Here is a 55,596-nt window from a genome sequence, read left to right as displayed (position 1 = left end):
CAGGGCGCGCCGCAATCGTGAAAATCCTTCAAATGTGAGTCTTCGCATGCGCTGTGCATGGCGCGCGCACGGGCGTTTGCCCAGAATCGGCCGCGTTTCCCTTCCTTCGGCCGCCGATGACCCCTCCCCCCGCCTCCTTGCCCGGACTCGACCCGCTCGCGCGGCATATGCTGGCGCGCGCGGGCATCCATTCGCTGCAGGAGCTGCGCGCGCTGGGCAGCGTGGAGGCCTACGTGCGCGCCCAGGCGGCCAACGTCCATGTGGGCCTGCCCCTGCTCTGGTCGCTGGAGGCCGTGCTGACGGGCCAGCCCTGGCGGCAGGTGGAGCGCGAGCACCGCGCCCGGTTGCTGCGCGCACTGGCATGCACCCCGCGCCAGGCCTGCGCACGGACTTCGAAAACCATAGCTGCTCGCGCTTGATGGGCAAGCGCTGGAGGCACTTTTCACTTGAACCCTGCGCGGGCGCGCCCGTTCCAGGCTACATGCCGTCCAGGCACTCCACGAAGACGCGCATCAGTACGGATGGCGCCTGCTGCTGCGCCATGAGGATGTAGCGGGCGAAATTCACGCGGGGCTCGAAGGGCAGCACCTGAATGCCGGCCAGGTCCAGATGCCGCACGACGAGCGGATTGAGCACGCTCACGCCCAGCCCCAGGCTCACCATGCGGCAGATGACCGCCGAATAGGGCGCATCCAGCGTCAGCCGCCGCCTGTCGGGCACGAACGCCGCGTCCACCACCGCGCGCGTGCCGTCGCCCTGGGTCAGCGAGATGAAGGTTTCGTCGTCCAGATCGGCGCTGCGCACCACGGCCCGGCCCGCCAGCCGGTGCCCCTCGGGAACGATGCACACGCCGTTTTCCTCGGCCCACAGCGTGGACTGCAGGCCCGGCGTGTCATCCAGGTTGGTCACCAGGCCCAGGTCCACGTACCGGTTCGCGGTCCACTTCGCCACCGTGGCCGAGTCGCCCGTGTGGATGGAAACGGATGCGTCCGGGTACCGCAGGCGAAACGCGTGCATGGCTTCCGGCATGACGCTCATGGCAAGCGACGCCACCGCGCCGATGCGCAGCGTGCCCGAGCCCACTTCGCGGATCTGCTTGGCGCTGTCCGCCAGCACTTCCATGCCGAGGAACCAGCGCTGCACCGACTGGAAGAACGCTTCGGCCTCAGGCGTGGGCGTCAGGCGCCCGCCCAGCCGCACGAACAGGGGGAAGCCGACCATTGCCTCCAGCTGCCCGATGGCGCGGCTGACGTTGGGCTGCGAGGTGTGCAGGTCGTGCGCGGCCACCGTCATCGACCGCGTGAGCATCACCGCGCGAAAGGTTTCGATCAGCTTCCAGCGCATGGGCGTCTCCTGCTTGGCAGCGGCCAGTATATCCAGACGGATATGCACTCGGCATAACTTGTCATTGGACGACATGCTATGCGCTTCCTATTCTTCCGAGGCATCACCACCCAACGCCGGTTCAGCCGACGCCTCCAATGACCTCTTCCGCCGTTCTCCTCGAGCGCCGCGGGCCCGTGGGCCTGATCACGCTCAACAAACCGTCCAAGCTCAATGCCTGGGACAAGGCCATGCGCGACCAGATCGTGGCGGCCTTGCGCGACTACGACCGCGACGCCGCGATCGGCGCGGTCGTCATGACCGGCGCGGGCGAGCGCGCGTTCTCCGCCGGGCAGGACTTCGCCGAGGCGCACGACTTCGACGCCGACCGGGCGGAGAGCTGGATCCGCGAGTGGGAAGCCTTCTACGGCACGCTGCGGCGCCTGACCAAGCCCATCGTGGCCGCGCTCAACGGCACGGCCGCCGGCTCGGCCTTCCAGGTGGCGCTGCTGTGCGACATCCGCGTGGGCCATGCCGAGGTGAAGATGGGCCAGCCCGAGATCAACTCCGGCATCGCCAGCATCACGGGGCCGTGGATCATGAAGGAGATCCTGGGCATGTCGCGCACCATCGAGCTCACGCTGACGGGCCGCATGATGGCCGCGCAGGAGTGCCGCGAGATCGGCCTGATCCACCACCTGGTGCCGCGCGCGGATGTGCTGCCCAAGGCACTGGAGATCGCCGAACAACTGGCCGCCAAGGCCCCGCTGGCGATGCGCCTGGACCGCGCCTGGTTCGCCGACATGACCGAGGCGGGCTTCCGCCAGACCATCGACGCCGCCATCCGCGCGCACCGCGAGTCCTATGCCTCGGGCGAGCCCGCCCGCAAGATGGAGAGCTTCATGGCCGAGCGCGGCCACGCGCTGGGAGGGGCCCAGCCATGATCGAGATGCCGCCGGTCGGCGACGAGACGCTGCGCCGCATCATGGACCGCCGGGCCAAGGAAGACCCCGGCCACGTGCTGCTCAAGTTCCAGGACCGCGACCACACCTTCGGCGAGATCGACGCCCAGGTGAACCGCGTGGCCAATGCGCTGCTGACGCGGGGGTTGCAGCCCGGCGACCGCGTGGCGCTGATGCTGCCCAGCCACCCGGACCACCTGGTGGCGATCCTTGCGCTCGCCAAGGTGGGGCTGGTGCGCGTGCCGGTCAACACCGGCTTCAAGTGCGCGTCGCTGGCCTACCCGTTCGAGGCCTTCGCGCCGCGCGCGCTGATTGCCGACGTGGAATATGCCGAGGTGCTGGCCGAGGCGCTGCCCGCCAACGCCGTGGAGATGGCGCTGTGGCGCGGCGGCGCGCAGGACGACTTCGCCGCGCTGCTCGCGCATGCCGACAGCGCGCCGCCCGCCGTGGAGCCGGGGCCGGACGACATCATCGCCCTCACGCCCAGCTCGGGCACCACGGGCGCGCCCAAGGGCGTGAACAAGTCCGACCGCACGCTGCGCGCCGGCCCCATGGGCACGCTGCGCCTCACGGGCGCGCAGCCGGGCGACGTGTTCCTGCTGTGGGAATCGCTGCACCACGGCGCGGGCGTGGCCGTGTGCATCGCCGCCATCCTGCAGAAGCTCACGCTGGCGATGGTGGAGAAGTTCAGCGCCTCGCAGTTCTGGGACCAGTGCCGCCGCCATGGCGTCACGCACATCCACTACCTGGGCGGCGTGCTGCCCATGCTGCTCAAGCAGCCGCCAAAGGACAACGACCGCGACCACCAGGTGCGCATCGCCTGGGGCGGCGGATGCCCGCCCGAGGTGTGGGACGTGTTCTCGCAGCGCTTCGGCGTGGAGATGCGCGAGGGCTACGGCCTGTCGGAGATGATCACCTTCGTCACCGTCAACCCGCAGGGCCCCAAGTTCTCCATCGGCCAGCCGCTGTCGTTCTTCGACCTGAAGCTCACCGACGACGAAGGCCACGAGGTGCCCGTGGGCCAGCCGGGCGAAATCTGCGTGCGCGCGCGCGTGCCCGGCCTGCACTTCCTGGGCTATTTCCGCAACGAGGAGGCCACCGAGGCCGCGCGGCGCGGCGAGTGGTTCTGCAGCGGTGACCTGGCGCGGCGCGACGAGGCCGGCTACTACTACTTCGCCGGGCGCAAGAAGGACACGGTGCGCCGGCGCGGCATCAACATCTCGGCCTGGGAAGTGGAGCGCGTGATCGGCGAACACCCCGCCATCGCCGAATGCGCGGTGGTCGGCGTGCCCAGCGAGCTGGGCGACGAGGAACTCAAGCTCTTCGTGCGCCTGGCCGAGGGCACGCAACTGGCGCCGCAGGACCTGGTGGACTGGTGCAGGCCGCGCATGCCGGCCTTCCAGGTGCCGCGCTTCGTCGCCTTCATCGACGAATTCCCCAAGACCCCCACGCAGCGCATCCGCAAGAACGAGCTGCCCCGTACCCTTTCCGGCGCATGGGACGCCGAACAACCCCGGAGCTGACCATGAAAAAGTACCTCAAGCACTGCCTGGCCGTCTGCGCAGCGGCGCTGGCCTGCACGGCGCCGTTCGCGCAGGACTATCCCTCGCGCCAGGTGACGATGGTCGTGGGCTACGCGGCCGGCGGCGCGGTGGACGCGGTGGCGCGCCTGCTGTCGCAAAAGCTCGGCGACGCCCTGGGCAAGCCCGTGGTGGTGGACAACAAGGCAGGCGCGTCGGGCAACATCGGCGCGCAGTTCGTCGCCAAGGCCGCGCCCGACGGGCACACGCTGCTGATGGCGCCGGTCACCACCTACGCGATGAACTCGCTGCTCTACCCCGCCACGGCGGGCTACCACCTCGACAAGGACTTCGCGGGCGTCTCGACCGTGGGCTACCTGCCGCTGGTGCTGGTGGTCAACGAAGCGCTGCCCGCGCGCTCGGTGGCCGACCTGGTGAAGGCCGCCAAAGCCCGGCCCGGCGGCATGGACTACGGCTCGGCGGGCAACGGCTCCATCGAGCACGTGGCCGGCGAGATGTTCAAGCAGCAGGCGGGCGTGAGCATGGTGCACATCCCCTACCGCGGCGCGGCGCCCGCCATCACCGACCTGATGGCCGGCCAGTTGAGCCTGATGTTCGCCACCGTGCCCACGGCCGTCGCCAACCTCAAGTCCGGCAAGCTGCGCCCCCTGGCGGTGACCACGCGCGAGCGCATCGGTGCGCTGCGCGACGTGCCTACCACGCGCGAGGCCGGCTACCCCGGCTTCGAGGTCGCGTCCGTCTACGCCGTGCTGGCCCCGGCGGCCACGCCCCAGCCCGTGGTGCAGCGGCTGAACCACGAGATCGCCAAGATCCTGCAGATGCCCGACGTGCAGGCGCGCTTCCAGACGCTGGGCATCGAGCGCGCCGCCTCCACGCCGCAGGAGGCGATCCAGCGCCTGTCCCAGGAGCTGGCCCAGTGGGGCAAGCTCATCCAGAGCAGCTCCATCAAGGCGGATTGACGACATGGCCTCTGCATCAGACATCCGTATCGAGCATCGCGGCGAGGGCCGCGCCCTGGTCTCCATCGCACGGCCGCACCGGCGCAATGCCTGCGACTTCGCGGCCTGGACCGACCTGAAGGCGGCGTTCGAAACGCTCGGCGCCGACCCTTCGGTCAAGCTCATCGTGCTCACGGGCGCGGGCGGCCATTTCTGCGCCGGCGACGACGTGGTGGCGTTTTCCGCCGTCACCGACGAGGTGGAAAAGAACGTGTGGCGCGCGCGCATCCAGGAGTGCTATGCCGCCGTGCAGGCCGCGCCCAAGCCGGTGATCGCCGCGGTCTCCGGCGTCTGCGTGGGCGGCGGCTGCAGTCTGGCCATGTGCTGCGACTTCCGCGTGGGAGACGCCACCGCGCGCGTCGGCGTGCCGGTGGCCAAGCTCGGGCTGGTGTACCCCACGGTCCAGCTGCAGCGCCTGGCATGGCTGATCGGCGCGTCGAACGCGCGCCGCTGGGTATACGAAGCCGCGCTGTACGACGCCGCCGAGTCGCACCGCGTGGGCTATCTCGACACTCTCGCCGATGGCGATGCGGTGGAGGCGGCCTTCGCGTTCGGCGCGGGCATGGCGCAGGCCGCGCCGCTGTCCATCGCCGGCTCCAAGGCCCAGCTCAACGCCGTGCTGGCAGGCCGCGTGGAACAGGAGCGCGAATCGCTCGACGCCATGGTGCTGCGCGCCGACCGCAGCGAGGATTTCCGCGAAGCCGCCCGGGCTTTCGCCGAGAAGCGGCGCCCGGTCTTCACCGGGCGGTAGCCTGGAGCCTCCTCATCAAAAACAATAGCTGCCCGCGCTTGCCAGACAAGCGCAGGCAGCCTTTTTGACTGAACGACTCTTCAGGGCTTGACGATGAGGCTGTTGCGCACCTCGGTCACGCCCTTGACGGAGCGTGCCACCTCGCCCGCGCGGTTCTTCTCGGCCTGCGACTTGGCGAAGCCCGACAGCTGCACGACGCCGCCGTCGATGGTCTTGACGTGGATGGCGGCGGCCGACGTGGCGGGGTCGTTAGCCAGCTGGGCCTTCACGGCGGTGGTGACGGCCGAGCCGTCGATGTATTCGCCCACGGTTTCCTGCTTGCGCGCGACGGAGCAGCCCGCCAGCAGGCCCAGGGTGGCGCCTGCGAAGGCGGCGGTCATGAGGGCGCGGGTGATGGATTTCTTCATGGCGGTCGGTTCCCTTCCTGAGGTCGTTGCGGAAGCCCCGAGTATCGGGCGGCATACCGGCTCCGATTGTCAAGAATCCTGTTGCGGCGGGGGCCCCGGTAAAATCGCGGGCTTTGCTAGACAACTCGCGCCCGCCGCGCGGCGCCCCCTCTTCATGGCCAACTCTCAACAAATGGCGAATGCGATCCGCGCACTCGCAATGGATGCCGTTCAACAAGCCAATTCCGGCCACCCCGGTGCCCCGATGGGCATGGCCGACATGGCCGTGGCGCTGTGGGGCCGCCACCTGCGGCACAACCCCGCGAACCCACAGTGGGCCGACCGCGACCGCTTCGTGCTCTCCAACGGCCACGGCTCCATGCTGCTGTACGCGCTGCTGCACCTCACGGGCTACCCGCTGCCCATCGAGGAGCTGAAGAACTTCCGCCAGCTGCACAGCAAGACGGCCGGCCACCCCGAGCACGGCATCACCCCCGGCGTGGAAACCACCACCGGCCCGCTGGGCCAGGGCATCACCAACGCCGTGGGCTTCGCGCTGGCCGAGAAGCTGCTGGCCGCCGAGTTCAACCGCGACGGCCATGCCATCGTCGACCACCACACCTACGTGTTCCTGGGCGACGGCTGCCTGATGGAAGGCATCAGCCAGGAGGCGATCTCGCTCGCCGGCGCGTGGAAGCTGAACAAGCTGATCGCGCTCTACGACGACAACGGCATCAGCATCGACGGCCAGGTGGCCCCCTGGTTCGTGGACGACACGCCCGCGCGACTGCGCGCCTGCGGCTGGAACGTGATCGGCCCCGTGGACGGCCATGACGCCGACGCCGTGGCCGCGGCCATCGCCAGCGCGAAGGCCAGCGCCGACAAGCCCAGCTTCATCGTCTGCAGGACGGCCATCGGCAAGGGCTCGCCCAACCGCGCCAACACCGCCAAGGCGCACGGCGAGCCGCTGGGCGCCGAGGAAATCGCCCTGACGCGCAGCGCGCTGGGCTGGAGCAGCGCGCCGTTCGAGATCCCCGCCGAGGTCTACGCCGACTGGAACGCCAAGGACGCCGGCACCGCCGCCGAATCCGAGTGGAATGAGCGCTTCGCCGCCTACGCCGCCGCCTTCCCCGAGCAGGCCGCGGAGTTCACGCGCCGCATGGCGGGCGACCTGCCCAAGCACTTCGCGCAGACCGCCGTGGACGCCGTGGTGGCCGCCCACACCAAGGCCGAGACCGTGGCCAGCCGCAAGGCCAGCCAGATCGCGCTGGAGGCCTTCACCGCCCGCCTGCCCGAGCTGCTGGGCGGCAGCGCCGACCTGACCGGCTCCAACCTCACCAACACCAAGAGCACGCCCGCGCTGCGCTTCGACGAGCAGGGCCACGTGGTGCAGACCGAGGTGGTGCTGGGCGAGCAGACCTTCAAGATTGGCGGACGCCACATCAACTACGGCGTGCGCGAGTTCGGCATGGCCGCGGTCATGAACGGCATCGCGCTGCACGGCGGCTACATCCCCTATGGCGGCACCTTCCTCACGTTCAGCGACTACAGCCGCAACGCGATCCGCATGGCCGCGCTGATGAAGCAGCGCGTGATCCACGTGTTCACGCACGACTCCATCGGCCTGGGCGAGGACGGACCCACGCACCAGTCCATCGAGCACGCGGCCAGCCTGCGCCTGATCCCCAACCTGGACGTGTGGCGCCCCGGCGATACGGCCGAGACGGCCGTGGCCTGGAGCGTGGCCCTGTCCAACCGCGACAAGCCCACCGCGTTGCTTCTCTCGCGCCAGAACCTGCCCTACGCACCCAAGAGCGACCTGGGCGACATCTCGCGCGGCGCCTACATCCTCTCCGAGCCCAAGGACATCGGCCTCAAGAAACGCGCCCAGGCGGTCATCATCGCCACCGGCTCCGAGGTGCAGCTCGCCCTGGCCGCGCAGAAGCTCCTGGCCGAGCGCAAGATCGCCGTACGCGTGGTCTCCATGCCCAGCACCACGACCTTCGACCGCGAGGAAGCGAAGTACAAGAAGCTGGTGCTGCCCGCCAACCTGCCGCGCGTCGCCGTGGAAATGGGCGTGACCGACTTCTGGTGGAAGTACGGCTGCGCCGCCGTGGTGGGCATCGACACCTTCGGCGAGTCGGCGCCGGCCGGCGTGCTGTTCAAGCACTTCGGCTTCACGGCCGAGAACGTGGCCGACACGGTGCAGGCCGCGCTGCGCCGCGCGAAATGAATCCCCCGGTTTCGACATTGCAACTTTGAGGAGAGATTGACCATGACCATCAAGATCGGCATCAACGGCTTCGGCCGCATCGGCCGCAACGTGCTGCGCTCGGCAGTGCAGAACTTCTCCGACATCGAGGTCGTCGGCATCAACGACCTGCTGGAGCCCGAATACCTGGCCTACATGCTGCGCTACGACTCGGTGCACGGCCGCTTCAAGGGCGAAGTATCGGTCGAGGGCAACACGCTCACCGTCAACGGCAAGAAGATCCGCCTGACGCAGGAGCGCGACCCCGCCAACCTGAAGTGGAACGAGGTCGGCGCCGACATCGTGATCGAGTCCACGGGCCTGTTCCTGGACAAGGCCAGCGCCGAGAAGCACCTGGCCGCCGGCGCCAAGAAGGTGCTGATGTCCGCTCCCTCCAAGGACGACACGCCCATGTTCGTCTTCGGCGTGAACTGCCAGACCTACGCGGGCCAGGCCATCATCTCCAACGCCTCCTGCACTACGAACTGCCTGGCGCCCATCGCCAAGGTGCTCAACGACAAGTGGGGCATCAAGCGCGGCCTGATGACCACCGTGCACGCCGCCACCGCCACGCAGAAGACCGTGGACGGCCCCAGCAACAAGGACTGGCGCGGCGGCCGCGGCATCCTGGAGAACATCATCCCCAGCAGCACCGGCGCCGCCAAGGCCGTGGGCGTGGTGATCCCCGCGCTCAACAAGAAGCTGACCGGCATGTCCTTCCGCGTGCCCACCTCCGACGTGTCGGTGGTGGACCTGACGGTGGAGCTGGAGAAGGAAGCCAGCTACGACGAGATCAAGGCCGAGATGAAGGCCCAGTCCGAAGGCGCCCTCAAGGGCGTGCTGGGCTACACCGAGGACAAGGTGGTGGCCACCGACTTCCGCGGCGAGACCTGCACCTCGGTGTTCGACGCCGAGGCCGGCATCGCGCTGGACAAGACCTTCGTGAAGCTCGTCGCCTGGTACGACAACGAATGGGGCTACTCCAACAAGTGCCTGGAGATGGTCCGCGTGATGGCCAGCAAGTGAGCCCACGCTCCCGTTGCTAGAAACGCGCCCTGCGGGGCGCGTTTTTTTTGGCGGCGCCACCCCTGTTTTTGCATACGCAAGCCCCCGGAGCGCCGTCAAATATCCTTAACGCGGATCAGAACGGTCCGGAAATCGCTACAGTTGTGTCCAATGCAAGCAAGCGTTGCAGGCTGCTTGCTCCCCCCGCCCCCTGGGCGGCCCCTGTCCCAGCGAGTCACCCATGCGCCCGTACCATCCGGTCACCGCCCAGGCATCTCCTGTTTTCCGGCTGCTGCCGCCACGCTGAGGCGCGAGGGCACGCGATGGACTTCTACCGCCACATCTTCGAGGCCTCGCCCGATGGCCTGCTGGTCGTGGCGGAGGACGGGCGCATCGTGCAGGCCAACACGCGCGCCTGCCAGCTCTTCGGCTTCGCGCCGGGCGCGCTGGACGGGCAGCCCGTCGACACGCTGATCCCCGGCCGCTTCGCGCCGCGCCATGCAGGCTACCGCCAGCGCTACTTCGCGGCGCCGCACTCGCGGCCCATGGGCGCGGGGCTGGAGCTGTCGGGCCGGCGCCAGGACGGCAGCGAGTTCCCGGTGGACGTGATGCTCAGCCCCATCGCGACGGATGCGGGCATGGCGGCGCTGTGCGTGGTGCGCGACGTGACCGAGCGCCAGCAGGCCGAGAAGCGCTTCCGCGGCCTGCTGGAATCCGCGCCCGACGCGATGGTGATCGTCGACGCGCAGGGCCGCATCGTGCTGGTGAATTCGCAGACCGAGCGGCTGTTCGGCTTCCGGCGCGAGGAGCTGCTGGGCCAGCCGATCGAGATCCTCATCCCCGAGCGCCTGCGCGCGCACCACCCCGCGCACCGCCAGGGCTACCATGCCAACCCGCGCGTGCGCCCGATGGGCGAGGAGATGCAGCTGCACGGCCTGCGCAAGGACGGCGCGGAATTCCCCATCGAGATCAGCCTGAGCCCGCTGGAGACCGAGGACGGCACGCTGGTGGTCAGCGCGATCCGCGACATCACCTCGCGCGTGCGGGCGCAAGAGGAGCGCTACCGGCTCGCGGCGATCATCGAGTCAGCCACGGACGCGATCATCGGCAAGAGCCTGCAGGGCACGATCCAGAGCTGGAACCCCGCGGCCGAGCGCATGTTCGGCTACACCGCCGCCGAGATCACGGGGCGGCACATCTCGGTGCTCATCCCCGAGCCCATGCGGGCGGAGGAGGAGCGCATCATGCGCCAGATCCACCACGGCTCGCGCGTGGAGCCCTACGAGTCCCGCCGCGTGCACAAGAGCGGGCGGCTCATCGAGGTCTGGCTCACCGTCTCGCCCGTGCGCGACGGGCAGGGGCGCATCGTGGGCGCGTCCAAGATCGTGGCCGACCTGACGAACCGGCGCCGCGCCGAGCGCCAGTTCCAGGCGCTGCTGGAATCGGCGCCCGACGCCATCGTGATCGTGCGCGCCGACGGCCGCATCGCGCTCGTCAACTCGCAGACCGAGAAGCTCTTCGGCTACGAGCGCCAGGACCTGCTGGGCCAGAACGTGGAGATGCTCATGCCCGCGCGCTTCCACGCGCGCCACCCCAGCCACCGCAGCGGCTATTTCGCCAGCCCGCACCCGCGCCCCATGGGCAACGGGCTGGAACTGCGCGGGCTGCGCAAGGACGGCACCGAGTTCCCCATCGAGATCAGCCTGAGCCCGATCGAGACGGCCGAGGGGCTGCTCGTGTCCAGCGCCATCCGCGACGTGACCGACCGCAAGCGCGCCGAGCAGCTGCTGCTCGATTCGCTCAAGGAAAAGGAAGTGCTGCTCAAGGAGATCCACCACCGGGTGAAGAACAACCTCGCGGTGATCTCCAGCCTGTTCTACCTGCAGTCGAGCTACCTGCACGACGAGCGCATGAAGACCATCATGCAGCAGAGCCAGGACCGCGTGCGCTCGATGGCCATGGTGCACGAGAGCCTGTACAGCCACGACAATCTCGCGGAGGTGGACTTCTCCGAGTACGTGGCCAACCTGAGCGCCCGGCTCGTCGCCAGCTACGGGCTGGACGGCCGCCCGGTCGTGCTCACGACGGCGCTGGAGCCGATCCTGCTGGGCATCGACACGGCGGTGCCCTGCGGGCTGATCCTCAACGAACTGGTCACCAATGCGATCAAGCACGGCCTGGCGCAGGGCGGCACCCTGCACGTGACGCTGCGCCGGGTCGACCCCGGCACGTTCGCGCTGGGCGTGCGCGACGACGGAACGGGCCTGCCGCAGGGCTTCGACATGGGCGGCGGCACCTCGCTGGGCATGCGCCTGATGCGCTCGCTGTCCAAGCAGATCAACGGGCAGATCGTCCTGCGACCGGCCGCGCCGGGCACCGAGGCGCTGCTGACGGCGCCGCTGCGCCAGAAGAAGGAGGAGGAGTGAGCATCACCGATCGCGCATGGCGGCTGCTGGTCGTCGAGGACGAGGCGCTCATCGCCGAGGAGACGGCCGACCGCCTCACCCGCATGGGCCACGAGGTGGTGGGCATCGCCGACACGGGGCGGGAGGCCATCGACATGGCGCAGGACCACCGCCCGGACCTGGTGCTCATGGACATCCACCTCAAGGGCCGCATGACCGGCATCGAGGCCGCGCAGCAGATCTACGACAGCCTGGGCACGCCGGTGGTGTTCGCCTCCGCCCACTCCGACCGCGAGACGCTGCAGCGCGCGCAGACCAACGCGCAGTTCGGCTACATCCTCAAGCCCTTCCGCGAGAACGACCTGACCCTGGCGCTGCGCGTGGCCATGCACCGCCACCACGTGGAAACGCACCTGCGCAAGACCGAGCTGACGCACGCGGCCATCCTCGCGAGCATCAACGACTGCGTGATCGTCGCCAACGCGCAGGGGCGCATCGGCTTCATGAACCTCAAGGCCGAGGAGCTGCTGGGCTGGCACGCGCTGGAGTCGTTCGACCGGCCGCTGGAGCAGGTGGTGCCGCTGGTGGACGAAAGCGGCCGCGAGAGCATCCGTATCGGCCGCGCGCTGCCCGACGGCTACACCTGCATGCTGACCAACCGCAACGGCCACGCGCTGCACGTGGAGATCACCGTCACGCCCATCGAGGACGCGGTGCACCGCGAGATCGGCACCACCGTCGTGCTCAAGGACGTGACCGACAAGAAGCGCAAGGATGCGCTGATCTGGCGCCAGGCCAATTTCGACGACCTGACCGGCCTGCCCAACCGCGGCATGTTCCGCGACCGCCTGCGCGCCGAGATGCTGCGCGCCGAAGCGGCGCAGCTCCCGGTGGCCCTGCTGCTGCTCGACCTGGACCACTTCAAGGAAGTCAACGACACGCTGGGCCATGAGAAGGGCGACGAGCTGCTCGCCGAGGCGGCCCGGCGCATCCAGGGCTGCCTGCGCCACGGCGACCTCGTGGCGCGGCTGGGCGGCGACGAGTTCGGCGTGATCCTGCCCGGCATGGGCGAGTGCGCGCCCATCGAGCAGCTGGCCGCGCGCATCACCCGCGCGCTGGCCGAGCCCCTGTTCATCGGCAACGTGCCGCTGCACGTGGAGGCCAGCATGGGCATCGCCGTGTTCCCGCGCGACGCGCAGGCCTACGAAGACCTCGTGAAGTACGCCGACCAGGCCATGTACGCCGCCAAGTCCGAGGGACGCAACCGCTTCGCCCACTTCACCCATGCGATCCGCGCGCGCGTGGAGCACCACCAGGCGCTGATGCGCGACCTGCGCCAGGCGCTGGCGCGCGGGCAATTGCAGGTCCACTACCAGCCCATCGTCGCCCTGCGCACGGGCGAGGTCGCCAAGGCCGAGGCGCTGCTGCGCTGGCACCACCCGCAGCACGGCATGGTGAGCCCGCTGGAGTTCATCCCGCTGGCCGAGGAGTCGGGCCTGATCCACGAGATCGGCGACTGGGTGTTCGGCCAGGCGGCCGACGCGCTGGCGCAGCTCGGGCGGCCGCTGCAGATCAGCGTGAACGCATCGGCCACGCAGCTGGCCTCGCCGCACTTCGGCGTGGCGCACTGGGGCGCGCGGCTGGACGCGCTGGGCATCGCGCGGCAGTCGATCTCGCTGGAGATCACCGAGAGCGCGCTGGTCGAAGACTCGCCCCAGGTGCGCCAGTGCCTGACGGACTTCCGCACGCAGGGCATCGAGGTGTCCATCGACGACTTCGGCACCGGCTTCTCGTCGCTGGCCTACCTGAAGAAGTTCGACATCGACTACCTGAAGGTGGACGCCTCGTTCGTGCGCGGGCTCGCGCACGACGAGAACGACCGCATCATCGTCGAGGCCATCATCGTCATGGCGCACAAGCTGGGCATCAAGACCATCGCCGAGGGCGTGGAGACGCCGGAGCAGCGTGCCATCCTGGGCGCGCTGCAGTGCGACTACGCGCAGGGCTACCTGTTCTCGCGCCCCGTGCCGCTGCCGGAGTTCGAACGCTTCGTCGCCCACGCGGGTTCATAGCCGAATCGGCCTCCAGCGCTTATTGGGCAAGCGCAAGCAGCTATTCTTTCAGAAGCATCCAGGCCGCGCCGGCCGGCAGGCGATACTTGGCCCATGGACACATCCCTGCCCCCCATCGCCGCCACGGCGGCCGAGGTGCTGCGCTTCTGGTTCGACGAGAGCACGCCCCGGCAATGGTTCGCCAAGGACGACGCCTTCGACACCGCCATCCGTACGCGCTTCGCGGCGCTGCACGCGCAGGCCGCCCAGGGCGAGCTGTGGCACTGGCGCACGGACGCGCCGGGCCGGCTGGCCGAGGTCATCGTGCTGGACCAGTTCTCGCGCAACCTGCACCGCGGTGCGCCCGCGGCCTTCGCGCAGGACGGCATGGCGCTCGCGCTCGCGCAGGAGGCCGTAGCCCAGGGCCTGGATGCGCAGCTGCCCCCGCAGCGGCGCGCCTTCCTCTACATGCCCTACATGCACAGCGAGTCGCTGCGCGTGCAGCAGGAATCGCTGCGCCTGTTCACCGCACTGGGCGCGGCGGAGAGCCTGGACTACGCACACCAGCACGAGGCCATCATCGCGCGCTTCCACCGCTACCCGCACCGCAACGCCGCGCTGGGGCGCGCCAGCACGCCCGAGGAGCGGGACTTCCTGCAGCAGCCCGGCAGCGCGTTCTGATGGCCACGTCTGCCCGCACCCGCAGCACCTACCGCCACGGCGACCTGCGCCGCGCGCTGCTGGAGGCCGGCATCGCCCAGGCCCGCGCCGGCGGCCCGCAGGCCATCGTGCTGCGCGAGGCCACGCGGCAGGCGGGCGTGGCGCCCAACGCGGCCTACCGCCATTTCGCCAACCGGCAGGACCTGCTGGAGGCCGTACGCGCCCACGCGCTGGCCGCCGTGGCCCGCGCCATGGAGGCGGAACTGGCCACCGTGCCGCCGGACCTGCCCGCGGCCGACCATGCCCGCGCCTGCGTGCGCGCCGTGGGCCTGGGCTACCTGCGCTTCGCGCGCGAGGAGACGGGGCTGTTCCACACCGCCTTCGCGGCCGCGGGCGACCTCGGCGCGGACACTCCCGGAGGCGGCGACAAGGCCGGCGCCAGCGGGCTCGACCCGTACCAGCTGCTGGGCGCCGCGCTCGACCGCCTGGTGGCCAGCGGCGCCCTGCCGACCGAGCGCCGGCCAGGCGCGGAGTTCCTCGCCTGGTCCGCCGTGCACGGCCTGGCCATGCTCGTCATCGACGGCCCCCTGGGCCGTGCCGTGGGCCCGCAGATGGACGCGGTGGCCCAGCGGCTGCTCGACATGGTGGAAAAAGGGCTGTAGGCGCCGCGCGCGCCTACAGCCCTCGGACATGAGCCAAATCAGGCTCTAGCGCTTGACAGGCAAGCGCCAGCAGCTATCGAAACAGAAGCATCTATCAGGACACCGTGCGGATGGTGTCGCGGCCCTGGCGGTCCTTGGCGCGCTCCAGGTCGTCGCCCAGCGCGCGCACCAGCTTGTCGGCGGCGGCGGCGAACGCATCGCCCACCTTCGCGGCCTCGGCGTGCGCGGCCACGGGCTGGCGGCCGGCGGGGCGGGCCTCGATCACGCAACGCTTGTCGGCCGTGCCGCTCTTGCCGCCGTCCACGTCGGAGAAGAAGACCTCCACGCGCGTCACGTGCTCGCGAAAGCGCGCCAGCCGCTGGGCGGCCTCGTCCTGGGCCCAGCGGACGAGCGATTCGCCGCCCTGGATGTGGTCGTTGGTGTGCACCTGGATCTGCATGGTTTCTCCTTTCGTGAAAACGCCTCCATCATGCCTGTGCTCCGGCACGAAGGCTTGATAGGGGTCAAGCATCAGAGCTTGTCGAGCGCCACAGCGGGCTGCCAGGCGGCCGTGGCAGGCAGGCGGCGCGCCTGCTCCAGGCGCTCGGCCAGGCGGGTCGCCGCGGGGTCGCCGGGCAGCAGCGCACACAAGGCGTCCAGGCTGGCCCCGGCCTCGGCCCATTGGCGGGCGTGGAAGTGCTGCAGCGCGTCGCGGCTGAGGGCGCGCACGCGCGCGTCGTCGCACGGGGTGAACACGCGCACGGGCTCGCTGCGGCCCTTGACGATCACGTCGTCCAGCGCGCGCAGGCCCAGTTCGGGCGGCAGCCGCTCGGCCGTGGAGCCCGACATCAGGATGTGCGTGCCGAAGGCCTTGTTGGCCCCCTCCAGCCGCGCGGCGAGGTTCACCGCGTCGCCGATGGCGGTGTAGGAAAAGCGCTGCTCGGAGCCCACGTTGCCCACCACCACGCGGCCCGTGTGCAGGCCGATGCGCATGTGCACGGGCGGCAGGCCGCGCTCGCGCAGGCGCCCGGCCAGTCCCTCCATGGCCTGGCGCATGGCCAGGGCGGCGCGCACGGCGTGCTCGGCATGGTGGGCGTCGTCCAGCGGCGCCCCCCAGAAGGCCATGACGGCATCGCCGATGAACTTGTCCACCGTGCCGCCGGTGGCGTGGATCAGCGGAGTCATGGTGTTGAAGTAGAGCGTGAGCAGCTCCACCGTCTGCTCGGCGCTGAGCAGCTCGGACAGGGTGGTGAAACCCTCCAGGTCGGTGAACATCAGCGTCACCTCGCGCGCCTCGCCGCCCAGGCGCAGCAGGTGGGGCTGGGCGACCAGGCGCTCGACCACGGTGGGCGGCACGTACTGCGCGAACATGGCCCGCGTGAGCCGCGCGTGGCGCCGCGTGGCCGCGTAGGCCGCCAGCGCCATCGCGCCATAGACCGCGAGCACGGCGGCCATGGGAAACAGCGGCGCCAGCCACAGCCCGCGCGCGAACAGCGCCCACGACAGCAGCGCCACGCCCGCCGCCAGCGCGGCGGCCAGCGCGGCGGCCGCACCCGGGTGCAGACGCCGCCCCGCCGCCAGCAGCAGCGCACAGGCCGCGCCCACCAGCGCCAGCGACCAGCCCTCGGGCACGCCGCGCAGGCCGGCGCCGGTGAGCTGGTTGTCGATCAGCGTGGCCTGCAGCTCCACGCCGGGGAACAGGCGCTCGCCGCCCAGCGCCGCGAAGGGCGAGTTGAACAGGTCGGCCTGCGCGTGCGACAGCTCCACGGCCGAGAGTGCGGAGCGGCCCACCAGCACGGTCTTGCCCTTGAAGAAGCCCGGCGGCAGCAGGCCGGGCAGCAGCGCCTGGTAGTACGAGCGCGTGTCGAAGGTGCCGCGCGGGCCTCGGTAGACGATGTATTCCTGCGTGCCGTCCGGCGCCCCGCCGCCCGCCAGCGCGGCCATGCGCGCGGCGAAGCTGCCCGCGTGGTGGTGCGCGCGGCGCACGACGAAGTCGTCGTCCGGCTGCACCATGGATTCGCCCGCGATCGCCCCGGCCTGCGCGAAGCGCGCCAGCGGCAGCACCTGCACCCACAGGTCGGCGTTGGCGTTGTCGGCCCGCTCGCGCGCCGAGGCCAGCACCACGGGCGCGGCCTGCCGGGTGAAGCGGGCGATGGCCTCGGCGAAGGCGGCGTCCTCCTCCTCGCGCGAGGCCTCGGAGAACAGCACGTCGAAGCCCACGGCCGCCGCGCCGTCGGCACGCAGGCGCTCCAGCAGCTGCGCATGCATGCTGCGCGGGAAGGGCCATGCCTGGCCGAGCTGCTGGAAGGTGGGCTCGTCGATCGCCAGGACCACGATGGGCAGCGGCGAGGGGCCGGGCGCCGTGACCGTGGCGAGCAGGTCGAAGCTCTTGAACTCCAGCGCATGCCAGACGCGCGTGAAGCTCGCGGCCCAGACCAATGCCAGGGCCAGGAGAGCCACCGCCCATGTTTTAGAAGCGGTAGCGCGCGTCGATGACATACCGCTCCGAGTAGCGCGGCGACGAGGGCGCGAACAGGTTGAGCGCCGCCACGCCGACGATCCAGCGCTTGTCCGCCGTCTCCCAGTAGGCCAGCAGGTCCAGGCCCCAGCCGGCGGGCCGGCGGGTGAGGTTCTCCTTGTCCTCGAAGCGCTGCGAGCGGTGGACGGCGCGTGCGCTCAGGTACCAGCCCTGGGCGCCGGCCCAGGTGGTGCCCAGCACGGCAGTGTGGCGCGGCACGAAGGGCACCTGCCGGCCCGATAGCACGTCGCCCGAGCTGCCCTGCACGTAGCTGCTGCGGCTGTGCTGGTAGAGGTACTTGGCGTAGCCGGACCAGTGGCGGCTGAACAGGTGGTTCACGCCCGCGCCCAGCACGCTGAGGGTGCCGCGCTCGAAGTCCGGCGAGCCTTCGAGCACGTCGGCGGTGGACAGGTTGACGGTCTGCTGGTTGCGCAGCTCCTCCAGGAACGGCATGGAGGGCGTGCGCAGGTCCACGCCCACGGTGCCGGGGTTGGCGATGCGCAGGTGGTCGGCGCGCAGCGTGGCGTAGGTGCGCTCGCCCAGCTCCAGCCCCAGTTGCGCCACGCTGCGCCGCTGGCGACCGCCCGCCTGCACCAGGCGGTCTTCCACGGGAATGCCGGCGGTTTCCACGCCGGCCAGGGTGGCGGTGGACAGGGGCCGCTGCCAGTCCTGGTAGGCCACGCGCAGCGTGGCCCCGGCCGCCGGGCGCCACACCAGGCCCAGGCGCGGGGTGAAGGTGTGCTCGGTGTCGTGGCGCGTGGCGGTGTCGGTCACGACGGCCTGCGCGGCCACCAGGGCCACCATGTTCTCGCCCTGCACGCGGTGGCGTATGCGCTGCCAGCCCAGGGCCGCGTCCAGCGTGGCAGCAGGCGACAGCGCCTGCTGCAGCGCCAGCGTGAGGCTGCTGTAGCGCCGGTCGATGCGGTTCTGGCCGGCGAACAGCATCACGTCGGCCAGGCCGGCCGCGCCGTAGACGGGGCCGTAGCCTTCCACGATGCTGGTCTGTTTCTCGACGGCGTGCTCCAGCGTGGCGCCCAGGCGGGTGCCGGGCGCGGCATCCAGCGTGTGGCGCACCTGCAGCTCCGACAGGCGCCGCGCGGGATCGGCCGCCAGCCCCAGCACGCCGGCCACGGGCGGGTTGACGAACAGCGCGGGGGCATTGGCGGCCGTGGTGTGCTCCAGGCTGCGGCCGAGCTTGAACCAGGTCTGCTCCACCGGGCTCCAGCGGTACGACAGGCCCGCCGCGCCCTGGCGCAATGTGTGGTCCATGCGCGTGTGCTCGTAGTCCTGCCCCAGGCCCAGCAGGTCCATCTGGTTGCGCCCGCGCAGGCGCATGTCGAAATGGCTGGCGTAGGCGAAGAGGTTCAGTCGCTCGGTGGGCTGCAGGCCCAGGCCCAGGGTGTAGACCTCGGCGCGGGTGTCGCCGGGGCCGGACTCGTCGCGCATGGCCGGCGCGTCGGACACGCCCACGTCGATGGGCTCGCGGCTGTTGAGGGACTGGGCCTTGAGGAACCACGATACGGGCACGTGCCGGTTGTCCATGCCGTTGAGGGTGACGGCCGGCATGCTGCGGTGGTGGAACTCCTTCTCCAGCGTGAGCCCCGCCGATCCGTGCACGCCGGGCTGCTGCAGCAGCGAGGAGTGGCGCTGGCTGGCGCCGAAGGCCATGGGATCGGTGAGGAAGCCCTGCATGAGGGCGGAGTTCTTGTTGAACTCGCCCGGATAGCGGTCGGCCAGGAACAGGTGGCTCGCGCCCCAGTAGGGGTAATGGCTCTGCTGGGCCAGCTCCAGCGCCCAGTCCTCCAGGCCGAAGAAGGCCAGCGACGCGCCCAGGTTGGCGCTGCCCTGCTGGTCGTTGGCGATCTGGTTGAGCGACTTGAGGTAGGGCATGCGCGCCACGCCCTCGCGCGCGGCGGCCACGGCGTCGCCGGGCTGAAATAGGTCGGTGTGGATGCGCGCCAGCAGCAGGTGGGGCACGGGATCCTTGTCGTCGAGCGCGATGGCCTGCTCCAGCGCGCCCACGGCGTCTGCATGGCGGCCGAGCTGGTAGTAGGCCACGGCCGTCCAGGTCTTGGCGCGGGCGTAGCGCGGCTCCATGACGCCGGCGCGCAGGAAGGCGTCCAGCGCCTGCGCGGGCTCGCCGCGCTTGAGGTGCAGCAGGCCCAGGCCGGTCAAGGCCACGTAGTCGGCCGGGTTGGCGGCCAGCGCCTGGGCGAAGGCGTCCTGGGCCGGGTCGAAGCGGTTGGCCAGCGTCTCCAGCGTGCCCAGCTCGCCGGCCGCGCCCGGCGCGCGGGCGGACAGGGCCAGCGCCTGCTGCAGGTGGCGGCGCGCGGGCACGGTGTCCTCGCGCTCGGCCTGGGCGCTGCCCAGGCCTTGCCAGCCGCGCGCGTCCTGCGGCGCGACCTGCGTGGCCTGGGTGTACTGCGCCAGGGTGGCGGGCGCGTCGCCGCGCCGGCGCGCGAGTTCCGCGCGCACCAGCGCCAAGGCCAGGTCCTGCGCGGCCTCGTGGCCCGCGAGGGTGCGGCTGCTGTCGTCCAGCCGGTCGGCCAGCAGCTGCGCGCGTGCGAGCTGCGCGGTGAGCGCGCCGTGGCCCGGGCGCTGGCGCAGGCCGGCGCGCAGCGTGGCCTCGGCGGCGGCGCTGTCGCCGTCCATGAGCTGCAGATCCGACAGCATCAGCCACGCGGCGGCGGGCGTGCCCTCCTGCGCAGCGCGGGTCTGGGCCAGCAGGCGCTGGCGCGCGGCGGCGGTATCACCCTCGGCCAGCAGCACGGCGGATTCGGCCGCGGCCTGCCAGGCAGGCGGCAGCGCGGTGCGCGCGGCATCCAGCGCCGTGCGGGCACGGGCCGCGTCGCCCGCCTGCAGCGCCTGCTGCAGGGGCTGCAGCGGCGCGGGCAGGGGCTCGGCCGCGAGGTGCGGCGCGGGGTCGGCCCGCAGGGCGTTGACCCACTGGATGCGGTCGCGCGGACGGCTCAGCACCAGGCGCACGGGGGCCTTGCCCACCTCGGCCAGCGCGGCCTCGTTGGCCGCCACGCGCACCTGGCCCTGGTTGTTGGACAGCTCCACCACGCCCGAGAGCACGGTGAGCACGGTGCGGCCGTCCGGCCCCACCTCCAGGTCCCAGTCGGTGCCGCGGATGGCGGCCACGGCCGCGGGCGTCTGCACCTCCAGCCGCGAGCCGTCGGCGCGCTTGGTCTGCGCCCAGGCGCGGCCCGCATCCAGCACCAGGCGGGTCAGCGGCTGCGCGGGCGTAGCGAGCGACTTGACCTGCAGTGTGGTGTTCTGGTGCAGGCGCACCTGCGTCTGGTCGGCGAACAGCACGGCCATCTTGGCGGCCTCGCGCGTGCGCACGGAGTCGCCCGCCGCCAGCGGCTGCGCGGCGCGCGCGGGCTGCCACTGCGTGGCGGCGGCCGGGCGCTGGTCGCCCAGGCCCTGCAGGCTCAGGATCTCGGCCGCGGCGCCCGGCGGCACGGCGGCCGGCGCGGTGCAGGGCCAGGCCAGCGCGCAGGCCAGGCTGCAGGCGCTCAGACGCAGGGCGATGGTTGGCATGGGGGTCCCCTCTGGTGTTCGAATAGGCCGCATGGCCCTGTTGGGTGAAATTATCCCGTCGCGGCGGCCTGTTCCTACAGCCGAGCCGCACGCCCGGCCGCACAATAGATCACGAAAGTGCCCTTGACGATGAATTTTTCTCACCGCCTCAAGATCGGCCTATCGGCCTGTTTTTCGCATGCCGACCCCGCGCGGCCGCTGTTCACCAACAAGACCCTGCAGTACGTGGAGCAGTCCATCGCGCACTGGATCATGTCGGCCGGCGCGCTGGTGGTCATGGTGCCCTGCCCCACGGGCGAGACGGCGCGTGGCGACGTGACCCTCAAGCACTACGCGGAGTGGCTCGACGGCGTGGTCATGCACGGCGGCGCCGACGTGTGGCCGGGCAGCTACGGCGAAGTGCCGCTCAAGGACGCCTGGCTGGGTGACCGTGTGCGCGACCTGTACGACCTGGCCGTGGTCGAGGCCTTCGAGCAGGAGGGCAAGCCCATCTTCGGCGTGTGCCGGGGCCTACAGCTCATCAACGTGGCCTTCGGCGGCACGCTCTACCAGGACATCGAGACGCAGCACCCCGGCGCCATGCAGCACCGCAACGCCAGCACCTACGACCAGCATTTCCACGAGGTGGACATCGTGCCGGGTTCGCGCCTGGCGCGCCTGTACCCCGGCCAGCCGCGCGTGACGGTCAACAGCATCCACCACCAGGGCATCAAGAACCTTGCGCCGGGCTTCGACATCGAGGCCTGGAGCTACCCCGACGCCGTGCCCGAGGCCATCCGCCGCCACCCGCGCCATGGGCGCGGCTACATCGCAGCCACGCAGTGGCACCCGGAGTTCCGCGCCGCAAGCGGTTCGGCGCTGGACGACTCGCCGCTTCTGCACGACTTCCTGGCCGCGTGTGCCGACGCGCGTGCGCGGCCCCGGCCGGGCCACAGCCCGCTGCAGATCCGCGACCGGGCCTCGCGCCTGCTGCGGCAGGCCCTGCTGCGGCGCTTCTAGCGGTCGAGCCGCAGGGTCTGGGACAGGCGGAACCGCCCTTCCGGATAGAGGCTGATGGCCACGTAGAAGCGCCCCTGGTCGCCCTCGCCGTGCAGGCGGTAGACCGCGCGCAGCGCGGGGCTCTTGGGCTGCACGCCCAGGATGGCGGCGACATCCTTGGGAATCTTGCAGGCTTCGACCGTCTGCTCGATGCGGTCGATCGGGTGCTGCTGCAGCTCGCTCAGGAACTGCCATACCGAGCCGCGCTTGTGGCCGATGAGGGGAACGATGCTCCGGTGCTCCGGGCGCAGGTAGAAGTCGGTCCAGGACGCCGCCACCTTGGTATCGGGCGAGTCGCGGTAGGTGGACACCTTGATCCAGGCCTCGCCGATGCCGCACCCCAGCTCGCGCGCGAGCGGGGCGTCGGCCACGACGTCCTCGGTGTTCACCAAGTGCAGCTCGGAGATCGACGAAAAGCGCAGCACATCGCTGGCGCTGTTCGTCTGCACACTGTAGGTTTCCTGCGGATTGCGCGCCAGCACCACGCTGCCCACGCGGGGCTTGCGGGTCACGTAGCCCTGGCGCTGCAAGGCGGCCAGCGCCGCGCGCGCCGTGAAGCGGCTGACGCCGTGCATCTCGCACAGGACCATCTCGGGGGGCAGCGTCCCTCCCACCGGATACTGCCCTGAAGCTATCTGCTGCTGCAGCGTCTCCGCCAGCTCTACATAGATGGGCTTGCCCAATCTCGGTCCTCGAATGGTGTGCGGCCAGCCGCCGGCGGCGCGGCGAAGCCAGCGGTTCAATGCGTGTTCGCGGGTGGCGGCACGTCGCACGCGATCATCGCGTCGAGCGCCAGCACGCCCTGGCCTTTGGGCAATACGATAACAGGATTGACATCCATTTCGGCCAGCGCGTCCGCATGGTGCGCAGCGAAGCGCGACAGGCAGACCATCGCATCGACGAGCGCCTCCTCGTCCGCCTCGGGCTGCCCCCGGAAGCCCCGCAGCAGCGTGGCGGCACGGGTTCTCGAGATCAGCTCCCTGGCCCCTTCGGGGCTCAGCGGGCACAGCCCGAACGCCACGTCCTTGAACAGCTCGACGGAGATGCCGCCCAGGCCGAACATCAGCACCGGCCCGAACGCCGGATCGCGCTTGATGCCCAGCACCACCTCGACACCGCGCGGCGCCATCTCTTCGACGAGGAAGCCCTGGAAGTCCAGCTCCGGCGAACGCTCCTGCATGGTCCGGGCGGCGGCCTCGGCGGCTTCGGGGCCCTGGAGGTTCAGCGCCACCAGGCCATGCTCGCTCTTGTGGGCAATGCCGCGCGCCAGGCCCTTGACCACGACCGGTCGGCCCAGTTCCGCCGCGCACCGGGCGACGTCGTCCACCCGCGCCGCGACCTGGGAAGCCGGCACGCGGATTCCCAGCGCTTTCAACAGTTCCTTCGACTGCACCTCGTCCACCAGCCCCTGCCGCGCGGGCAGCGGCGGGAAACGGCCGTCCGCACCGCCTGCGGCGGCAGCGGGCCTGCGCCGCTCGCGCGCCTGGCCGATCAACTGGGCCGCGGCGCGCAGGCTGCGGGCGATCGGGATGCCCATGGCCCGCGCGCGCTCGAAGCCCGGCTCCTGCACGTAGCCGGACACGGGAATGATGGCGCTGGCCTTGTCGCTGGTGCCCAGCACGTCCAGCGCCTGGTTCAGCCAGAGCTGCGAGCGCTCGTCGCGCGGCGCGCCCACGCCGACCCACAGCACCGAGTCGATGGCCTCGTCCTCCAGCGCGATGGCCAGCGCATGCCTGGGCAGTTCCGGATCGCTGAAGACCGCCCCGCCCACGTCCAGCGGGTTGGACGCTTTCACATAGGACGGCAGGATGGCCTCCAGCCGCGCCAGCGTCGTGGGCGAGAGCTCCGGCAAAGGCACCTGCGCATCCGCGCACTCGTCGGCCAGGATGGAGGCCGCGCCCCCCGACAGGGTGAAGACGAGCAGGCCGCCGGTTCCGACCGGCTTGCGCTGCTTCCAGTGAGACAGCAGGGACGCCGTGGGCAGCAGGTCTTCGCTCTCGGCCACGCGCACGATGCCCTGCTCGCGGCAAACGGTCGAGAAAATCTCGTCCGAGCCCGCCAGCGCGCCCGTGTGCGACATCACCGCCTGCCGGCCCAGCTCCGACGTGCCGGCCTTGAACACGACCAGCGGCTTGCCCCGCTCGCGCGCCTTGCGGGCCGCTTCCACGAACCGCCGGGGCTGCCGCAGCCCCTCGATCATCAGGGCGATGACGTCGATCTGCGGATCATCCAGCATGTATTCGACGATCTCCTCCATGCCGATGTCCATGGCGTTGCCCACGTGTGCGTACAGCCCCACGTCGGCACCTGCGTCCTCGCCGTTGAGCAGCAGCCCGCCCATCATGGCGCCGCTTTGCGTCACCAGCCCGACACGCCCCGCGCGCGCATGGGTCATCGATTCGAAGCTGCTGTTGTATCCCAGGCTGAGCCCTTGCGCGGGATTGCCGGCGCCCAGGCAGTTCGGCCCGAGCATGCGCATGGACGCACCCTCCAGCAGGGCCTGCAGCCGCCGCGCCCGCCGCACGCCCTCCTCGCCCTGCTCCTCCCAGCCGGCGCTGCACACGACGATGGCCTTCACCCCGGCCTGCCGGCACTCCTGCACCGCGGCCAGCGTCATCTCCGCGCCGAGGGCGATGGTGACCAGCTCCGGCACCTCCGGCAGGTCCGCCAGCGCGCGGTAGCAGCGCACGCCGAACAACTCCTCGTACTTGGGATTGATCGGATACAGCCCGCCCTGGAAGCCATGGCGCAGGCAGTTTCGCAGGCCGCGCGACGCGGGGGTGTTGGGACGCTCGGACGCGCCGATGAACGCGATGGACCGGGGGCGGAACAAGGCATCGAGGCTGGCAGCGGGATGCTGCAGGGCGGTGTGCTCGGCAAAGGTATTCACGGTATGTCTCACTGCTTTCTTGGTAAAGGCATCAATGGGAAGGGTGGACGGGCGAACGCGCGAAGCGCCTGCAGCCCTGCGCATCCACCGACGACACGAGCCACCCTTCGCCTTCGAGGAAGTTCAGATGGGCGATGGCCTCGCCGAGCCCGAAGCCGATCTCCTCGTTCCTCAGTTCCCTCCCGAACAGCGCGGGCAGGAACTCGTAGCCCGTCATCGGCCGGTCGCAGGCCTGCAGGACGGCGATCAGGCGCTCCTCGTGGTGCGCGCGGATTTCCTCCACGCGCCGGGCGATGCCGCGGAAGGGCTGTCGGTGCGAAGGCAGCAGCAGGGCCTGCGCAGGCAGATCCTCGAACTGGCGCAGCGACTCCAGGTACGACAGCAGTGGGTTCTGGTCGCCACCGGGCCACACGGCGATGTTCGGCGTGATCTTGGGCAGCACCTGGTCGCCACCGAGCAAAAGGCCCTCTTCCGCGCACCAGAGGCTCAGGTGCTCCGGGGCATGCCCCCTGCCGATGATCGGCGTCCAGGTCCGGCCGCCCAGGACCAGCGGCTGGGACACGTCGATGCGAACGACGTTGTCCGGCAGCCGCCCCACCTGCGTTCCGTAGCGCGGCATGTGCTGCAGCAGCGCCGCAGCGACGCTCTGCGGCAACCCGTGCTCGCGCCAGACGGGCGTGCGCTCGGCCACGACATCGCGCGCGGGGTCCGCATAGCGTCCGGCGACATGGAGTTCCCCGGGCGTCATCAGGATGGGCACCCCGAATCGCTCCGCGAGCCATCCGGCCAGCCCGATGTGGTCGGGATGGTGGTGCGTGACCACGATGCGGCGCAGCGGCCCCTGCGCGAACAGGGAGGAGCCGAACACGGCATTCCAGACATCGCGGCTGGCGGCCGTATCGATGCCCGTGTCGACCAGGGTCCAGCCATCGCTTTCGCGCAGCAGATAGACGTTGATGTGGTTGAGCGCGAAGGGCAGCGGCAGGCGCAGGAGAAAAATCCCCTCGGCCAGTTCGACCGGCGCGCCCACCTCCACCACGGCCTCGTCATAGGCCAGCGGCGCGAGCCCGGCGCGCCGCGTCCAGAGCGATGGCCGGATCGGCGAGACCGCCGCACCCTCCACGGAAACCGTCAGATCGCGCTGCATGCTCACAACCCCATCTGCTTGGCGATGATGGTGCGCTGGATCTCGGAAGCGCCCGCGCCGATCATGCCGATCCGCGAGTCGCGGAAGAACAGCTCCATGTCGTACTCCTTGAGCACGCCGTAGCCGCCCATGATCTGCACGCCGTGGTTCGCGATCTCGAACATCGCCTCGCTCGCCCAGAGCTTGGCCATCGACATCTCCTTGAAGCAGGGCAGGCCCTGCTCCAGCATCCAGGCCACGCGGTAGCCTAGCAGCCTGGCCACGTCGGTCTTGATCTGCATGTCGGCCAGCTTGTGCTGCACCGCCTGGAACTTGGAGATGGGTTGCCCGAACTGCCGGCGCTCCTTCGCATAGCGCGAGACGTAGTCGATCATGGCCTGCGACGTGCCCGCATACATCATGGCCACGCTCAGCCGCTCGATGCCCAGGCCGCTGTTGAGGTTGGCCCAGCCTTCGTGCAGCTTGCCCATCATGCGCGCGCGGGGCACCTTCACGTCGCGGAAGAAGACCTCGTTGGTGTGCGTCGCCGAGCGGCCCATCTGCTTGAGCGGGCGGATCTCGATGCCGGGCGCATCCGCGTCCACCAGGAAGATCGTGATGCCGTCGTGCTTCTTCTGCGGGTTGCGCAGTGTCCGCGTCACCGTCACGATCTGGTTCGCCACGTGCGCGTTGGTCGTGAACATCTTCTGCCCGTTGAGCACGAAGTGGTCACCCTCCTCCTGTGCGAACAGCTCCACGGCCGCGGCATCCGAGCCGACGTTGGGCTCGCTCAGGGCGAACGCCAGCCGGGTTTCGCCGGCGATCACCTTGGGCAGGAACTCCTGCCTTTGCTCCTCGGTGCCATACGTCAGGATGTTGTAGGCGCCCAGAACCACCGTCGTGAAGTAGGACGTGCCGGCGCCATACCAGCCGTAGCCCGCCTCTTCGAGGAAGATGGCCAGCTCCATGGGGCCGAGCCCCGAGCCGCCGTACTTCTCGGGGAACGGAATGCCCATCCATCCCTGCCGCGCCATGCTCGCGTAGAGCTCGTGCGGAAAGCGGTCGTTGTCGCTGCACGCCCGGATGTACTCGCGCGTGCACTCCTTGGCCATGAAGCGGCGGACCGACTCCCTCAACATCTGCTGCTCTTCGGTGAATCCGAATTCCATGGTGCTGTCTCCTTTCGTATGGTTCAACGTGGCTTGCGGCTCAGGAAGCGGGCGACCGCCGCGCGGTGCTCCTCGGACGTGAAGCACTGGCCCAGCGATAGCGCCTCCTGCTCCAGGGTGGCGTCCAGGCCGTTCGACTGCGCGAAGCGCTGCAGTTGCTTGATGCGCGCCAGCGCCTCCGCAGGCAGCGCAGCCAGGTGCTGCGCCATCTGCAGCGTGGCCTGCGGCAGGTCCTGGTGCGCCACCACGCGGTTGACGAGCCCGTAGCGCTCTGCCGTTTCCGCGCCGATGAACTCGCCCAGCAGCAGCAGCTCCATCGCGCGCCCCAGGCCCACCACGCGCTGCAGCAGGTAGGAGCAGCCGAACTCCGGCGTGATCCCGATGCGTGCGAACGGCAGGCAAAAGCGCGCCTGGTCCGAGGTGATCCGCAGGTCGCATGCCAGCGCAATGGTGGTACCACCGCCCACCGCGACGCCATTGACGGCCGCGATCACCGGCTTGTCCAAGGTCTGCAGCAGGCGAGCCAGCACGTTGGGGCCGTTGCGGATGCGGTCGCTCCACTGCTGCGCGGACATATCCCGCCCGCGCTCGAACGTGTCCTGCATGTCGCCGCCCGCGCAGAACGCATCGCCCACGCCCGTGACCACCAGCACCCTCACCGCGGGATCATGAGCCGCGTCCTGGCACACCTGTGCGATCTGGCGCGTGGTCGTGTCCCCGAGCGCATTGCGGCGCTCAGGACGGTCGATGCGCACCCAGGCGATGGCGTCGCTTTTCTCGTACTTCAGGTCGGTGATTTGCATGGCGGAAAGGGTCACACGTCAAATCCATATATGTCCGGACAATATTTTGAACGCTGGGCGTTGTCAACAGCGCCCTGCCGATATTCATTAGGGAATATCGCTACATGCATATCGCCTATTCTTCGTTGACACCTTGTCGGGCGCAACGGTATTGTCCGGATCAGCACATGTGACTACTTCCCTGACAACGACCGAGCCCGGCCGGAACTGCAGCCCTGCCGGCACGGTTTTCCACGAGGACATCTGTGTATGAAGCGCCGCATCGCATTGCTCACCGCACTGGCCGCCCTGACGGCCAGCCCGTATTCCTTCGGGGAGACGGCCTTTCCCCAGAAGGGCGTCACCTTCATCGTTCCACTCGCCGCGGGCGGCGGGACGGACATCCTGGCGCGCAAGCTCGCGCTCAACCTGGGGGCCATCTGGGGCCAGCCCGTCGTCGTGGAGAACGTGAGCGGCGCCAGCTCCATCATCGGGACCCAGCGCGTCGCCCGGGCCGCGTCCGACGGCTACACGCTGCTGGTCACGACCAACGGCGCCATCGTCAGCAACCGCTATCTGTTCAAGTCACTGCCCTACGACCCCGACAAGGACTTCATCCCCGTGGCGCAGCTCGCGGACATCGACATGGTGCTGCTCGCCCACCAATCGCTGGGCGCCAACAACCTCAAGGAATTGGTGGCCCTGGCCAAGCGCGACCCCGGCAAGGTCACCTATGCGTCCTATGGCAACGGCTCCCAGCCGCACCTACTCATGGAGCTGTTCAACAAGCGTGAAGGCATCCAGATCACGCACGTTCCCTACAAGGGCCTGGGGCCTGCGCTCACGTCCGTGATGGCCGGCGAAACCATGATGACGCTGACCGGCCGCGGCTCGGGCGACGCGGCGATCCGCTCGGGCAAGACCAAAGTCCTCAACTACAACTCCGACAAGCGCGACCCGCTGCACCTCGAGGTGCCCACGTCGGAAGAATCCGGCTATCCCTACTTCCGCGTGGCGACCTGGCACGGCGTCTTCGCGCCGCGCAGCACGCCGAAGGACGTCGTCGCCAAGATCCACCGCGACATCAACAAGGTCCTCAACCAGCCGGAATTCCGCGAAGACATGGCCAAGCGCGGCTACGCCATTCCCACCCGCACGCCCGAGGAGTTCGCAGCGGCGATCCAGGAAGAGGTCAAGGCGACGGGCGAAATGGTCAAGGCCGCAGGGCTCGCGCCGGAATAGCCGCCGCAACCCGACAAAAAAAAAGCCGGCCCCTAGCCGGCTTTTTCTTGGCTGGCACCGCCTCAGACCGTCGCCCCCGTGATGCGCACGATCTCGGTCCACTTCTGCAGCTCGCCGGCAATGAAGGCCGCCGACTGGGCCGCATCCAGCGGCAGCGGCTCCATCCCCATGCCGAGCAGCTTCTCGCGCGCCTGCGCGTCGGAGAGGTATTCCACGATGCCAGCGTTGAGCCGCTGGACGACGGCCTGCGGCATCTTCGCCGGCCCCATGACGCCATACCATGCCTTGATGTCGAAGCCGGGCAACCCCTGCTGGGCGAGCGGCGCGACGTCGGCGAGCGTGGGGGACGGCTCCGCCGCCGTCTGGCCCAGTGCGCGCAGCTTGCCGGCCCGGATGTGGGGCAGCGCCGTCGGGATGTCCACGAACAGCATCGTCAGCTGGCCGCCCAGCAGGTCCTGCATGGCGAGCGCGCTGCCCTTGTAGGGCACGTGCAGCACATCGACGTTGGCGAGCTTGTTGAACAGCTCGCCCGACAGGTGCTGCGACGTGCCAGCGCCCGAGGAGCCGAACGACAGCTTGCCGGGCTGGGCGCGCGCCATCGCGATCAAGTCCTGCGCGCTGCGCACGTTCAGCGACGCGTTCACGACCAGCACGTTCTTCTGGACCACCGTGGCGGAGATGGGCGTGAAGTCCTTGAGTGGATCGAACGGCAGGCGCTTGCCGTAGATGCTGGGCGCGATGCCGTGGGTGGCGCTCGACCCCATCACCAGCGTGTAGCCGTCGGGAGCGCTCTTGGCCACGTATTCCGCGCCGATGTTGCCGCTGGCCCCCGTCTTGTTCTCCACCACGACGGGCTGCCCCAGCGTGTCGCCCAGGCGCTGCGCGAGCAACCGCGCGAGCTGGTCCAGCGCGCCGCCCGCCGCGAACGGATTGATGATGTGGACGGGCCGCGCAGGATAGGCCTGCGCGAACACCGAGGGCGCGCAGGCCGCGAGCGCGCCGCCTGCAAGGGAGTGGATGAAGTGACGACGCTGCATGGATGTCTCCGTGGTTTCGTTATGGCAGTCAACGGGCGGAAGTCCCGCCCCCGTGCGTCTTCAGAGCTTGCCGGCGTAGCTGGCCTGGAAGGCCGCGGCGGGGTCGCACTGGATGCCGTAGGGCGGAATGGGGTAGCGGATGCCGTGGCCGGCCAGCCAGTCCAGGCCCAGCACGATTTCCTGCAGGTGCGAGACCTGCAGCGCGATCAGCAGCTCATCGTCCTGCACTCCGCCGAAGCGGCGCTCCGCGAAGCAAGGGATGGACATGCTGGGCTCGCGCGTCGCCAGCCCCGCGCCCCAGCTGTCGGCGCAGGCGGACTCGCCCGTGGTCGCGAACTGGTAGCGCACGTAGCTGCGGTGCTGCAGGGCGTTGATGAGCGTGACCATCTGGCCCGGCGTGGCGTAGACCAGCACCGAGTCGGGCTGCTTCAGGCGGCCGCTCGCCAGCGGCGACAGCACCACGCCCACATACTTGCCGCTGGGCACGCGCGGCATCTGGGCCTGGTGCTCGCGCGAGGCCTCGATGGTGGCGAACCACACGCCGTGGAACATGCTGCCGTCCAGGTATTTCTTCCCCGGCGCATTCAGCCCCATGACGCCGCCGCAGTTGCTGTCGGGCGGCACATGCTCGTGCGTGGCGCCCAGCGTCCACCCCAGCCAGCGGGCCTGGCCCACCAGCTGGCACATGGAAAAACGCGTGCCCTCCACGGGCCAGCGGATGCCCTTGATGCCGCGCATCTCGTCGACGGTCTCGAACAGCTGCAGCGCCAGCGGCGCGCTGCGCAGGCGCAGGCGCTGCATGAGCCGGTCGACGAGGTCCTGGTAATCCACCTCAGTGGCTGTTGCTTCGCTCATGGGGTTCTCCATCGGTTGTTGTCGGCAGCGGGCCCGTGGCGGCGGACAGCAGCGCACGGCTGGTCTCGCCCCAGCGCGGCGCGGCCTCGCATTCCACGTCGATCAGGTCGAGGCAGCGCATGACGCTGTGGTCCACGATGTCCGCGACGGACTGCGGGCGGTTGTAGAACGCCGGCACCGGCGGGAAGACGATGGCGCCCGCCTGCGTGACGCGCAGCATGCTTTCGATGTGCCCCGCGTGCAGCGGCGTCTCCCGCAGCATCAGCACCACGCGCCTGCGCTCCTTGAGCGCCACGTCGGCCGCGCGGGCCATCAGCTCGCCCGTGTTGCCCCAAGCGAGGTTGGACATGGTCTTGATCGAGCACGGCGCGACCACCATCGCATGCACCCGGAACGAGCCCGAGGAGATGGAGGCGCCGATGTCGGCGCTGGAATGGACGACATCGGCCAGCGCTTCCACCTGCTCCACGCGCAGCGACGTCTCCAGCTGCAGGGTCTGGCGCGCGGAGCGGCTGACGATGAGGTGCGTCTCCACGTCGGGCACGCCGCGCAGCATCTCCAGCATGCGGATGCCGTAGGCGCTGCCGCTGGCACCCGAGATGCCGACGACGACCCTCCGCCGCGCGGCGGCGCGGGCGCTCATTCCACGCTCACCTTGAAGCACACCTGCCCCCAGCTGCCGTTGCAGAAACCCGCGTCCTGGCAGCTGAAGGTGTTGAACCACATGCCGTCGGGGTCCAGTCCCTCGGCGATGCGGTCGTGCGCCATGGCGGCGTGGATGGTCATGGGCGCCACGGCGTAGATGCACACGTTGCAGGACTTCACGACGCCGGCCGCGCTGACCTCGATGCGGTCGCCAATCTTGAAGCCCGCGGCGCAGCCGTGGCTGGCGACGACCGTCGCCACCACCGTGCGGCGGTTGGCCTCGGGAATGGCCTCGGCGGCCCGGCGCCGGCGCTCGTCGGCGCGGAACTCCGCCATCTGCTCGTCCGTGTACCCCAGGCTCGCCTGGAATTTGTCCCAGTTGAACGGCTTGGCTGGCTTGGAGGGATGCGAGGTATCGCTCATATGGCTTGCCTTTCGGAAAGTGGGGTGGGAAACGCCGTCAATAGCCGCGCGCGAGCATCGACTTGAGGTAGTCCGGCTGGCGGGCCCGCAGCCGGGCCGCGGCCTCGGCGCCGATCCAGTCCTCGATGGCCACGTTCTCGAAGCGCCCGCGCTCGTAGCGGTCGGACCGGTTGAACGGCGCCGTCGCGTCGATGTAGACCTTGCGGCCCGTGCCCGCCGCGTCGCCTTCGGCCAGCATGCCGCTCACCTTGGCCCGGGGCGAGAGCATCAGCCCCTCGCGCATGTCCGAACGCGTGATGACGGCCCACATCACGTCGTCGGCGTTGGTCAGGTCGATGTCGTGGTCCACCGCGATGACCCAGCCCAGGTCGGAATGCGCCGACAGCGCACCGAACGCCAGGTTGTTCTGCAAACCCTCGTCGCGGAAGCTCTTGCGCCGGATGCGGATGACCACGCCCAGGCAGCCGCGCATGGCCTGCAGCACGTGGCAGTTGTCGAAGACGCGCGGGCTGATGCGGCGGCAGGCGTCGAACACCGAGGCCTCAGCCGGCAGCGCCATGAGGTTGGTGGTCTCGGCATTCACGGCCAGGGGGAACCAGTACACGGGATTGGTGCGGTGCGTGATCGCGGTCACGTTGAACTGCCACACGCGCCAGGCGCGGCCCATGTAGCCGCCGGCCTCGGGCATCATGCCCTTCTCGCCGTCCTTGCCCGAGTCCTCCTCGGACACCAGGCGGTCGGTGTCGATATAGCCTTCGAGCACGTATTCGGCCTCGGCCAGGCTCCACGCGCCTTCCTGCGAGCGGCAGGGCACGACCTCGACCGCCTGGCCCTGCAGCGCGCCCGCCATGCCCAGCTCGTCGTAGCCCAGCGGCGTCAGGGTCTGCTGCGTGCTGCCGGAGCAGGCCAGCAGCACCGCGGGCCCCGCGCCGATGTTGACGCTGATCGGAATGCGCCGCTCGCCGCGCGCACGCAGCTTGCGCGCGATCTCCAGCAGGTGCCGCCCGGCCTGGATGGTGATGCAGGTATGGTCCGGACCAAGCACCCGCATGCGGTGGTACGAGCCGTTGAACGCGCCCGTGTCCGGGTCGCGCACCAGCGCCAGCCCGCCGGTGATCACGCAGCCCGCGTCGGCCTGGGTCTGCTGCGCCAGCGGCAAGGCCTTGAAAAGGTCGATGCCGCTCGTGGTCACGTGCGCCTGGCTCGCCCCCTCGCTCACGATCCGGGACGGCACGGGGTTCAGCGCCGCGTCGGCCAGGCGGCGCGGCAGGTCGATGGCGTCGATGCCGCACCAGCGCGCGATGCGCTGGCGGTCGCTGAACACGTTGGTCACGATCCGGTGCCCCGGGTAGCCCCTGAGCTGGTCGAACACCACCATCGGGCCCGCGTCCGTGGTGCGCGCGATGGCGGCCACCTCCAGATGCGGGTTGGTCTCCCGCGTGATTGTCAGCAGATCGTCATGTGCCCGGGCCTCTTCCATGGCGGCCGACAGGCTGGTTACGGCGTGCATCTTGCCTCCTGGTCATCGGTCTATTTGTCCGGACTATATAAGATCAAGAAGGCTTGTCAAGCGGGTGCGCACGGACGCCCGCGCCGGCCCTTGCGGCCTGCGCAGGCACGTGCGGCTGCGCTGCCGCCGGGGTTATTCCAGGTGGTTTTCCAGCAGCCGTATCGCGGCCGCGACATCGGGTTCGGACGCGCGCGCCAAGCATCCGCCGCGCTCGCCGTAGAAGCGCACGACGTGCTGCACGGCACCTGGCGCGCAAGCCCCGCCCTGCGGCCAGGGCATGGCCGAGAGCAGGGCCAGCCCATGGCGCTCCGCCTCCAGCTCGCAGCGCTGGATGTCTGCGCGCAGTCCGCGCACCGCCGGGTCGTCCTTGCCCAGCGCGCGCCGCACGGCACGCAGCGGCCTCACCACGGTGTCGCGCCACCCGCGGATCGCCGCGTCGGCCCGGCCGACGTGCTCCGGTCCTGCCGGCCCCTGGCCCCGGCCCTGCGCATAGGCCAGGTGCAGCAGCACCAGCACATCGACGCCCAGGGCCTCCTGCAGCAGCAGGCAGGCCTGCGCCACGCCGGGGCGTGCGTAGGTGGCGATGACGCTGCGCCATTCATCGCCAGCGTTGAAAGCGGGGCCGTCTTCTTCGGGACGCATGGAAGTCTCCTGGACAGGTGGGCAAAGCCATGGAGCGTACCGCCAGTCATGGCATGCAAGCCCGGGAGAAAGAACGCCCTGCGGAACCGCTATTTGAATGAAACAGGCCCCCAGCGCTTGTGCAGCAAGCGCGAGCAGCTATGTTTTCTGGAGCATCCGCGCGCGGCGCTTGCGCTCCCAGATCACGATGCCGGTGACCGAGAGCATGACCACCACCAGCCCCATGAACGACATGAGGATGCGCCCCGGCAGCCCCAGGATGCGCCCGGAGTGCAGCGGCAGCTGCAGCTGCACGAACACATCGGCCGCGGTGCCGTGCCAGGGGCGGTGCATGCCCAGCACCTCGCCCGTGTCGGAGCTGACGTAGATGTTCGACAGGCCCATGCCCATCGCGCCCAGCTCGTGGGTCGGGTCGAAGAACGAGACGTTGTAGAACGGGAAGTCGCCGCCGTACCAGATGCCGCCCGGCGGGTGCTCGAAACCCAGGCGCTCGCCCTCGCGGCGCGCGATGGCGATGGCGTCGGCGAAGCCGATGCGCGGCTCGATGAAGGTGCCCAGCGGCGCGGGCTTGAGCGTTTCGTAGGGGCCCGGCGTGGTCGTCGAGATCTTGCTCATCACCGGATAGAACACTTCGCGGTAGAGGTTGAGCGAGAACGAGGTGAACGACACCACGATGATGATGCCCCACACCCAGAGGCCTCCCGCGCGGTGCAGGTCGAAGTTGAGCTTGTAGCCGCCCGCGCGCCAGCGCACGGCCCACGAGGGGCGCCAGCGGCTGGCCCAGGTGCGCGCGGAGCGCACCTTCTGGCGCACCGGGAAGGTGAGGTAGAGCGCCACGAAGCTGTCGATCAGCCACATCAGCGCCACGCCGCCCATGAGCCAGAAGCCCCAGCGGTCGCTGCCCCAGAAGGCGGGCATGTGCAGGCTCTCGTGCAGGTGGCGCAGCCAGGGCATGAGGTTGCGCTTGCTGAGCGCGATGCTGCGCGAGTTGCGGTGGCCGGTGATGCGGGCCGTGACGGGATCGACGTAGACGGTGTTGTAGTCCAGCACGAACTTGGCGCCGGTGGCCGGGTCGGTGCGCGGGCGCACGAGGAAGGAGGCAGCGTGGCCCTCCTCCAGCCCCAGCGTCATGTAGCTCACCTCGGCGCGCGGATCGTCGACCTCCACGGCGGCAGCCAGCCGCAGCGGGTCCTGCAGCGGACCTCGGCCGGGGGTGTGCATGATGTCCGCGTTGAGCCACTCGTCGATCTCGTGGTCCCACGAGATCACCGCGCCGGTGAGCCCGGCGACGAGGAGGAACAGGGCCACGGTGAGCCCCGCCCAGCGGTGCACGAGCGTCCAGAAGGCGCGCATCAGCCTGGAAACGGTAGTTGAACGCGCTCGCCAGTGCCGTGATCGGCGTGCCAGGCAAGGCGTGACGACGCAGCGCACTCCTGTGCGCAAGGAGGAGCAACGCCGCATGGCGCGGCGAGCGCGGTGCTGGCGAGTGCGTAGCGCCGCTGGCCCCACGAGTGAGCACCCACGAAGCGGCAAAAGTCAATGTCCATGCGTTCCTCGTGAAGTTGGCAAGCGGTCAACTGCTGTTTCCAGGCTCAAAAGTCGACGCTGGCCGTGAGCGAGAACGTGCGCGGCGCGCCCTGCACCAGGTAGCCGTAGGTGGTGTAGCCGCCCACCGAGGCCCAGTAGCCGCGGTTGGCCACGTTGTCCACGCGCGCGTTGAGCGTGACGAGCCGGCCGCCCACGTCCAGCAGGTAGCGCGCGCCCAGGTCCAGCCGGGTCCAGCCCGGCGCGCGCAGGGTGCTGGCCGCGTTGGCGTACTGGGCGCCGGTGTAGAGCACGCGCGCGTTGAGCGCGAGGCCGCTGACGCCCGGCACGTCCCACTCGGCACCCAGGTTGGCCTGGGTGCGCGGCACGCCCACCACGCGGTTGCCGTCGAAGGCGCCGCCCGCCGTGGTCAGGTACTTGGCGTCCAGCAGCGTCAGGCCGCCGAGCACGCGCAGGCCCTTGGCGGGTTCGCCGAACACGTTGAACTCCAGCCCCCGGTTGCGCTGCTTGCCGAACACGCCGTAGACGTTGTTGACCACGTAGGCGCTGGGCATGTCGGTAGTGAAGAAGGCGACGCTGGCGCCGATGCTGCCGCCGTCGTACTTGAGGCCCACTTCCTTCTGGCGCGTGACGTAGGGCGCGAACACCTCGCCGGCATTGGCGACGGGCTGCCCGCCGCTGGTCGCCGGGGCGGAGCCGCCCTTGGCCAGCCCTTCGATGTAGTTGGCGTAGACCGACACGTCGGGGCGCAGCTTGAACACGATGCCGCCCACCGGGGTCACGCGGCTCTTGTCGTAGCTGCCGGCGCTGGCGCCGGTCGTGGCATCGAAGCCGTCGACCTTGATGGTCTGGTGGCGCAGGCCCAGCGTGACCAGCAGGCGCTCGTCCAGGAAGGCCATGGTGTCGGCCAGCGCCAGGCTGCTGGTCTTGATGCGCTCGGTCTCGCGCGGGCTGCCCAGCGTGCCGCCAAAGCCGGTCAGGGCCGGCGGGGTCAGCGCCACGGGGTTGTAGATGTTGTTGGTCTGGCCAGTCGCGTAGTTGTAGCCCCAGGCGTTGCGCTCGCTGGAGTCGAAGGCCGAGAGCGACGCCACGGCCGTGTGCTTGACCGCGCCGGTCTCGAACTTGCCGCGCACGCCCAGCTCGCCGGTCTTGATGTGGTTCTCGCGCGTGTTGTCGAAGCGGTTGAGCGTGGCATTGCCCGTGGCGCTCGAGAGCGTCAGGCCCGACAGGGAATTGTCTTCCTTGCCGCGGCGCATGCCCAGGGCTGCCCAGCCCGTCCACTGGTCGCTGAAGTCGAACTCGCCGCGCACGGTGCCGAACAGGTCGCGGCTGTCGGAGTACGTCCAGGGCTGGGCGTAGTTGGCCTTGGCATCGGGCACGGCCGGCATCGGCAGGCTGGCCGTGGGCGTGACGGCGGGCCGGGGCGCGCTCAGCTTGTGCTCCTGCCAGCCCAGGTCGGCCGACAGGCGCGTGCGGCTGCTGCGCCAGTCCAAGCCCAGCGAGCCCACGGTGGTGCGCGTGTCCTCGTTGTCCACGCCCGTGTCGCCGCTGCGCCGCGCCAGGTTCAGGCGCACGCCCGTGGCGTTGTCGGGGCCGAAGCGGCGGGAGAGATCGGTGGCCGCGTAGAGCTGCCCGCCGCTGGCCACGCCCACGGCCACGCGGCTGAGGGGCTCGTTGCTGGCGCGCTTGGGCACCACGTTGATGAGGCCGCCCAGGCCGCCGCCGCTCACGCTGCCCGCGCCCGATCCGCTCAGGAACGCGTTCGCGCCGCGGAACACCTCCACGCGCTCGACGAACTCGGTGGCCATGTACTGGCGCGGCACCAGGCCGTACAGGCCGTTGTAGGCCACGTCGTCCGAATACAGCGTGAAGCCGCGCACGAAGTACGTCTGCTGGAAGTTGCCGAAGCCCCGTGCCTGGCGCACGCCGGCGTCGTTGAGCAGCACGTCGCCCACGCTCTTGGCCTGCTGGTCCTGGATCAGCTCGCTGGTGTAGCTGGTGGCGGAGAACGGCGTGTCCATCATGTCCTGCGTGCCCAGCACGCCCGCGCGCGCGCCGCGCGCCACCTGCCCGCCCGCGTAGGGCTTGGCCAGGCCCTGGGCCGATGCGTCGGCGCTGGCCTCCACGGTCACGGTGGCCAGGGAGGGTGCGCTGTCAGAGGCCTGTGCCTGCGCGCCGGCGGCGCCCGCCGCGAGCGCCAGGCCCACGGCCGCCGCGACGGGCAGCAGCGGGAAGCGAATGGTGTTCGGATGCATGATGAAAAGGATATTGAGAAAGATTCGCAATTATCTTTCAACAACCGCCTTTAGGCATTTATGAGACAAATAGCGCCCCAGACCAATCAGGACAAGCGCAAGCAGCTCACTTTTACATAGCGAGCTGCTGCGCCGCCACGTCAATGGTGGTGGCCGTGGCCGCCGTGCACGTGGCGGTGGGCGATTTCCTCGGCCGTGGCGGCGCGCACCTCGGTCACCTTGCAGGCGAAGCGCAGCGCCTTGCCGGCCAGCGGGTGGTTGCCGTCCAGGTGCACCTCGGGGCCCTTGATCTTGACCACGTGGAACACCTGCGGCTGCCCGTCCGCACCCGGCCCCTGGAGCTGGCCGCCCACCTTCACGCCGGGCGGGAATTCGCTCTTGGGGATAGTGCGCACCAGGCCCTCGTCGCGCGGGCCGAAGGCGTCCTCCACGGCCAGGTCGACCGTGGCGGCATGGCCCGCGGCCTGGCCTTCCAGCGCGGCCTCCACCTTGGCGAAGAGGTTCTCGTAGCCGCCGTGCAGGTAGGCCACGTGGCCGGAGTCGAGCAGCTTGCCCGTGGCGGGGTCGGTGATCTTGTAGGTCAGGGTGACGGCGGTGTCTTTGGCGATGTGCATGGCAATGGGTTCACGAAACGAAGGCGCCATTGTCCCGCACGCGCCCCGCGCTCAGTCGAGCTTCACGCCCGTGGCCTGGACCACCTTGCGCCATTTCTCCACGTCGGCCGCGATGTCGCGCGCGAACGCCTCGGGCTTGTTGGCCACAGGCTCGGCGCCCAGGTCGCGCAGCTGCTTGGCCACCTCGGGCTGCTGCACGGCCTGTGCCACGGCCGATTGCAGCGTGTCGAGCACCGCCTTGGGCGTGCCCGCGGGCGCCAGCAGGCCGAACCATCCGGAGACCTCGTAGCCCGGCACGCCGCTCTCGGCCACCGTGGGAATGTCGGGTGCGCCGGGCCAGCGCTGCGGCGTGGTCACGGCCAGCGCGCGCACCTTGCCGCTGCGCACGAAGCCGATGGTGGACGGCAGGTTGTCGAAGCCCACCTGGATCTGCCCGCCGATCAGGTCGGTGAGCATGGGCGCGGCGCCCTTGTAGGGCACGTGCGTCATGTCCACGCCCGCCATCATCTTGAGCAGCTCGGCGCTCATGTGCGGCGAGCCGCCGGGGCTGGTGGAGCCGAAGTTGATCTTGCCCGGCTGCGCCTTGGCCAGCGCCAGCAGCTCGCCCAATGTCTTGGCGGGCACGCTCGGGTGCACCACCACGATGTTAGGCGTGCTGGCGACCACGGTGACGGGCGCGAAGTCCTTCACCGCGTCGTAGGGCAGGTTCTTCTGCAGCGCGGAGTTGATGCCGTGCGAGCTGGCCGTGCCCATGACCAGCGTGTAGCCGTCAGGCGCGGACTGGGCCACGGCCACGGACCCGATGGCGCCGCTCGCGCCCGCGCGGTTCTCCACCACGAAGGGCTGCTTGAGCCGCTCGGCGAGCTGCGCAGCGGCGAGGCGCGCGATGATGTCCGTGGTGCCGCCTGCCGGATAGGGCACGACGATGCGCACCGGCTTGGCGGGGTAGTTCTGGGCATGGGCCAGCGCGGCGCAGGCCGAAAGGGCCACAGCCGCGAGGGTGCGAAGCATCCTGAAGTTCATGGTGGTGTCTCCTTGCTTGTGGTGTAGAGGGTGTCAGGCGGGCGCGCGCGCGCGCAGCAGCGGCGCCATCTCGTCGGGCACGTCGAGCTCGAAGCCCAGGATGGCCGCCGACAGCGCCTTGCCGTAGTTGTCCAGCGACAGGCTGCGCGAGACGCCGCCGCCCAGGGCGCCGTGCGCGACGAAGTTGAGCGCGTGCAGGTTCTCCGCCTCGTAGCGCAGCACCTCGCCGGTGATGGCCGCGCGGTGGAAAGCCTTGAAGCGCTCGGCGGTGAGCTGCTCCTTGAGCAGCGGATACAGCGCGGGTTCGTAGGCGAACACGGCGATGTTGGAGGTGTTGCCCTTGTCGCCCGAGCGCGTGTGGGCCACTTGTTCCAGTCGTGCCTTCATGTCGGTCGCTCCTCAGCTCGTGAAATAGTCGATGTGCGCAGCTACCTGCCCGCGCGGCACGAGCGATGACCACACGCCGATCACCTCGCGGGTGCGGTCCTGGTGCGGCACGCGCTTGCCGGTGTGGCCCACGCCGGAGACGGCCATGCCGTCCACCTCGCGGCCGACCTTGACGGCCTCCTCGCGCGTGCGGGTGCGCGCGGCCACGCGCACGGCCACCTCGTAGGGCTCGGGCGCGTCGGGCGGCGTGGCCGCGCCGTGGATGGCGTTCAGGCCCAGGAAGTCGATGCGCACTTCCTCGGCGTCGAGCTTCACGATCTTGAAGCGCTCTTCCAGAATCTTCTTGGCGAGCTGCGCGCGGCGCAGCGCGCCGGGGCCGGCGTAGAAGAACATGTCCTCGCCGATGAAGCCCTCGGTGCAGCCCATCGAGACCTTGAGCGTGGGCGTGCGCGGCTTGCCGGTGAGGCCGGTGACGCGCACGCGGTCGAGGCCCAGGGGCTCGATACGCGCGCGGGTGAAGTCCACCACCACGTCGGGCGTGATGTAGTTGGCGGGGTCGTGCACCTCGTAGAGCATCTGCTCCTTGACGGTCTGCGCGGTGATGGCACCGCCCGTGCCCGCCACCTTGGAGAGCGTGACGCCGCCCTGCGCATCCACCTCGGCGATGGGGAAGGCGAAGTTCCACGGATCGGGCACGTCCTTGAGGCCCGGGTCGGCGAAGTAGCCGCCCGTGACCTGCGCGCCGCACTCCATCAGGTGGCCGATGCCGCTGCCCGCGCCGATCCTTTCGTGGTCGAGCGGGTCCCAGCCGAACTCGTACATCATGGGCGCGAGGAACAGCGACGGGTCGGCCACGCGGCCCGTCACCACGATCTGCGCGCCCTCGCGCAGCGCCTGCACGATGGGCTCGGCGCCCATGTAGGCCTCGGCGGAGATCAGCGTGTCCTTGAGCGTGGCCGTGGGCTGGCCGTTTTCGAGGATGGTGGGCGCCAGCTCCAGCACGCGGTCGGTGATGAGGCTGCCGCCCACGGCCGCCACCTTCACGCCCGCGATGCCCAGCTCGCGCAGCAGCTCCACGATGCGCCGGGCCGCGCCCTGCGGGTTGATCCAGCCCTGGTTGGAGACGATGCGCGTGCCGCGGCGCATGCAGGCGGGCAGCACGGCGCGCATGCGGTCGTCCAGGTAGGTGTCGTAGCCGGGGAAGGACGGGTCGCGCCGCGCACGCACCTGCGCGGCAGAGACCGTCGCCTCGGCCATGGTCTCGAAGCACAGGTAGTCGAGGTCGCCACGCTCGGCGTTGAGCTGCGCGGGCTCCACGCGGTCGCCCCACCAGGCCGCGCCCGAGCCGATGCGCAGCAGCTTGTTCTCACTCATTCGCGTTGTCTCCGTTCTGGGTCTGCGGGGCATTCTGTAGAGTGGCGGCCAGGCAGACAACGCATGCACGGGCAAAGCGCATGTGAACGGATTTCACAGGAATCTCATGGACAAGTTCGGCGAACTGCAGGTGTTCCTGCGCGTGGTGGAGGAAGGCAGCTTTTCCGGCGCGGGCCGCAGGCTGCACCAGTCGCCCTCGACGATCAGCAAGCTCATCGCGCGCATGGAAGCGCGCCTGGGCGTGCGGCTGTTCGAGCGCGTGGCGGGTGCCATCCGCCTCACGCAGGAGGGCGAGCGCTTCCGCGCGGCGGGCGAGCAGGTGGTGCAGGCGATGGAGGAGGCCGAGGCCGGCGTGCGCGTGGCCGATGCCGAGGTCTCGGGCACCGTGCGCATCCACACCGCGCTGACCACGGCCAAGTACCTCGTCGCGCCCCGGCTGCCCAGGCTGCTGGACAAGCACCCGCGCCTGCACCTGGACTTCGTGCTGGGCACGCAGCGCGGCGACTTCATCCGCCAGGGGCTGGACGTGGCCATCCACAGCGGCCGGCCCACGGAGCAGACGCTGATCGGCCGCCCGCTGATGCTGCGCCCCTGGGTGATCGCCGCCGCGCCCGGCTACCTGCAGCGCTTCGGCACGCCCGCGCAGCCCGAGGACCTGCTGCGCCACCGGTGCCTGAACTTCACCATCCGCACCCAGTGGAACCGCTGGACGTTCCACGACGAGGGCGGGCTCAAGACCATCGACATCCCGAACTACATCGGCGCGGACCAGGGCGAACTGCTGCGCACCTTCGCGCTGCTCGGGCTGGGCGTGGTGCGGCTCGCGCGTTTCCACATCGCGGGCGACCTGGCGACGGGCGCGCTGGTGCCGCTGCTCACGCAGTACCAGGAGCGCACCGAGGACGACCGCTTCTACCTGCTCTACCCACGCGGGCGCTCGCTCGCGCCGCGCGTGCGGGCGGTGGTGGACTTCCTGGCGCAGGAATTCAGCGGCTGACGCTCAGGCGCCCCGCGGCACCTCGTCGGCCTGCGCGCCGGGGTGCCGCGCGAAGCGCCGGGCCTCGGGGCCGTGCACCGGGTCGTGGCTGTCCCACGGCCAGCCGCCGAACTGGGTGCGGCGGTAGTCCTGCATGGCCTGCATGATTTCCTGCTGCGTGTTCATGACGAACGGGCCGTACTGCGCCACCGGCTCGCCGATGGGGCGGCCCTGCAGCAGCAGGCATTCCACAGCGTCGCTGCCAGTGTTGTGCAGCTCCAGCGCCTGGTCCGCCACGATCTCCAGCGCCGCATGGCCGGGCACGCGGCCGCCGGCGAGCGCCAGGCCCTGGCCCGCGAACCAGTAGAGCATGCGCCGCGTGCCTTCGCCCCGGGCGGCAGGCAGCGTCCAGCGCGCGCCGGGTTCCAGGCGCAGCGTCCAGATGGCCACGTCGCCCTCGGCATCAGCGGCCCAGGACTCGGGCGGGGGCGGCAGCGGCGTGGCCCCCGGCAGTGCGCCGGCAACCACGGTGACGGTGGCACCGTCCTGCTCCACGCGCGGGATGCGCTCGTTCCAGAACATGGTGAAGTGCGGCGCGGCCATCTTGCGGCGGGCGGGCAGGTTCAGCCAGATCTGGAACAGCTCCAGCGGGTTGGGCTGGTCGGTGCGCAGCAGCGGGAACATCTCGGAGTGCTGGATGCCGCGCCCAGCGGTGAGCCACTGCACGTCGCCCCCGCCGAAGCGCGCGGCCGCGCCCAGCGAGTCGGCGTGGTCGATCAGGCCCTTGCGCACCAGCGTCACGGTTTCGAAACCGCGGTGCGGGTGGCCGGGGAAGCCCGGCACGCTGTCGCCGTGGTACATGGAAAAGCCGTCCTTGCGGCTAAAGTCGCTGCCGATCTGGCGCTCCTCCAGTGCCACCGCCTGCACGCCCATGGCGCCGTTGCCGGCGGGGTAGGCATCGTCGTGGTGGGCGCAGAAGAGGAACGGGTCCAGCGTGGGCCACAGCGGGCCGAGGGGCTGGCTGCGCAGGATGGGAGAGGAAGTCATGGACAAGGTGCTCCAGGGCGTGGGAATGCGGCAATGCGCCGTTTCCAGCATATGCGGGCGCCCGGCGCGGAAACCAGCGGCGCGCGTGCAACGCTGTGGTGCGCGGATGGGACAATGGCAGCGCCTGCAGAAAAATCGGCCTCCAGCGCTTATCCATCAAGCGCAACCAGCTATTCTTTTGGGAGCAACACTACACGCTGCGCAGAGGCTGGTTGAGCTCGGTGCGCCACGCGCTGGCGTCGGAGCCGGTCTCGGGGCCGGTGAGGTAGCACTCCCACAGGTCGCCGGTCACGTCGAGCTGCTGCTGCGCGGCCCAGTCCATGAAGGCGCGCCAGGCCTGCGGCAGGTCCTCGTAGCGGCCGCGGTGCTCGGTGCGGGCCACGCGCATCGCGGGCCACTGGCTGGGGCGCATGCGGCCGGCCGGGCCGACGGGCTTGTCCACGGGCACGCCGATCTCGAAATCGAAGCTGTCGGTGGGGCGGCGCAGGTGGTGGGTGAACAGCGGGCCTGCGGGCCTGGCGCCCTGGGCGCGCACGCCCTCCAGCAGCTCTGCCACGCCGCGGTCCATGGTGTTGCGGATGTCCTCGCGCGTGCAGCGCACGTGGAACACGGCGGTTTCGCGCGCGGCGGCGATCTCGACGATGCGGGGCGGCTCGATCATGGTCAGCCCGCGTCCGTGACCACCATCCATGACACGCCGAAGCGGTCGTTGACCATGCCGAACGCGGGCGAGAAAAAGGTCTTGGCCAGCGGCATGACACCCGCGCCGCCGTCGGCCAGCGCATCGAAGCGGGCGCGCGCCTCGGCCTCGCTGGGCGAGGACAGTGCCAGCGAGATGCCCTGGAACACCGGCCTGCCGCCCGCGTCGCCGTCCGAGGCCATGAGCGCCGTCTCGCCGATGTGGAACTCGGCGTGCATGACCTTGTCGCCCGGCGGCGCGGCGCTGGCGCATTCGCCGGACGGCGGCTCCGGGCTGTCGCGCAAGCGCATCAGCACCATGGTCTGCGCGCCCAGCGCCTGCGCGTAGAAATCCAGCGCCTCCTCGCAGCGGCCGTCGAACATCAGGTAGGGCTGGACTTGCATGCATCGCTCCTTTCGGCGGTGGAACAGCCCATCGTAGGCACGCGCGCGCCGCGTGGGTGTAGGCCGACGCCGGGCCTGCAAAAACAGCCAAATCGGCCTGCAGCGCCCGACCATCCAGCGCAAGCAGCTATGCGATGAATAGCACCGCCGCCTCAGCGGCCGCGTTGCCGCCCCAGCCACCAGCCCGCCGCCAGGCCAACGGCGCCCAGCGCGGCCACCAGCGCGGCGGTGCCGGCGCGGCGCTGGCGGTTGCCGCCGTCGATGGAGGTCTGCAGCGAAGGGCGGAACAGGTTGCCCTCGCTCGGCGGCACGGGCGTGGCGTGGCGCAGGCCCAGGTCGCTCAGCCAGCGCATGGCGCGCGCCGTGCCTCCGGGGGCGATCGCATGCGCCACGCGGCCCGGCAGCGCGCCCGCGCCCAGCCAGGTAACGGCGCGGGGCCGGGGCGCGTCCGCCAGGTCCACGATGGCCTGGGCCACGGCGCGCGGGTCCACCATGGGCAGCGGTGGGCGGATGCGCCGGCCGGTGTAGTTGGCGCCGTGCGACAGGCCCGGCGAATCGACGAAGGTGGGCGCCACGTCGCACACGTGCACGTGCGGCAGGCCGGCCACCTCGGCGCGCAGGCTTTCCGACAGGCCGCGCAGGCCGAACTTGCTGGCCGCGTAGGCCGCCGCATAGGGCGTGGGCACCCAGCCGCCGAGCGAGATCATGTTGACCAGTAGCCCGTGGCCCTGGGCGCGAAAGCGCGTGAGCGCCGCGTGCGCGCCGTGCAGGTGGCCCAGCAGGTTGGCCTCGATCACGCGCCGATGGGCTGCCAGCGGCACGCCGTCGAAGCGGCCCACCGCGCCCACGCCCACGGCGTTGACCCAGACGTCGATGCGCCCGAAGTGGCGCACGGTTTTGTCGGCCAGGGCCAGCACGGCGTCGGCGTCGGTCACGTCGGTGGGAATGCCCAGCGCCTGCCCGCCCGCGGCGTTGCAGGCCAGGGCCACGGGCGCCAGCGTCTCGGGGTTGCGCGCCGCCAGCACCAGGCGCGCGCCGCGCCGCGCAAAGGCCAGCGCGGTGGCATGGCCGATGCCGCTGGAGGCCCCGGTGACGACGACGACGGGCTGGGCGGGAACGGGCGAAGCGGGCGGGTTGCGGTGCATGGCGCGGCAGGGGAAGCGGGCGGAATGGCGTATTTGTAACCGCACCTCCCGCCCCTGCCGCGTAGGACGGGGGCGATCGCCGCACCAGCGGTTTCAAGCCGAATCGGCCTCCAGCGCCCGTCCATCAAGCGCTGGCAGCTATCAAATCAGGATTTCTCAGGGACGTGGCTTGTTGCCGAAACGCACGACCAGGCCCTGGGGCGTGACGGTGATGCTCTCGGGCTGCACGCCCAGGCCGTCGGCCAGGGCGAGGTCCTTGGGCTGCAGCTGGTGCAGCACCACCTCGCGCAGCGACTGGTCGGCCAGCTGCTGGCCGTAGAGCGCCAGCGCCTGCGCGGCCTGGGGCCTGAGGCCGTCCAGGCGCAGCGCATTCACGCACAGGTCGTGCGCGCGCAGGGTGCGATCCGAAGGCTCGTAGCGCAGCGCGAAGTCCACGTCGAACGTGCCGCCGTGGCTGCGCCGCAGCAGCGGGCCGCTGGCCTGCACGTCGGCCACGGCGTTGATCTGGTTGCGCTCGGGCAGCAGCGCGGGGCGCGGCGTCTGCAGCTGCAGGTCGAGCAGGCCGGCCACGGGGTAGCTGCGCGGAAAGCGCCCGTCGAGCGCCTGCTGCATCTGGCGCAGGCTGACGGTGTAGCTGGGCTGGGCGGCCGCGCAGGCGCAGAGCAGCGTGAGCGGGCTGGCGGCGAGGGAGAGAAGGTGTCTGCGGCGCATCGCCCGATTGTGGCCGTCACTCCATCAACGTCTGCAACCGGACGTGAGCGGCGCTGGCCTCGTCCACGGGCCGCTGGTGCATGGCGAGCAGATAGCGTTCGCTGTACACGTCCAGCCAGTCCTGCAGCGCATCGGCCGCCACGCCCTCGCCCGCGAGATCGAGGCACTGCGCCGCCACGTCGGCGGTGCAGAAATGGCCGCCGCGCCGCGACCGCCGCAGCCGGTAGCGCGAGGCCTCGCCGCCTTCGAGGCTGAGCACGGGGAAGCGGTCGAGGTACGGGCTCTTGCGGAACATCTTGCGCGCCTCGGACCACGTCGCGTCGAGCAGCACGAACAAGGGCCGCGCGCCGGGTTCGACCGCATGCACCACGCGCGCCGGGTCGGCGAACTCGCCGGGGAACACCACATAGGGCTGCCGCTGCGGATCGGACAGCAGGGCCAGCAGCGCCGGATCGGCCTCGGTGCGCGCCCAGCCGAAGGCGTGCGTATCGGCCACCACGTCGGCCACCAGCCAGCCGGTGTTGCTGGGCTTGAGCGGCTCGGCGTCGTGCATCAGCAGGCACACGCCCGCACGCGTGGCGACCTGCGGGCGCAGCAGGCACATGCAGTGGCTGGTCACCAGCCGGCAGCCCGGGCAATGCACGCGGCGCGAGCCGCCGCGCGCCAGGAAGGGCCGCGTGCTGCGGGCCAGGCGCGCGTCGCGCAGCAGGGATACCGCATGGGCTGGGGCTGGGAGCATGGATGGGGCGGACGCAAAGCCGAGCATTGTCGCGCACGCGGCGCCCCCGGGTTAGCCCTGACCCGGCGCGCCAATCGTTTTATCCATTGAAACTTCCATGCCGTCTTTTGACCCTCTGCCGCCCGTGCACCTAAATTGCACGCCGAACGACGTTTCAACCAAAGAAACACGCCCATGCCCCCTTCAACCCGTCCCAAAGCCGTGGTGATCCCCCCGCCCGGCGGCAGCACGTCCACCGTGGAGCGCGCCATGCGCGTGCTGCGGGTGATGTCCGAGGGCGGCAACGCCCGCCTGACCGACATCGCCGCCGCGGCCGACCTGGACAAGGCCACCGCGCTGCGCCTGCTGGAGGTGATGGTGCAGGGCGGCTTCGTGATGCGCGACGCGCAGAGCAAGCAGTTCTCGCTCGGGCCCGAGCTGATGGTGCTGGGCGCCGCGGCGCTGCGGCGGTTCGACCCGCGTTCGCTCGCGCGCCCCAGCCTGCTGCGGCTGGTGGGGCGGTTCGAGGACAGCGTGGTGCTCTCCATCCCCAGCGGCGTGGAGTCGCTGTGCATCGACGTGGAGGAAGGCACCTACCCTATCCGCGCCAACTACCTGCGCGTGGGTAGCCGCCGGCCGCTGGGCGCGGGCGCGGGCAGCCTGGCGCTGCTGGCCTGGATGCCCGAGGCCGAGCGCGAGGCGGCGCTGGACATCCTGGCCGGCCAGATGGGCCGCTACCCGCGCATCACGCCCGCGCTGCTGCGCGAGCGCATCGCCGACGCGCGCGAGCGCGGCCACGTCGTGCTGCTGGACGTGGTGATCGAGCGCATGGGCGGCATCGCCGTGCCCATCCTCGACCCCGAGGGCCGCCCCGTGGCGGCGCTGAGCATCGCCGCGCTGAACGATCGCATCCTCTCGCGCGAAGCGGCGCTGGCCCAGGCGCTGCTGCACGAGTCCACCGTCTGCCAGGTGCGCTGGGCCGAGGCCATGCGCACCAGCATGGCGGCCACCCGCCACACCAAGGAGACCGCACGATGACACCCCCCACCCCCACCGCGTGGCTGCGCGGCGCGGGCAGCATCCCCTTCGGCCGCCACGAGGGCCAGGGCCCGATCGACCTGATGGCTGCCGCCACGCGGCAGGCGCTGGAGAGCAGCGGGCTTGCGCGCGGCGACATCGACGGCGTGCTCTGCGGCTACGCCACCACGCTGCCGCACCTGATGCTGTCCACGCTGCTGTGCGAGCGCCTGGGCCTGGCGCCGCGCTACGCGCACGGCATGCAGCTGGGCGGCGCCACGGGCGCGGCCATGCTCATGGCCGCGCGCGAGCTGGTACGCGCGGGCCGCTGCCGCAACGTGCTGGTGGTGGCGGGCGAGAACCGCCTCACGGGCCAGTCGCGCGACAGCGCCATCCAGACCCTGGCCCAGGTGGGCGACGCGGACTACGAGGTGCCCAATGGCGCCAGCGTGCCCGCCTACTACGCGCTCATGGCCTCGGAATACATGCAGCGCACGGGCGTCACCCGCGCCGACCTGGCGGAGTTCGCCGTGCTCATGCGCGCCAACGCCGCGCGCCACCCCGAAGCCCACCTGCGCACGCCCATCACGCAGGCCGAGGTGCTGGCCTCCAAGCCCATCGCCGCGCCGCTGTCGCTGCTGGACTGCTGCCCGATCTCGGACGGCGCCATGGCGCTCGTCGTCTCCGCCGAGCCCGGCCCGCACGCACCCATCCGCATGGCGGGCGCGGGCCAGGCGCACCGCCACCAGCACCTCACGGCGATGGCCGACGTGATGCAGTGCGGCGCGGGCGAGGCCGCCGCGCAGGCGTTCACCGAGGCGGGACTGGCCCAGGCCGATATCGACTACCTGGGCATCTACGACTCGTTCACGATCACGCTGGTGATGCTGCTCGAAGAGATCGGCTTCGCCCCGCGCGGCGGCGCCGCCGCGCGGGCCCGCGCGGGCGACTTCGCGCCCACGGGCGCGCTGCCGCTCAACACGCACGGCGGACTGCTGTCGTTCGGCCACTGCGGCGTGGCCGGCGGCATGGGGCACGCGGTAGAAGCCTGGCGCCAGATGACGGGCCAGGCAGGCGAGCGCCAGATCCGCGCGCCGCGCCGCGCCTTCGTGCATGCCGACGGGGGCGTGATGTCCTCGCACGTGAGCCTCATCCTTTCGCGGGAGAACTGACCATGCTTGCCGCCCCCTTCAACGACGGCCTGCGCGCGGGCGTGGTCCGCTTGCAACGCTGCGCCGCCTGCGGCCACGCCCAGACCCTGGCGCGCCACGCCTGCCAGCGCTGCGGCCACGAAGACCTGCGCTGGCATGACGCCGCGGGCACCGCCACTGTGCGCGCCGCCACGGTGGTGGCGCGCGCGCCGTCCGACGACTTCCGCCCGCTCGCGCCCTACACGCTGGTGATCGTGGCGCTGGACGAAGGCCCGCGCCTCATGGGCCATGCGCTGCCTGGCACGCAGATCGGCCAGCGCGTGCGCGCCGGATTCTTCGAGCACCAGGGCCGCCCGCTGCTGCGCTTTTCCCCCATCGACTGACACCACAACCCAAGGAGACACGCCATGCATCCCATTCCCTCCCGCCGCCGCTGGATCGGCATCGCCTGCGCCGCCCTGTGCGCCGCCCCGCTCGCCTGGGCTAGCGGCTACCCCGACAAGCCCGTGAAGCTCGTCGTGCCCTACCCGCCGGGCGGCCCCACCGACATCGTGGCGCGCGTGGTGGCGCAGAAGCTCCAGGAGCAGATGGGCCAGCCCTTCGTGGTGGACAACCGCCCCGGCGCGGGCGCCAACATCGGCGCCGAGGCCGTGGCCCGCAGCGCGCCCGACGGCTACACGCTGGTCGTGGCCACCACGGCGCACGCCATCAACCCCTCGCTGTTCGCCAAGCTCAACTACTCCATCACCAAGGACTTCGCGCCCATCTCGCAGCTCACCAGCGGCCCGCTGGTCATCGTGACCAGCCCCGCCACGCCCGCGAACAACGTGAAGGAGCTGATCGCGCTGGCCAAGTCCAGGCAGGGCGGCCTCAACTACGCCTCGTCGGGCAACGGCCAGTCCACGCACCTGTCGGCCGAGCTGTTCAGCGCCATGGCCGGCGTGAAGATGGCCCACGTGCCCTACAAGGGCAGCGCGCCCGCGCTCACCGACGTGATGGGCGGCCAGGCCGACCTGATGTTCGACACCATGCTCTCGTCCATGCCGCACGTGAAGGCCGGCAAGCTCAAGGCCCTGGCCGTCACCAGCAGCCAGCGCTCGCCCAGCGCGCCCGACATTCCCACCGTGGCCGAATCGGGCCTGCCCGGCTACGAGGCCATCGCCTGGAACGGCCTGCTGGCCCCGGCCGGCACGCCGCCCGAGGTGGTGAACCGCCTGAACGCGGAGCTGAAGAAGGTGCTGGAGAACCCCGAAGTGAAGCAGCGCTTCGAGGCCCAGGGCTTCTCCGCCGCGTGGGACACCCCCGCCGCCTACGGCAAATTCCTGCAGGCCGAGGTGGACAAGTGGGGCAAGGTGGTCAAGACCTCCGGCGCAAAAATTGACTAACCCCCTCAGTCGCTTCGCGCCTTCCCCCTGGAAGGGGGACGCCGCCAGTGCGGCGGGGCGGCCCTTGCACGGCGGCCCTCGCCCGGGTTGCGCCGGTTTCACGGGTTGCGCGTCATGGCTCTTCGACAACTGAGATACACGTAACTGCAATGCAAGACCTGCTCGTCTCCGCCCTCGACCCGCGCTCGGTCGCCATCATTGGCGCGTCCGAGAACATCCACAAGATCGGCGGGCGCCCCATCCACTACATGCAGCGCCACGGCTACCGGGGCGCCGTCTATCCCATCAACCCGGCGCGCGAGGAAATCCAGGGCCACAGGAGCTACGCGTCGCTGGCCGCGCTGCCCGAGGTGCCCGACCTCGCCGTGATCGCCCTGGGCGGCGACAAGACCGTGGCCGCCGTGGAGGAATGCGCCGCGCGCGGCGTGAAGGGCGCCGTGGTCATCGCCTCGGGCTTCGGCGAGACGGGCCCCGCCGGGCGCGAGCTGCAAGACCACATGGTGGCCAAGGCCCGCGCCGCGGGCATGCGCCTGTATGGCCCCAACACGCAGGGCCTGGCCAACTTCGGCACCGGCGCCATCGCGGGCTTTTCCACCATGTTCATCGAGGTGCCGCCCATGGACGGCCCCGTGGGCATCGTGAGCCAGAGCGGCGGCATGAGCGCCATGGCCTACGGCCTGCTGCGCGGGCGCGGCCTGGGCGTGCGCCACGTGCACGCCACGGGCAACGAGGCCGACGTGACCGTCGCCGAGATGGCCTGGGCCGTGGCCCACGACCCCGACGTGAAGCTGCTGCTGCTGTACCTGGAGAACATCGCCCAGCCCGAGATGCTGGCCGCCACCGCCGCCTATGCTCGCGAGCGCGACCTGCCCATCGTCGCCGTGAAGGCCGGGCGCACGGCGGGCGGGCAGAAGGCCGCGTCGTCGCACACCGGCGCGCTGGCCAACGAAGACCGCACGGTGGACGCCTTCTTCCAGCACCACGGCATCTGGCGCGTGCGCGACCCGCACGAGCAGGCGCGCGCCGCGCACGCCTACCTGAAGGGCTGGCGGCCCGAGGGGCGGCGCCTGGTGGTCATCAGCAACTCCGGCGCGAGCTGCGTGATGGGTGCCGACGCAGCCGACGACGCGGGCCTGGCGCTGGCGCCGCTGAGCGACGCCACGCAGGCCGCCGTGGCCTCCAAGCTGCCGGGCTTCGCCACCGCGAGCAACCCCATCGACGTGACCGCCGCGCTGCTGTCCAACAGCGGCCTGTTCGGCGACGTGCTGCCCGCCGTGGCGCAAGACCCGGCGGCCGACCTGTTCTTCCTGAACATCCCCGTGGCCGGCGCGGGCTACGACGTGGATCGGTTCGCGCGCGACGCCGCCGCGTTCGAGGCCGCCGCCGGCAAACCCGTGGCCGTGGCCGCGTGGCAGGAGAGCGTGGCCGCGCCCTTCCGCGCCCACGGCATCGCCACCTTCCCCAACGAGGGCGAGGCCATCGCCGTGCTGGCCCAGGTGGCGGGCCACACGGCGCTGATGCGCGCGCCGCGCGCCGCCTGGCCGACGCTGCCCGACGTGCAGGTGCCCGCCGGCGCCCAGGGCTTTCTCAACGAGGTGGACAGCCTGGGCCTGCTGGCGCGCCACGGCGTGCCCACCGTGCCCATGCACCTGTGCCGCACGGCCGACGAAGCGCGCGCCGCGTTCGACGCCATCGGCGCGCCCGCGGTCGTCAAGGCCTGCTCGGCCGAGGTGCCGCACAAGTCCGAGCATGGCCTGGTGGCCCTGGGCGTGCAGACGCGCGAGCAGGCCGCCGAGCTGTTCGAGCGCTTCTGGGCCAGGATGGATGCGATGGGCGTGCAGCGCGACGGCGTGATCGTGGCCGCCACGCGCAAGGCCCGGCGCGAGTTCATGGTGGGTGCGCGCATCGACCCGGTGTTCGGCCCCGTGGTCGTGGTGGGCGACGGCGGCAAGTACGTCGAGGCGCTCAAGGACTGCGCCGTGCTGCTGCCGCCGTTCTCCGAGGAGCAGGTGCAGGCGGCGCTGCGCACGCTGCGCATCGCGCCGCTGCTCGATGGCGTGCGCGGCGAGCCGCCGCTGGACGTGGCCGCCCTCTCGCGCATCGCCGTGGCCGTGGGCCAGGTGATCGCGGGCGCGCGCGGCACCATCGCGTCGCTGGACCTCAACCCGGTGATGGTGGGTGCCGCGGGCGAAGGCGCCGTGGTGGTGGATGCGCTGGTAGAAGTATCAAAACCATAGCTGCTCGCGCTTGATGGACAAGCGCTGCAGCCGGTTTTGGCTGCTATTCCTCAGCCGCGCGGCGGCACCTCAAGACCACGCTGCACGGCAGGCCGTGCCACGAACGCGGCCAGCACGCGCTGCACGTTGGGGAAGGCATCGAAGCCCACCAGCTCGCCCGCGCCGTAGAAGCCCACGAGGTTGCGCACCCAGGGGAACACGGCCATGTCGGCGATGGTGTATTCGCCACCCATGATCCAGTCGCGGCCCGCCAGGCGCTGCTCCAGCACGCCCAGCAGGCGCTTGGACTCGGCCACGTAGCGGTCGCGCGGGCGCTTGTCCTCGTAGTCCTTGCCCGCGAACTTGTGGAAGAACCCGAGCTGGCCGAACATCGGCCCCAGCCCGCCCATCTGCCACATGAGCCACTGCAGCGTCTCGTAGCGCGCGGCCGCGTCTGCGGGCAGGAAGCGCCCGGTCTTCTCGGCCAGGTACCACAGGATGGCGCCAGTCTCGAACAGCGCCAGCGGCTGGCCGCCCGGACCATGGGGGTCGAGGATGGCGGGGATCTTGTTGTTCGGGTTGAGCGAGAGGAACTCGGGCGAGAACTGGTCGTTCTTCTCGAAGCTGACCAGGTGCGCCTCGTAAGGCAGCGCCATCTCCTCCAGCGCGATCGACACCTTCACGCCGTTGGGCGTGGGCAGCGAGTAGAGCTGCAGGCGGTCGGGGTGCTGGGCGGGCCACTTGGCCGTGATGGGGTGGGTGAGAGCCATGGTCAATCCTTCACGAGGCCGCTGTCGACCACGAGGTTCTGCCCCGTCACCGCGCGCGCCCAAGGCGAGAGGAAAAAGAGCACCGCGTCGGCGAACTCGGCCGGCGTGGTCACGCGGCGCAGCGGGGTGAGGCTGGCGATCAGGTCGAACACCGCCTCGGGCGTGGCGCTGCTCGCATCGGTGGTGCGCAGCAGCCCGCCCGAGACCATGTTCACCGTGATCCCATGAGGCCCCAGATCGTTCGCCGCCGTGCGCGTGAGCGAGAGCAGCGCCGCCTTGGCGGCCGTGTAGTCGTGGTAGGGCACCACCGGGTTCTGGAACAGGTTGGTGCCCACGTTCACGATGCGCCCGAAGCCCTGCGCGCGCATGGCGGGCAGCGCGGCCTGCATGGTGTTGAGCGCGCCCTTCACCGCGCCCTCGATCTGCTGGCTGAAGCGCTCCCAGGCAATGTCGCCCAGCTTGGGGCGCGCGTCGCCGTCGAACGAGAACTGCGCCAGCGCATTGTTCACCACCGCGTTGATACCGGAGCCCGTGCGCTCGCGCGCGGCGGCGAAGAGGCGTTGCACCGCGGCGGCATCGGTCACATCGGCCTGCAGCGCAATGGCGCGCGGCCCCAGTTCCTCGGCCAGCGCCTGCGCGGCGGCATCGCTGCGGTGGTAGTTGATGACCACCCCGGCGCCCTCGCGCGCCAGCGCACGCGTGATGGCCTGGCCCAGCCCCCGGGCGCCGCCCGTGACCAGCACCCATTGATCGGACAAAAGCATGGAATCGCACTCCTTTGGTGTCTCTCGCAAATAGGGCCCCGGGCCCCAAAACACGACGGCGCCCGAGGGCGCCGCCGCCGGCCATTGTGCGTGGCCGGGAAAACTACCAGAGGCCGTGCGCCTTCAGGCGGCCGCTGGCTTAGGCGGGCGGTGCAGCACGCACAGCTTGTTGCCCGCCGGATCGCGCAGATAGGCCAGGTACAGCCGCCCGCCCGGAGCGTTCTCGCGCCAGCCCGGCGGGTCTTCGCAGGTCACGCCGCCGGCAGCCACGCCCGCCGCATGCGCCGCATCCACCTGCGCGGGCGACTCGGCCGCGAAGCCCGTCGTGGCGCCGTTGCCGTGGCAGGCCGGCGCGCCGTCGATGGGCGCGGAGATCGCGAAAGTGTTGCCCGCGTGCCGCCAGAAGGTGCGGCCCTTGGGGTCGGTGAAGCCAGGCTTGCAGCCCAGGGCGCCGAGGAAGGCGTCGTAGAACTGCTTGGATTGGTCGGGGTTGCTGGCTCCCAGCATGACGTGGCTGAACATGGGGGGTGGGTCTCCTTGGTGAAGCGTATCGGTGAGCCCTAAAGGGCAGGTGCAGGCGGCATTCGCCGCTAGCAACGATCGTAGCGGGCTAAGCGCTTGATTGCAGGAGAGCTACAAGAGGCGGGCAAAGCTAGAGCGTGTTATGAACTTATTCCGGAGCCCAGGACAGGCGCAGCCTTGGGCAACATGAGGATCACGAAGATCAGGAAGTGCAGCCCAGCGAGCACCTGGGGCAGTCTCTCGTAGTCGCGGCTGAGCCTTCTGAAGCGCGCCAGCCAGCCAAAGCTGCGCTCGACCACCCAGCGCCTGGGCAACAACACAAAGCCTTTCTTGGCCTCGGGCAGCTTGACGATTTGCAGGTCAATGCCGTGCTCACTGGCCTGCTGGTTTGGCTCCTCACCCGTGTAGCCCTGATCGGCCCAGGCCAGAGGGTGTGCAGAATTTTGTGTAAACGGACAATCCACCGCCGGCGCGAGCCGGCCTGTCCGTAAGCACA

The 55,596-nt window shown here is 70.5% G+C and carries 51 protein-coding genes; 19 read left to right on the top strand and 32 right to left on the bottom strand.

Features of this window, described 5'->3' with window-relative positions; translation table 11 throughout:
- Nucleotides 1–116: 116 nt before the first annotated feature.
- Entirely contained in the window at nucleotides 117–419 is a 303-nt protein-coding gene (locus AVS7_RS15010; RefSeq protein WP_024001635.1) for a TfoX/Sxy family DNA transformation protein, read from the top strand.
- A 58-nt stretch (nucleotides 420–477) separates the two neighbouring features.
- Here AVS7_RS15010 and AVS7_RS15005 read toward each other — a convergent pair whose 3' ends face one another.
- Nucleotides 478–1,344, bottom strand: a complete 867-nt coding sequence (locus AVS7_RS15005) for a LysR family transcriptional regulator (RefSeq protein ID WP_020229201.1) — start codon at nucleotides 1,342–1,344, stop codon at nucleotides 478–480.
- Between the two features lie 137 nt (nucleotides 1,345–1,481).
- Here AVS7_RS15005 and AVS7_RS15000 point away from each other — a divergent pair, with 137 nt between their 5' ends.
- Genes AVS7_RS15000 through AVS7_RS14985 form a run of 4 tightly spaced genes read left to right on the top strand, consistent with a single transcriptional unit; the run spans nucleotide 1,482 to nucleotide 5,575 of the window.
- Entirely contained in the window at nucleotides 1,482–2,267 is a 786-nt protein-coding gene (locus tag AVS7_RS15000; RefSeq protein WP_020229200.1) for an enoyl-CoA hydratase/isomerase family protein, read from the top strand.
- Nucleotides 2,264–3,808: an AMP-binding protein gene (locus AVS7_RS14995; RefSeq protein WP_020229199.1), complete on the top strand. Its 1,545-nt coding sequence runs from the start codon at nucleotides 2,264–2,266 to the stop codon at nucleotides 3,806–3,808. The genes AVS7_RS15000 and AVS7_RS14995 overlap by 4 nt, the downstream gene beginning before the upstream one ends.
- A 2-nt stretch (nucleotides 3,809–3,810) precedes the next feature.
- Nucleotides 3,811–4,785: a tripartite tricarboxylate transporter substrate binding protein gene (locus tag AVS7_RS14990; RefSeq protein WP_020229198.1), complete on the top strand. Its 975-nt coding sequence runs from the start codon at nucleotides 3,811–3,813 to the stop codon at nucleotides 4,783–4,785.
- A gap of 4 nt (nucleotides 4,786–4,789) precedes the next feature.
- Nucleotides 4,790–5,575 (top strand): enoyl-CoA hydratase/isomerase family protein, encoded by a 786-nt coding sequence (locus AVS7_RS14985; protein WP_020229197.1) that lies wholly within the window; start codon nucleotides 4,790–4,792, stop codon nucleotides 5,573–5,575.
- An 80-nt stretch (nucleotides 5,576–5,655) separates the two neighbouring features.
- Here the strand turns inward: AVS7_RS14985 and AVS7_RS14980 are convergent, their stop codons facing one another.
- Entirely contained in the window at nucleotides 5,656–5,982 is a 327-nt protein-coding gene (locus tag AVS7_RS14980) for a BON domain-containing protein (RefSeq protein ID WP_020229196.1), read from the bottom strand.
- Nucleotides 5,983–6,136: 154 nt separating this feature from the next.
- On the opposite strand from AVS7_RS14980, the gene tkt reads away from it, so the two are divergent.
- From tkt to AVS7_RS14950, 6 genes are all read left to right on the top strand, one after another.
- Nucleotides 6,137–8,194 carry a transketolase gene (gene tkt / locus AVS7_RS14975; RefSeq protein ID WP_034691026.1) on the top strand — a complete coding sequence of 686 codons (2,058 nt, stop codon included), beginning with the start codon at nucleotides 6,137–6,139 and terminating at the stop codon, nucleotides 8,192–8,194.
- A gap of 42 nt (nucleotides 8,195–8,236) precedes the next feature.
- A complete protein-coding gene (gene gap, locus AVS7_RS14970) occupies nucleotides 8,237–9,238 on the top strand; it encodes a type I glyceraldehyde-3-phosphate dehydrogenase (protein WP_020229194.1) in 1,002 nt (333 codons plus the stop codon).
- Between the two features lie 302 nt (nucleotides 9,239–9,540).
- Nucleotides 9,541–11,643 carry a PAS domain S-box protein gene (locus tag AVS7_RS23355; protein WP_020229193.1) on the top strand — a complete coding sequence of 701 codons (2,103 nt, stop codon included), beginning with the start codon at nucleotides 9,541–9,543 and terminating at the stop codon, nucleotides 11,641–11,643.
- Nucleotides 11,640–13,694, top strand: coding sequence for a bifunctional diguanylate cyclase/phosphodiesterase (locus AVS7_RS23350; protein ID WP_020229192.1), 2,055 nt, complete (start codon nucleotides 11,640–11,642; stop codon nucleotides 13,692–13,694). The genes AVS7_RS23355 and AVS7_RS23350 overlap by 4 nt, the downstream gene beginning before the upstream one ends.
- Nucleotides 13,695–13,787: 93 nt before the next feature.
- A complete protein-coding gene (locus tag AVS7_RS14955; protein WP_020229191.1) occupies nucleotides 13,788–14,354 on the top strand; it encodes a DUF924 family protein in 567 nt (188 codons plus the stop codon).
- On the top strand, nucleotides 14,354–14,995 hold the full coding sequence (locus AVS7_RS14950) for a TetR/AcrR family transcriptional regulator (protein WP_020229190.1): 642 nt from the start codon (nucleotides 14,354–14,356) through the stop codon (nucleotides 14,993–14,995). Before AVS7_RS14955 ends, AVS7_RS14950 begins: the two co-directional genes overlap by 1 nt.
- 94 nt (nucleotides 14,996–15,089) lie before the next feature.
- Here AVS7_RS14950 and AVS7_RS14945 read toward each other — a convergent pair whose 3' ends face one another.
- The 3 genes from AVS7_RS14945 to AVS7_RS14935 all read right to left on the bottom strand — a co-directional run bounded on the left by AVS7_RS14945 (nucleotide 15,090) and on the right by AVS7_RS14935 (nucleotide 21,038).
- Nucleotides 15,090–15,434 carry an HPF/RaiA family ribosome-associated protein gene (locus AVS7_RS14945; protein WP_020229189.1) on the bottom strand — a complete coding sequence of 115 codons (345 nt, stop codon included), beginning with the start codon at nucleotides 15,432–15,434 and terminating at the stop codon, nucleotides 15,090–15,092.
- A 71-nt stretch (nucleotides 15,435–15,505) separates the two neighbouring features.
- On the bottom strand, nucleotides 15,506–17,434 hold the full coding sequence (locus AVS7_RS14940) for an adenylate/guanylate cyclase domain-containing protein (protein WP_024001633.1): 1,929 nt from the start codon (nucleotides 17,432–17,434) through the stop codon (nucleotides 15,506–15,508).
- 10 nt (nucleotides 17,435–17,444) lie between these two features.
- Nucleotides 17,445–21,038, bottom strand: coding sequence for a TonB-dependent receptor domain-containing protein (locus AVS7_RS14935; RefSeq protein ID WP_020229187.1), 3,594 nt, complete (start codon nucleotides 21,036–21,038; stop codon nucleotides 17,445–17,447).
- Between the two features lie 129 nt (nucleotides 21,039–21,167).
- On the opposite strand from AVS7_RS14935, the gene AVS7_RS14930 reads away from it, so the two are divergent.
- Complete coding sequence (locus tag AVS7_RS14930; RefSeq protein WP_020229186.1) at nucleotides 21,168–22,037, top strand: gamma-glutamyl-gamma-aminobutyrate hydrolase family protein; 870 nt, start codon at nucleotides 21,168–21,170, stop codon at nucleotides 22,035–22,037.
- On the opposite strand, the gene AVS7_RS14925 is transcribed toward AVS7_RS14930, so the two are convergent.
- Genes AVS7_RS14925 through AVS7_RS14905 form a run of 5 tightly spaced genes read right to left on the bottom strand, consistent with a single transcriptional unit; the run spans nucleotide 22,034 to nucleotide 28,064 of the window.
- Entirely contained in the window at nucleotides 22,034–22,759 is a 726-nt protein-coding gene (locus AVS7_RS14925) for a GntR family transcriptional regulator (protein WP_020229185.1), read from the bottom strand. The genes AVS7_RS14930 and AVS7_RS14925 overlap by 4 nt on opposite strands.
- Nucleotides 22,760–22,815: 56 nt before the next feature.
- Entirely contained in the window at nucleotides 22,816–24,966 is a 2,151-nt protein-coding gene (locus AVS7_RS14920) for an acetate--CoA ligase family protein (protein WP_020229184.1), read from the bottom strand.
- Nucleotides 24,967–24,997: 31 nt separating this feature from the next.
- Nucleotides 24,998–26,089: an MBL fold metallo-hydrolase gene (locus AVS7_RS14915; protein ID WP_144425115.1), complete on the bottom strand. Its 1,092-nt coding sequence runs from the start codon at nucleotides 26,087–26,089 to the stop codon at nucleotides 24,998–25,000.
- Between the two features lie 26 nt (nucleotides 26,090–26,115).
- The gene (locus tag AVS7_RS14910; protein WP_020229182.1) at nucleotides 26,116–27,261 is read right to left on the bottom strand and encodes an acyl-CoA dehydrogenase family protein; all 1,146 of its coding nucleotides are present in this window, start codon (nucleotides 27,259–27,261) and stop codon (nucleotides 26,116–26,118) included.
- Between the two features lie 23 nt (nucleotides 27,262–27,284).
- Nucleotides 27,285–28,064: an enoyl-CoA hydratase/isomerase family protein gene (locus AVS7_RS14905; RefSeq protein WP_020229181.1), complete on the bottom strand. Its 780-nt coding sequence runs from the start codon at nucleotides 28,062–28,064 to the stop codon at nucleotides 27,285–27,287.
- 249 nt (nucleotides 28,065–28,313) lie between these two features.
- Between AVS7_RS14905 and AVS7_RS14900 the strand changes: the two genes are divergently transcribed.
- On the top strand, nucleotides 28,314–29,285 hold the full coding sequence (locus AVS7_RS14900; RefSeq protein ID WP_020229180.1) for a tripartite tricarboxylate transporter substrate binding protein: 972 nt from the start codon (nucleotides 28,314–28,316) through the stop codon (nucleotides 29,283–29,285).
- A gap of 62 nt (nucleotides 29,286–29,347) precedes the next feature.
- Here the strand turns inward: AVS7_RS14900 and AVS7_RS14895 are convergent, their stop codons facing one another.
- From AVS7_RS14895 to AVS7_RS14840, 12 genes are all read right to left on the bottom strand, one after another.
- Nucleotides 29,348–30,322, bottom strand: a complete 975-nt coding sequence (locus tag AVS7_RS14895) for a tripartite tricarboxylate transporter substrate binding protein (protein ID WP_020229179.1) — start codon at nucleotides 30,320–30,322, stop codon at nucleotides 29,348–29,350.
- A gap of 60 nt (nucleotides 30,323–30,382) precedes the next feature.
- Nucleotides 30,383–31,177, bottom strand: coding sequence for a DUF169 domain-containing protein (locus AVS7_RS14890; RefSeq protein ID WP_024001630.1), 795 nt, complete (start codon nucleotides 31,175–31,177; stop codon nucleotides 30,383–30,385).
- Entirely contained in the window at nucleotides 31,155–31,820 is a 666-nt protein-coding gene (locus AVS7_RS14885) for a UbiX family flavin prenyltransferase (RefSeq protein WP_020229177.1), read from the bottom strand. The genes AVS7_RS14890 and AVS7_RS14885 overlap by 23 nt, the downstream gene beginning before the upstream one ends.
- A complete protein-coding gene (locus tag AVS7_RS14880; RefSeq protein WP_020229176.1) occupies nucleotides 31,817–32,245 on the bottom strand; it encodes a hypothetical protein in 429 nt (142 codons plus the stop codon). The genes AVS7_RS14885 and AVS7_RS14880 overlap by 4 nt, the downstream gene beginning before the upstream one ends.
- Before the next feature lie 37 nt (nucleotides 32,246–32,282).
- Nucleotides 32,283–33,755 carry a UbiD family decarboxylase gene (locus AVS7_RS14875; RefSeq protein ID WP_020229175.1) on the bottom strand — a complete coding sequence of 491 codons (1,473 nt, stop codon included), beginning with the start codon at nucleotides 33,753–33,755 and terminating at the stop codon, nucleotides 32,283–32,285.
- Nucleotides 33,756–33,887: 132 nt separating this feature from the next.
- Entirely contained in the window at nucleotides 33,888–34,397 is a 510-nt protein-coding gene (locus AVS7_RS14870; protein ID WP_020229174.1) for a TIGR02444 family protein, read from the bottom strand.
- A 138-nt stretch (nucleotides 34,398–34,535) separates the two neighbouring features.
- Nucleotides 34,536–35,750 carry a PepSY domain-containing protein gene (locus tag AVS7_RS14865; RefSeq protein WP_020229173.1) on the bottom strand — a complete coding sequence of 405 codons (1,215 nt, stop codon included), beginning with the start codon at nucleotides 35,748–35,750 and terminating at the stop codon, nucleotides 34,536–34,538.
- 239 nt (nucleotides 35,751–35,989) lie between these two features.
- On the bottom strand, nucleotides 35,990–38,197 hold the full coding sequence (locus AVS7_RS14860) for a TonB-dependent siderophore receptor (RefSeq protein ID WP_020229172.1): 2,208 nt from the start codon (nucleotides 38,195–38,197) through the stop codon (nucleotides 35,990–35,992).
- A gap of 140 nt (nucleotides 38,198–38,337) precedes the next feature.
- On the bottom strand, nucleotides 38,338–38,811 hold the full coding sequence (locus AVS7_RS14855) for a peptidylprolyl isomerase (RefSeq protein ID WP_020229171.1): 474 nt from the start codon (nucleotides 38,809–38,811) through the stop codon (nucleotides 38,338–38,340).
- A gap of 51 nt (nucleotides 38,812–38,862) precedes the next feature.
- Nucleotides 38,863–39,834: a tripartite tricarboxylate transporter substrate binding protein gene (locus tag AVS7_RS14850; RefSeq protein WP_020229170.1), complete on the bottom strand. Its 972-nt coding sequence runs from the start codon at nucleotides 39,832–39,834 to the stop codon at nucleotides 38,863–38,865.
- Nucleotides 39,835–39,867: 33 nt separating this feature from the next.
- Nucleotides 39,868–40,221: a hypothetical protein gene (locus AVS7_RS14845; protein ID WP_024001629.1), complete on the bottom strand. Its 354-nt coding sequence runs from the start codon at nucleotides 40,219–40,221 to the stop codon at nucleotides 39,868–39,870.
- Between the two features lie 12 nt (nucleotides 40,222–40,233).
- Complete coding sequence (locus tag AVS7_RS14840; protein ID WP_020229168.1) at nucleotides 40,234–41,595, bottom strand: acyclic terpene utilization AtuA family protein; 1,362 nt, start codon at nucleotides 41,593–41,595, stop codon at nucleotides 40,234–40,236.
- Between the two features lie 106 nt (nucleotides 41,596–41,701).
- On the opposite strand from AVS7_RS14840, the gene AVS7_RS14835 reads away from it, so the two are divergent.
- On the top strand, nucleotides 41,702–42,592 hold the full coding sequence (locus AVS7_RS14835) for a LysR family transcriptional regulator (RefSeq protein ID WP_020229167.1): 891 nt from the start codon (nucleotides 41,702–41,704) through the stop codon (nucleotides 42,590–42,592).
- Nucleotides 42,593–42,595: 3 nt separating this feature from the next.
- Here AVS7_RS14835 and AVS7_RS14830 read toward each other — a convergent pair whose 3' ends face one another.
- From AVS7_RS14830 to AVS7_RS14805, 6 genes are all read right to left on the bottom strand, one after another.
- Nucleotides 42,596–43,618 (bottom strand): pirin family protein, encoded by a 1,023-nt coding sequence (locus tag AVS7_RS14830; RefSeq protein ID WP_020229166.1) that lies wholly within the window; start codon nucleotides 43,616–43,618, stop codon nucleotides 42,596–42,598.
- Nucleotides 43,619–43,808: 190 nt separating this feature from the next.
- Nucleotides 43,809–44,279 carry a GyrI-like domain-containing protein gene (locus AVS7_RS14825; protein WP_020229165.1) on the bottom strand — a complete coding sequence of 157 codons (471 nt, stop codon included), beginning with the start codon at nucleotides 44,277–44,279 and terminating at the stop codon, nucleotides 43,809–43,811.
- A 2-nt stretch (nucleotides 44,280–44,281) separates the two neighbouring features.
- Entirely contained in the window at nucleotides 44,282–44,701 is a 420-nt protein-coding gene (locus AVS7_RS14820) for a VOC family protein (RefSeq protein WP_020229164.1), read from the bottom strand.
- Nucleotides 44,702–44,853: 152 nt separating this feature from the next.
- Nucleotides 44,854–45,846, bottom strand: coding sequence for an SDR family oxidoreductase (locus AVS7_RS14815; RefSeq protein WP_020229163.1), 993 nt, complete (start codon nucleotides 45,844–45,846; stop codon nucleotides 44,854–44,856).
- A 156-nt stretch (nucleotides 45,847–46,002) separates the two neighbouring features.
- Entirely contained in the window at nucleotides 46,003–46,557 is a 555-nt protein-coding gene (locus AVS7_RS14810; protein ID WP_020229162.1) for a hypothetical protein, read from the bottom strand.
- 16 nt (nucleotides 46,558–46,573) lie between these two features.
- The gene (locus AVS7_RS14805) at nucleotides 46,574–47,296 is read right to left on the bottom strand and encodes a tRNA-uridine aminocarboxypropyltransferase (protein WP_020229161.1); all 723 of its coding nucleotides are present in this window, start codon (nucleotides 47,294–47,296) and stop codon (nucleotides 46,574–46,576) included.
- 174 nt (nucleotides 47,297–47,470) lie between these two features.
- On the opposite strand from AVS7_RS14805, the gene AVS7_RS14800 reads away from it, so the two are divergent.
- The 5 genes from AVS7_RS14800 to AVS7_RS14780 all read left to right on the top strand — a co-directional run bounded on the left by AVS7_RS14800 (nucleotide 47,471) and on the right by AVS7_RS14780 (nucleotide 53,065).
- Nucleotides 47,471–48,313 (top strand): IclR family transcriptional regulator, encoded by an 843-nt coding sequence (locus AVS7_RS14800; protein ID WP_024001627.1) that lies wholly within the window; start codon nucleotides 47,471–47,473, stop codon nucleotides 48,311–48,313.
- Nucleotides 48,310–49,464: a thiolase family protein gene (locus AVS7_RS14795; RefSeq protein ID WP_020229159.1), complete on the top strand. Its 1,155-nt coding sequence runs from the start codon at nucleotides 48,310–48,312 to the stop codon at nucleotides 49,462–49,464. The genes AVS7_RS14800 and AVS7_RS14795 overlap by 4 nt, the downstream gene beginning before the upstream one ends.
- A gap of 2 nt (nucleotides 49,465–49,466) precedes the next feature.
- The gene (locus tag AVS7_RS14790; protein ID WP_020229158.1) at nucleotides 49,467–49,826 is read left to right on the top strand and encodes a Zn-ribbon domain-containing OB-fold protein; all 360 of its coding nucleotides are present in this window, start codon (nucleotides 49,467–49,469) and stop codon (nucleotides 49,824–49,826) included.
- A gap of 24 nt (nucleotides 49,827–49,850) precedes the next feature.
- Nucleotides 49,851–50,828 carry a tripartite tricarboxylate transporter substrate binding protein gene (locus AVS7_RS14785; protein ID WP_020229157.1) on the top strand — a complete coding sequence of 326 codons (978 nt, stop codon included), beginning with the start codon at nucleotides 49,851–49,853 and terminating at the stop codon, nucleotides 50,826–50,828.
- Nucleotides 50,829–50,977: 149 nt separating this feature from the next.
- On the top strand, nucleotides 50,978–53,065 hold the full coding sequence (locus tag AVS7_RS14780; RefSeq protein ID WP_020229156.1) for an acetate--CoA ligase family protein: 2,088 nt from the start codon (nucleotides 50,978–50,980) through the stop codon (nucleotides 53,063–53,065).
- Nucleotides 53,066–53,115: 50 nt separating this feature from the next.
- Here AVS7_RS14780 and AVS7_RS14775 read toward each other — a convergent pair whose 3' ends face one another.
- The 4 genes from AVS7_RS14775 to AVS7_RS14760 all read right to left on the bottom strand — a co-directional run.
- Complete coding sequence (locus tag AVS7_RS14775) at nucleotides 53,116–53,814, bottom strand: glutathione binding-like protein (RefSeq protein ID WP_020229155.1); 699 nt, start codon at nucleotides 53,812–53,814, stop codon at nucleotides 53,116–53,118.
- Between the two features lie 2 nt (nucleotides 53,815–53,816).
- A complete protein-coding gene (locus tag AVS7_RS14770; RefSeq protein ID WP_020229154.1) occupies nucleotides 53,817–54,578 on the bottom strand; it encodes a 3-oxoacyl-ACP reductase in 762 nt (253 codons plus the stop codon).
- A gap of 123 nt (nucleotides 54,579–54,701) precedes the next feature.
- Nucleotides 54,702–55,100 (bottom strand): VOC family protein, encoded by a 399-nt coding sequence (locus AVS7_RS14765; RefSeq protein WP_020229153.1) that lies wholly within the window; start codon nucleotides 55,098–55,100, stop codon nucleotides 54,702–54,704.
- A 140-nt stretch (nucleotides 55,101–55,240) separates the two neighbouring features.
- A partial coding sequence (locus AVS7_RS14760; protein WP_020229152.1) for an IS5 family transposase occupies nucleotides 55,241–55,596 on the bottom strand: 356 nt, incomplete at its 5' end.

It is taken from the genome of Acidovorax sp. MR-S7 (assembly GCF_000400995.2).
Lineage (GTDB): Bacteria > Pseudomonadota > Gammaproteobacteria > Burkholderiales > Burkholderiaceae_C > MR-S7.
The sequence above is the reverse complement of the archived record's forward strand: the minus strand, read 5'-3'. Positions and strand labels throughout refer to the sequence as shown.

Excerpts from the sequence above, each read along its gene's own strand:
- AVS7_RS14825 (WP_020229165.1), bottom strand. The coding sequence starts at position 44,279 with ATGATCGAGCCGCCCCGCATCGTCGAGATCGCCGCCGCGCGCGAAACC.
- AVS7_RS14810 (WP_020229162.1), bottom strand. The coding sequence starts at position 46,557 with ATGCGCCGCAGACACCTTCTCTCCCTCGCCGCCAGCCCGCTCACGCTG.
- AVS7_RS14885 (WP_020229177.1), bottom strand. The coding sequence starts at position 31,820 with ATGAGCGCCCGCGCCGCCGCGCGGCGGAGGGTCGTCGTCGGCATCTCG.
- AVS7_RS14790 (WP_020229158.1), top strand. The coding sequence starts at position 49,467 with ATGCTTGCCGCCCCCTTCAACGACGGCCTGCGCGCGGGCGTGGTCCGC.
- AVS7_RS14815 (WP_020229163.1), bottom strand. The coding sequence starts at position 45,846 with ATGCACCGCAACCCGCCCGCTTCGCCCGTTCCCGCCCAGCCCGTCGTC.
- tkt (WP_034691026.1), top strand. The coding sequence starts at position 6,137 with ATGGCCAACTCTCAACAAATGGCGAATGCGATCCGCGCACTCGCAATG.
- AVS7_RS15000 (WP_020229200.1), top strand. The coding sequence starts at position 1,482 with ATGACCTCTTCCGCCGTTCTCCTCGAGCGCCGCGGGCCCGTGGGCCTG.
- AVS7_RS14795 (WP_020229159.1), top strand. The coding sequence starts at position 48,310 with ATGACACCCCCCACCCCCACCGCGTGGCTGCGCGGCGCGGGCAGCATC.
- AVS7_RS14895 (WP_020229179.1), bottom strand. The coding sequence starts at position 30,322 with ATGCAGCGTCGTCACTTCATCCACTCCCTTGCAGGCGGCGCGCTCGCG.
- AVS7_RS14880 (WP_020229176.1), bottom strand. The coding sequence starts at position 32,245 with ATGAGCGATACCTCGCATCCCTCCAAGCCAGCCAAGCCGTTCAACTGG.
- AVS7_RS14785 (WP_020229157.1), top strand. The coding sequence starts at position 49,851 with ATGCATCCCATTCCCTCCCGCCGCCGCTGGATCGGCATCGCCTGCGCC.
- AVS7_RS14780 (WP_020229156.1), top strand. The coding sequence starts at position 50,978 with ATGCAAGACCTGCTCGTCTCCGCCCTCGACCCGCGCTCGGTCGCCATC.
- AVS7_RS15005 (WP_020229201.1), bottom strand. The coding sequence starts at position 1,344 with ATGCGCTGGAAGCTGATCGAAACCTTTCGCGCGGTGATGCTCACGCGG.
- AVS7_RS14935 (WP_020229187.1), bottom strand. The coding sequence starts at position 21,038 with ATGCCAACCATCGCCCTGCGTCTGAGCGCCTGCAGCCTGGCCTGCGCG.
- AVS7_RS14765 (WP_020229153.1), bottom strand. The coding sequence starts at position 55,100 with ATGTTCAGCCACGTCATGCTGGGAGCCAGCAACCCCGACCAATCCAAG.
- AVS7_RS14770 (WP_020229154.1), bottom strand. The coding sequence starts at position 54,578 with ATGCTTTTGTCCGATCAATGGGTGCTGGTCACGGGCGGCGCCCGGGGG.
- AVS7_RS14930 (WP_020229186.1), top strand. The coding sequence starts at position 21,168 with ATGAATTTTTCTCACCGCCTCAAGATCGGCCTATCGGCCTGTTTTTCG.
- AVS7_RS14835 (WP_020229167.1), top strand. The coding sequence starts at position 41,702 with ATGGACAAGTTCGGCGAACTGCAGGTGTTCCTGCGCGTGGTGGAGGAA.
- AVS7_RS14805 (WP_020229161.1), bottom strand. The coding sequence starts at position 47,296 with ATGCTCCCAGCCCCAGCCCATGCGGTATCCCTGCTGCGCGACGCGCGC.
- AVS7_RS14830 (WP_020229166.1), bottom strand. The coding sequence starts at position 43,618 with ATGACTTCCTCTCCCATCCTGCGCAGCCAGCCCCTCGGCCCGCTGTGG.
- AVS7_RS14840 (WP_020229168.1), bottom strand. The coding sequence starts at position 41,595 with ATGAGTGAGAACAAGCTGCTGCGCATCGGCTCGGGCGCGGCCTGGTGG.
- AVS7_RS14910 (WP_020229182.1), bottom strand. The coding sequence starts at position 27,261 with ATGGAATTCGGATTCACCGAAGAGCAGCAGATGTTGAGGGAGTCGGTC.
- AVS7_RS14995 (WP_020229199.1), top strand. The coding sequence starts at position 2,264 with ATGATCGAGATGCCGCCGGTCGGCGACGAGACGCTGCGCCGCATCATG.
- AVS7_RS14860 (WP_020229172.1), bottom strand. The coding sequence starts at position 38,197 with ATGCATCCGAACACCATTCGCTTCCCGCTGCTGCCCGTCGCGGCGGCC.
- AVS7_RS14900 (WP_020229180.1), top strand. The coding sequence starts at position 28,314 with ATGAAGCGCCGCATCGCATTGCTCACCGCACTGGCCGCCCTGACGGCC.
- AVS7_RS14845 (WP_024001629.1), bottom strand. The coding sequence starts at position 40,221 with ATGAAGGCACGACTGGAACAAGTGGCCCACACGCGCTCGGGCGACAAG.
- AVS7_RS14985 (WP_020229197.1), top strand. The coding sequence starts at position 4,790 with ATGGCCTCTGCATCAGACATCCGTATCGAGCATCGCGGCGAGGGCCGC.
- AVS7_RS14850 (WP_020229170.1), bottom strand. The coding sequence starts at position 39,834 with ATGAACTTCAGGATGCTTCGCACCCTCGCGGCTGTGGCCCTTTCGGCC.
- AVS7_RS14990 (WP_020229198.1), top strand. The coding sequence starts at position 3,811 with ATGAAAAAGTACCTCAAGCACTGCCTGGCCGTCTGCGCAGCGGCGCTG.
- AVS7_RS14870 (WP_020229174.1), bottom strand. The coding sequence starts at position 34,397 with ATGCGTCCCGAAGAAGACGGCCCCGCTTTCAACGCTGGCGATGAATGG.
- AVS7_RS14865 (WP_020229173.1), bottom strand. The coding sequence starts at position 35,750 with ATGCGCGCCTTCTGGACGCTCGTGCACCGCTGGGCGGGGCTCACCGTG.
- AVS7_RS15010 (WP_024001635.1), top strand. The coding sequence starts at position 117 with ATGACCCCTCCCCCCGCCTCCTTGCCCGGACTCGACCCGCTCGCGCGG.
- AVS7_RS14950 (WP_020229190.1), top strand. The coding sequence starts at position 14,354 with ATGGCCACGTCTGCCCGCACCCGCAGCACCTACCGCCACGGCGACCTG.
- AVS7_RS14775 (WP_020229155.1), bottom strand. The coding sequence starts at position 53,814 with ATGGCTCTCACCCACCCCATCACGGCCAAGTGGCCCGCCCAGCACCCC.
- AVS7_RS14855 (WP_020229171.1), bottom strand. The coding sequence starts at position 38,811 with ATGCACATCGCCAAAGACACCGCCGTCACCCTGACCTACAAGATCACC.
- AVS7_RS14905 (WP_020229181.1), bottom strand. The coding sequence starts at position 28,064 with ATGCAAATCACCGACCTGAAGTACGAGAAAAGCGACGCCATCGCCTGG.
- AVS7_RS23355 (WP_020229193.1), top strand. The coding sequence starts at position 9,541 with ATGGACTTCTACCGCCACATCTTCGAGGCCTCGCCCGATGGCCTGCTG.
- gap (WP_020229194.1), top strand. The coding sequence starts at position 8,237 with ATGACCATCAAGATCGGCATCAACGGCTTCGGCCGCATCGGCCGCAAC.
- AVS7_RS14890 (WP_024001630.1), bottom strand. The coding sequence starts at position 31,177 with ATGAGCGAAGCAACAGCCACTGAGGTGGATTACCAGGACCTCGTCGAC.
- AVS7_RS14980 (WP_020229196.1), bottom strand. The coding sequence starts at position 5,982 with ATGAAGAAATCCATCACCCGCGCCCTCATGACCGCCGCCTTCGCAGGC.
- AVS7_RS14820 (WP_020229164.1), bottom strand. The coding sequence starts at position 44,701 with ATGCAAGTCCAGCCCTACCTGATGTTCGACGGCCGCTGCGAGGAGGCG.
- AVS7_RS14955 (WP_020229191.1), top strand. The coding sequence starts at position 13,788 with ATGGACACATCCCTGCCCCCCATCGCCGCCACGGCGGCCGAGGTGCTG.
- AVS7_RS14945 (WP_020229189.1), bottom strand. The coding sequence starts at position 15,434 with ATGCAGATCCAGGTGCACACCAACGACCACATCCAGGGCGGCGAATCG.
- AVS7_RS14875 (WP_020229175.1), bottom strand. The coding sequence starts at position 33,755 with ATGCACGCCGTAACCAGCCTGTCGGCCGCCATGGAAGAGGCCCGGGCA.
- AVS7_RS14800 (WP_024001627.1), top strand. The coding sequence starts at position 47,471 with ATGCCCCCTTCAACCCGTCCCAAAGCCGTGGTGATCCCCCCGCCCGGC.